General features: G+C 64.6%; 56 protein-coding genes (1 of these 56 running past the window's edge). 31 read left to right on the forward strand and 25 right to left on the reverse strand.

Annotated features, from left to right (window positions below; genetic code table 11):
- Window positions 1-324 precede the first annotated feature (324 nt).
- Both AC1D1Y_RS09565 and AC1D1Y_RS09570 read left to right on the forward strand, forming a co-directional pair.
- Window positions 325-972, forward strand: a complete 648-nt coding sequence (locus tag AC1D1Y_RS09565) for a DUF47 domain-containing protein (RefSeq protein ID WP_477682127.1) — start codon at window positions 325-327, stop codon at window positions 970-972.
- A 17-nt stretch (window positions 973-989) separates the two neighbouring features.
- A complete protein-coding gene (locus tag AC1D1Y_RS09570) occupies window positions 990-2,027 on the forward strand; it encodes an inorganic phosphate transporter (protein WP_477682128.1) in 1,038 nt (345 codons plus the stop codon).
- Window positions 2,028-2,158: 131 nt separating this feature from the next.
- On the opposite strand, the gene AC1D1Y_RS09575 is transcribed toward AC1D1Y_RS09570, so the two are convergent.
- A complete protein-coding gene (locus tag AC1D1Y_RS09575; protein ID WP_477682129.1) occupies window positions 2,159-2,632 on the reverse strand; it encodes a hypothetical protein in 474 nt (157 codons plus the stop codon).
- Between the two features lie 7 nt (window positions 2,633-2,639).
- Window positions 2,640-3,176, reverse strand: a complete 537-nt coding sequence (locus AC1D1Y_RS09580) for an N-acetyltransferase family protein (RefSeq protein WP_477682130.1) — start codon at window positions 3,174-3,176, stop codon at window positions 2,640-2,642.
- A gap of 198 nt (window positions 3,177-3,374) precedes the next feature.
- Here AC1D1Y_RS09580 and rpsP point away from each other — a divergent pair, with 198 nt between their 5' ends.
- The 6 genes from rpsP to AC1D1Y_RS09610 all read left to right on the forward strand — a co-directional run bounded on the left by rpsP (window position 3,375) and on the right by AC1D1Y_RS09610 (window position 7,623).
- Window positions 3,375-3,626 carry a 30S ribosomal protein S16 gene (gene rpsP / locus AC1D1Y_RS09585; protein ID WP_436157853.1) on the forward strand — a complete coding sequence of 84 codons (252 nt, stop codon included), beginning with the start codon at window positions 3,375-3,377 and terminating at the stop codon, window positions 3,624-3,626.
- Between the two features lie 25 nt (window positions 3,627-3,651).
- Window positions 3,652-4,260 (forward strand): ribosome maturation factor RimM, encoded by a 609-nt coding sequence (gene rimM / locus AC1D1Y_RS09590; protein ID WP_477682131.1) that lies wholly within the window; start codon window positions 3,652-3,654, stop codon window positions 4,258-4,260.
- Between the two features lie 84 nt (window positions 4,261-4,344).
- Entirely contained in the window at window positions 4,345-5,124 is a 780-nt protein-coding gene (trmD, locus tag AC1D1Y_RS09595; protein WP_477682132.1) for a tRNA (guanosine(37)-N1)-methyltransferase TrmD, read from the forward strand.
- A gap of 143 nt (window positions 5,125-5,267) precedes the next feature.
- Window positions 5,268-5,624, forward strand: a complete 357-nt coding sequence (rplS, locus tag AC1D1Y_RS09600) for a 50S ribosomal protein L19 (protein ID WP_007865865.1) — start codon at window positions 5,268-5,270, stop codon at window positions 5,622-5,624.
- Window positions 5,625-5,750: 126 nt separating this feature from the next.
- The gene (locus tag AC1D1Y_RS09605; protein WP_477682133.1) at window positions 5,751-6,458 is read left to right on the forward strand and encodes a CoA pyrophosphatase; all 708 of its coding nucleotides are present in this window, start codon (window positions 5,751-5,753) and stop codon (window positions 6,456-6,458) included.
- A 136-nt stretch (window positions 6,459-6,594) separates the two neighbouring features.
- Complete coding sequence (locus AC1D1Y_RS09610; RefSeq protein WP_477682134.1) at window positions 6,595-7,623, forward strand: CobD/CbiB family protein; 1,029 nt, start codon at window positions 6,595-6,597, stop codon at window positions 7,621-7,623.
- A gap of 25 nt (window positions 7,624-7,648) precedes the next feature.
- Here the strand turns inward: AC1D1Y_RS09610 and rsgA are convergent, their stop codons facing one another.
- Genes rsgA through AC1D1Y_RS09625 form a run of 3 tightly spaced genes read right to left on the reverse strand, consistent with a single transcriptional unit; the run spans window position 7,649 to window position 10,235 of the window.
- Entirely contained in the window at window positions 7,649-8,632 is a 984-nt protein-coding gene (gene rsgA / locus AC1D1Y_RS09615) for a ribosome small subunit-dependent GTPase A (RefSeq protein ID WP_477682135.1), read from the reverse strand.
- Window positions 8,629-8,949: a 4a-hydroxytetrahydrobiopterin dehydratase gene (locus AC1D1Y_RS09620; RefSeq protein WP_436157846.1), complete on the reverse strand. Its 321-nt coding sequence runs from the start codon at window positions 8,947-8,949 to the stop codon at window positions 8,629-8,631. The genes rsgA and AC1D1Y_RS09620 overlap by 4 nt, the downstream gene beginning before the upstream one ends.
- Window positions 8,946-10,235 (reverse strand): M48 family metallopeptidase, encoded by a 1,290-nt coding sequence (locus AC1D1Y_RS09625; protein ID WP_477682136.1) that lies wholly within the window; start codon window positions 10,233-10,235, stop codon window positions 8,946-8,948. Before AC1D1Y_RS09625 ends, AC1D1Y_RS09620 begins: the two co-directional genes overlap by 4 nt.
- A gap of 35 nt (window positions 10,236-10,270) precedes the next feature.
- Here AC1D1Y_RS09625 and orn point away from each other — a divergent pair, with 35 nt between their 5' ends.
- Both orn and AC1D1Y_RS09635 read left to right on the forward strand, forming a co-directional pair.
- Window positions 10,271-10,834, forward strand: coding sequence for an oligoribonuclease (gene orn, locus AC1D1Y_RS09630; protein WP_477682137.1), 564 nt, complete (start codon window positions 10,271-10,273; stop codon window positions 10,832-10,834).
- 374 nt (window positions 10,835-11,208) lie between these two features.
- The gene (locus AC1D1Y_RS09635; RefSeq protein ID WP_477682138.1) at window positions 11,209-13,140 is read left to right on the forward strand and encodes a DEAD/DEAH box helicase; all 1,932 of its coding nucleotides are present in this window, start codon (window positions 11,209-11,211) and stop codon (window positions 13,138-13,140) included.
- Between the two features lie 162 nt (window positions 13,141-13,302).
- On the opposite strand, the gene AC1D1Y_RS09640 is transcribed toward AC1D1Y_RS09635, so the two are convergent.
- A complete protein-coding gene (locus tag AC1D1Y_RS09640; RefSeq protein WP_477682139.1) occupies window positions 13,303-14,172 on the reverse strand; it encodes a fumarylacetoacetate hydrolase family protein in 870 nt (289 codons plus the stop codon).
- A gap of 280 nt (window positions 14,173-14,452) precedes the next feature.
- On the opposite strand from AC1D1Y_RS09640, the gene AC1D1Y_RS09645 reads away from it, so the two are divergent.
- Together AC1D1Y_RS09645 and AC1D1Y_RS09650 are read left to right on the forward strand one after the other, a co-directional pair.
- Window positions 14,453-15,124 carry a FadR/GntR family transcriptional regulator gene (locus AC1D1Y_RS09645; RefSeq protein WP_477653499.1) on the forward strand — a complete coding sequence of 224 codons (672 nt, stop codon included), beginning with the start codon at window positions 14,453-14,455 and terminating at the stop codon, window positions 15,122-15,124.
- 285 nt (window positions 15,125-15,409) lie between these two features.
- On the forward strand, window positions 15,410-16,321 hold the full coding sequence (locus tag AC1D1Y_RS09650; RefSeq protein ID WP_477682140.1) for a proline dehydrogenase family protein: 912 nt from the start codon (window positions 15,410-15,412) through the stop codon (window positions 16,319-16,321).
- 5 nt (window positions 16,322-16,326) lie between these two features.
- Here the strand turns inward: AC1D1Y_RS09650 and AC1D1Y_RS09655 are convergent, their stop codons facing one another.
- The 4 genes from AC1D1Y_RS09655 to AC1D1Y_RS09670 all read right to left on the reverse strand — a co-directional run bounded on the left by AC1D1Y_RS09655 (window position 16,327) and on the right by AC1D1Y_RS09670 (window position 20,277).
- Window positions 16,327-17,223: an NAD(P)-dependent oxidoreductase gene (locus tag AC1D1Y_RS09655; protein ID WP_477682141.1), complete on the reverse strand. Its 897-nt coding sequence runs from the start codon at window positions 17,221-17,223 to the stop codon at window positions 16,327-16,329.
- 91 nt (window positions 17,224-17,314) lie between these two features.
- On the reverse strand, window positions 17,315-18,673 hold the full coding sequence (locus tag AC1D1Y_RS09660) for an NAD(P)H-dependent oxidoreductase (RefSeq protein WP_477682142.1): 1,359 nt from the start codon (window positions 18,671-18,673) through the stop codon (window positions 17,315-17,317).
- Window positions 18,674-18,677: 4 nt separating this feature from the next.
- Window positions 18,678-19,559, reverse strand: a complete 882-nt coding sequence (locus AC1D1Y_RS09665; protein ID WP_477682143.1) for a phytanoyl-CoA dioxygenase family protein — start codon at window positions 19,557-19,559, stop codon at window positions 18,678-18,680.
- A 31-nt stretch (window positions 19,560-19,590) separates the two neighbouring features.
- Window positions 19,591-20,277: a GntR family transcriptional regulator gene (locus AC1D1Y_RS09670; RefSeq protein ID WP_477682144.1), complete on the reverse strand. Its 687-nt coding sequence runs from the start codon at window positions 20,275-20,277 to the stop codon at window positions 19,591-19,593.
- 138 nt (window positions 20,278-20,415) lie between these two features.
- Between AC1D1Y_RS09670 and AC1D1Y_RS09675 the strand changes: the two genes are divergently transcribed.
- Complete coding sequence (locus AC1D1Y_RS09675; protein ID WP_477682145.1) at window positions 20,416-21,309, forward strand: alpha/beta hydrolase; 894 nt, start codon at window positions 20,416-20,418, stop codon at window positions 21,307-21,309.
- A 7-nt stretch (window positions 21,310-21,316) separates the two neighbouring features.
- Here AC1D1Y_RS09675 and AC1D1Y_RS09680 read toward each other — a convergent pair whose 3' ends face one another.
- From AC1D1Y_RS09680 to AC1D1Y_RS09690, 3 genes are all read right to left on the reverse strand, one after another.
- Window positions 21,317-22,294, reverse strand: a complete 978-nt coding sequence (locus AC1D1Y_RS09680; protein ID WP_477682146.1) for a GMP reductase — start codon at window positions 22,292-22,294, stop codon at window positions 21,317-21,319.
- Window positions 22,295-22,510: 216 nt separating this feature from the next.
- Window positions 22,511-25,540 carry a VIT domain-containing protein gene (locus AC1D1Y_RS09685; RefSeq protein WP_477682147.1) on the reverse strand — a complete coding sequence of 1,010 codons (3,030 nt, stop codon included), beginning with the start codon at window positions 25,538-25,540 and terminating at the stop codon, window positions 22,511-22,513.
- Between the two features lie 72 nt (window positions 25,541-25,612).
- Window positions 25,613-26,305 carry a hypothetical protein gene (locus AC1D1Y_RS09690; protein WP_477682148.1) on the reverse strand — a complete coding sequence of 231 codons (693 nt, stop codon included), beginning with the start codon at window positions 26,303-26,305 and terminating at the stop codon, window positions 25,613-25,615.
- 60 nt (window positions 26,306-26,365) lie between these two features.
- Here AC1D1Y_RS09690 and AC1D1Y_RS09695 point away from each other — a divergent pair, with 60 nt between their 5' ends.
- Complete coding sequence (locus tag AC1D1Y_RS09695; RefSeq protein ID WP_477682149.1) at window positions 26,366-28,795, forward strand: UvrD-helicase domain-containing protein; 2,430 nt, start codon at window positions 26,366-26,368, stop codon at window positions 28,793-28,795.
- Here the strand turns inward: AC1D1Y_RS09695 and AC1D1Y_RS09700 are convergent.
- The 4 genes from AC1D1Y_RS09700 to AC1D1Y_RS09715 all read right to left on the reverse strand — a co-directional run bounded on the left by AC1D1Y_RS09700 (window position 28,792) and on the right by AC1D1Y_RS09715 (window position 31,920).
- Window positions 28,792-29,553, reverse strand: coding sequence for a FecR family protein (locus tag AC1D1Y_RS09700; RefSeq protein ID WP_477682150.1), 762 nt, complete (start codon window positions 29,551-29,553; stop codon window positions 28,792-28,794). The genes AC1D1Y_RS09695 and AC1D1Y_RS09700 overlap by 4 nt on opposite strands.
- Window positions 29,554-29,583: 30 nt before the next feature.
- Window positions 29,584-30,408 (reverse strand): BPSS1780 family membrane protein, encoded by an 825-nt coding sequence (locus AC1D1Y_RS09705; RefSeq protein ID WP_477653511.1) that lies wholly within the window; start codon window positions 30,406-30,408, stop codon window positions 29,584-29,586.
- Window positions 30,409-30,564: 156 nt separating this feature from the next.
- Complete coding sequence (locus tag AC1D1Y_RS09710) at window positions 30,565-31,515, reverse strand: homoserine kinase (RefSeq protein WP_477682151.1); 951 nt, start codon at window positions 31,513-31,515, stop codon at window positions 30,565-30,567.
- Window positions 31,516-31,569: 54 nt separating this feature from the next.
- Complete coding sequence (locus AC1D1Y_RS09715) at window positions 31,570-31,920, reverse strand: hypothetical protein (protein ID WP_477682152.1); 351 nt, start codon at window positions 31,918-31,920, stop codon at window positions 31,570-31,572.
- A 156-nt stretch (window positions 31,921-32,076) separates the two neighbouring features.
- Between AC1D1Y_RS09715 and polA the strand changes: the two genes are divergently transcribed.
- The 3 genes from polA to AC1D1Y_RS09730 all read left to right on the forward strand — a co-directional run bounded on the left by polA (window position 32,077) and on the right by AC1D1Y_RS09730 (window position 36,705).
- Window positions 32,077-34,908 (forward strand): DNA polymerase I, encoded by a 2,832-nt coding sequence (gene polA / locus AC1D1Y_RS09720; RefSeq protein WP_477682153.1) that lies wholly within the window; start codon window positions 32,077-32,079, stop codon window positions 34,906-34,908.
- Between the two features lie 5 nt (window positions 34,909-34,913).
- The gene (locus AC1D1Y_RS09725) at window positions 34,914-35,582 is read left to right on the forward strand and encodes a hypothetical protein (RefSeq protein WP_477682154.1); all 669 of its coding nucleotides are present in this window, start codon (window positions 34,914-34,916) and stop codon (window positions 35,580-35,582) included.
- Window positions 35,583-35,691: 109 nt separating this feature from the next.
- Complete coding sequence (locus AC1D1Y_RS09730; protein WP_477682155.1) at window positions 35,692-36,705, forward strand: M28 family peptidase; 1,014 nt, start codon at window positions 35,692-35,694, stop codon at window positions 36,703-36,705.
- Window positions 36,706-36,799: 94 nt separating this feature from the next.
- On the opposite strand, the gene AC1D1Y_RS09735 is transcribed toward AC1D1Y_RS09730, so the two are convergent.
- The 5 genes from AC1D1Y_RS09735 to AC1D1Y_RS09755 all read right to left on the reverse strand — a co-directional run bounded on the left by AC1D1Y_RS09735 (window position 36,800) and on the right by AC1D1Y_RS09755 (window position 40,518).
- Window positions 36,800-37,849 (reverse strand): SRPBCC family protein, encoded by a 1,050-nt coding sequence (locus AC1D1Y_RS09735; protein WP_477682156.1) that lies wholly within the window; start codon window positions 37,847-37,849, stop codon window positions 36,800-36,802.
- Window positions 37,850-37,865: 16 nt separating this feature from the next.
- On the reverse strand, window positions 37,866-38,804 hold the full coding sequence (locus AC1D1Y_RS09740) for an SAM-dependent methyltransferase (protein ID WP_477682157.1): 939 nt from the start codon (window positions 38,802-38,804) through the stop codon (window positions 37,866-37,868).
- A 48-nt stretch (window positions 38,805-38,852) separates the two neighbouring features.
- The gene (locus tag AC1D1Y_RS09745) at window positions 38,853-39,272 is read right to left on the reverse strand and encodes a hypothetical protein (protein ID WP_477682158.1); all 420 of its coding nucleotides are present in this window, start codon (window positions 39,270-39,272) and stop codon (window positions 38,853-38,855) included.
- Window positions 39,273-39,334: 62 nt separating this feature from the next.
- Entirely contained in the window at window positions 39,335-39,880 is a 546-nt protein-coding gene (locus AC1D1Y_RS09750; RefSeq protein WP_477682159.1) for a thiol-disulfide oxidoreductase DCC family protein, read from the reverse strand.
- Window positions 39,881-39,945: 65 nt separating this feature from the next.
- Window positions 39,946-40,518 (reverse strand): GbsR/MarR family transcriptional regulator, encoded by a 573-nt coding sequence (locus tag AC1D1Y_RS09755; RefSeq protein ID WP_007865774.1) that lies wholly within the window; start codon window positions 40,516-40,518, stop codon window positions 39,946-39,948.
- Window positions 40,519-40,639: 121 nt separating this feature from the next.
- On the opposite strand from AC1D1Y_RS09755, the gene AC1D1Y_RS09760 reads away from it, so the two are divergent.
- From AC1D1Y_RS09760 to AC1D1Y_RS09810, 11 genes are all read left to right on the forward strand, one after another.
- Window positions 40,640-41,545, forward strand: a complete 906-nt coding sequence (locus AC1D1Y_RS09760; RefSeq protein WP_477682160.1) for a helix-turn-helix transcriptional regulator — start codon at window positions 40,640-40,642, stop codon at window positions 41,543-41,545.
- A gap of 152 nt (window positions 41,546-41,697) precedes the next feature.
- On the forward strand, window positions 41,698-42,498 hold the full coding sequence (locus AC1D1Y_RS09765) for a fumarylacetoacetate hydrolase family protein (RefSeq protein ID WP_477653522.1): 801 nt from the start codon (window positions 41,698-41,700) through the stop codon (window positions 42,496-42,498).
- Between the two features lie 155 nt (window positions 42,499-42,653).
- Window positions 42,654-43,565, forward strand: coding sequence for a dienelactone hydrolase family protein (locus AC1D1Y_RS09770; RefSeq protein ID WP_477682161.1), 912 nt, complete (start codon window positions 42,654-42,656; stop codon window positions 43,563-43,565).
- Window positions 43,566-43,934: 369 nt separating this feature from the next.
- A complete protein-coding gene (locus tag AC1D1Y_RS09775) occupies window positions 43,935-44,780 on the forward strand; it encodes a ZIP family metal transporter (RefSeq protein ID WP_477682162.1) in 846 nt (281 codons plus the stop codon).
- 137 nt (window positions 44,781-44,917) lie between these two features.
- A complete protein-coding gene (locus AC1D1Y_RS09780) occupies window positions 44,918-45,145 on the forward strand; it encodes a hypothetical protein (protein WP_477675233.1) in 228 nt (75 codons plus the stop codon).
- Window positions 45,145-45,441 (forward strand): hypothetical protein, encoded by a 297-nt coding sequence (locus tag AC1D1Y_RS09785; protein ID WP_477682163.1) that lies wholly within the window; start codon window positions 45,145-45,147, stop codon window positions 45,439-45,441. Before AC1D1Y_RS09780 ends, AC1D1Y_RS09785 begins: the two co-directional genes overlap by 1 nt.
- Window positions 45,442-45,682: 241 nt before the next feature.
- A complete protein-coding gene (locus AC1D1Y_RS09790; protein ID WP_477682164.1) occupies window positions 45,683-45,898 on the forward strand; it encodes a hypothetical protein in 216 nt (71 codons plus the stop codon).
- Between the two features lie 46 nt (window positions 45,899-45,944).
- Window positions 45,945-46,223, forward strand: a complete 279-nt coding sequence (locus tag AC1D1Y_RS09795) for a hypothetical protein (protein ID WP_477682165.1) — start codon at window positions 45,945-45,947, stop codon at window positions 46,221-46,223.
- A gap of 79 nt (window positions 46,224-46,302) precedes the next feature.
- Complete coding sequence (locus AC1D1Y_RS09800; protein ID WP_477682166.1) at window positions 46,303-47,571, forward strand: FAD-dependent oxidoreductase; 1,269 nt, start codon at window positions 46,303-46,305, stop codon at window positions 47,569-47,571.
- 147 nt (window positions 47,572-47,718) lie between these two features.
- Window positions 47,719-47,898, forward strand: coding sequence for a hypothetical protein (locus AC1D1Y_RS09805; RefSeq protein ID WP_436157812.1), 180 nt, complete (start codon window positions 47,719-47,721; stop codon window positions 47,896-47,898).
- Between the two features lie 188 nt (window positions 47,899-48,086).
- Complete coding sequence (locus tag AC1D1Y_RS09810) at window positions 48,087-48,362, forward strand: hypothetical protein (protein ID WP_477682167.1); 276 nt, start codon at window positions 48,087-48,089, stop codon at window positions 48,360-48,362.
- Between the two features lie 102 nt (window positions 48,363-48,464).
- On the opposite strand, the gene AC1D1Y_RS09815 is transcribed toward AC1D1Y_RS09810, so the two are convergent.
- The 3 genes from AC1D1Y_RS09815 to AC1D1Y_RS09825 form a co-directional block, all read right to left on the reverse strand.
- On the reverse strand, window positions 48,465-49,364 hold the full coding sequence (locus AC1D1Y_RS09815) for a sulfurtransferase (protein WP_477682168.1): 900 nt from the start codon (window positions 49,362-49,364) through the stop codon (window positions 48,465-48,467).
- A 10-nt stretch (window positions 49,365-49,374) separates the two neighbouring features.
- Window positions 49,375-50,277, reverse strand: coding sequence for a DMT family transporter (locus AC1D1Y_RS09820; protein ID WP_477682169.1), 903 nt, complete (start codon window positions 50,275-50,277; stop codon window positions 49,375-49,377).
- Between the two features lie 101 nt (window positions 50,278-50,378).
- A complete protein-coding gene (locus tag AC1D1Y_RS09825; protein ID WP_477653533.1) occupies window positions 50,379-51,497 on the reverse strand; it encodes an aromatic ring-hydroxylating oxygenase subunit alpha in 1,119 nt (372 codons plus the stop codon).
- 281 nt (window positions 51,498-51,778) lie between these two features.
- Here AC1D1Y_RS09825 and AC1D1Y_RS09830 point away from each other — a divergent pair, with 281 nt between their 5' ends.
- The 3 genes in view from AC1D1Y_RS09830 to dxs are tightly spaced (at most 59 nt apart) and all read left to right on the forward strand, a layout consistent with a single transcriptional unit that may run on beyond the window.
- The gene (locus tag AC1D1Y_RS09830) at window positions 51,779-52,036 is read left to right on the forward strand and encodes an exodeoxyribonuclease VII small subunit (RefSeq protein WP_477676063.1); all 258 of its coding nucleotides are present in this window, start codon (window positions 51,779-51,781) and stop codon (window positions 52,034-52,036) included.
- A gap of 55 nt (window positions 52,037-52,091) precedes the next feature.
- Window positions 52,092-53,012: a polyprenyl synthetase family protein gene (locus AC1D1Y_RS09835; RefSeq protein WP_477682170.1), complete on the forward strand. Its 921-nt coding sequence runs from the start codon at window positions 52,092-52,094 to the stop codon at window positions 53,010-53,012.
- A 59-nt stretch (window positions 53,013-53,071) separates the two neighbouring features.
- A protein-coding gene (dxs, locus tag AC1D1Y_RS09840; protein WP_477682171.1) for a 1-deoxy-D-xylulose-5-phosphate synthase crosses the window boundary here: on the forward strand, window positions 53,072-54,944 show its 5' portion. The gene runs 38 nt beyond the window's last position; 1,873 of the gene's 1,911 nt are visible here — the first part of the coding sequence; it begins with the start codon at window positions 53,072-53,074; the stop codon falls past the right edge of the window.

Raw genomic sequence — 54,944 nt, forward strand, 5'->3', positions numbered from 1 at the left:
TGGATGCGCCGAGGAGCGCAGGTTCAGGCGGATCAGGGATCGCGTTGTTTGAGCCGAAGGCGAGTTTAGCGAGACCCCGCCTGGACCGAGCACCGCAGGTTGCCCGTAGCGAAGCGTAGGGACGCAGCAACCAGGGTCGCCTTTTCTTTGGTGACTTTCTTTTGGCGAAGCAAAAGAAAGTTACTTGCCGCCGGGCAACCCCGGCCAGCAAGCCCAAGCAGAAAATCCACCGCCAGCCCCCAAACCGCCCCGAAATCCGAGGCGGTTAAACTCCCGGCAGTCACAAAAACGTCATACTTTTGACATATTTCCTGAGGAAACAACATGCTGTTTGGCAAATTGCTGCCGCGTGAAGGCATTTTTTTCGAGATGTTCAACCAGCATGCAGAACGCATCGTGGAGGCGGCCCACGCCTTTTCCAAGCTGGTCGCGAACTACAGCGACGTGGAAAAGCGCGAAGCCTTCAACCGTGAAGTCGACCATGCCGAGCGCGCCGCCGACCGCATCACGCATGAAGTCAACCGCGCGCTGCACAAGACTTTCATCACGCCCATCGACCGTGAGCAGATCCACAAGCTCATCAACACCATGGACGATGTCGCCGACCTGATCCAGGATTCGGCCGAAACCATGGCGCTGTATGACGTGCGCCACATGACAGAGGACATCGTGCGGCTGACCGACCTCAGCGTCAAATGCTGCGAACGCCTCCAGGACGCCGTGGCGCTGATCGAAAAAGTCAGCGACGCCGCGACGGCCGAAGCCGCGCTCAAGACCTGCGAGGAAATCGACAAGCTCGAGTCCGACGCCGACCGCGTGATGCGCTCGGCCATGAGCCGGCTGTTCCGCGAAGAGCCCGACGTGCGCGAAGTCATCAAGCTCAAGGCGGTGTACGAACTGCTCGAGACCATCACCGACAAGTGCGAGGACGTGGCCAACCTGATCGAGGGCATCGTCCTCGAGAACTCCTGAACCCGGGCGCCTGAATCATGCAAACCGTACAGGCCGCCCTGTGGGTGGTGTTCCTGCTGGTCTTCCTGGCCATCGCCTTCGACTTCATGAACGGCTTTCATGACGCGGCCAACTCGATTGCCACGGTGGTGTCGACGGGCGTGCTCAAGCCGGGGCAGGCGGTGCTGTTCGCCGCCTTCTTCAACTTCCTCGCGTATTTCATCTTCCACCTGAGCGTGGCGGCGACCATAGGCAAGGGCATCGTGATGCCCGGGGTGGTCGACACCCATGTGGTGTTCGGTGCGCTGACAGGGGCGATCACCTGGAACATCGTCACCTGGTTCTACGGCATTCCCAGCAGTTCCTCGCATGCCCTGATAGGCGGCATCGTGGGCGCGGTGATCGCCAAGGCCGGCGCCAGTGCGCTGATCGCATCGGGCGTGTTCAAGGTGGTGGCCTTTATTTTCGTGTCGCCCTTGCTGGGCTTTTTGCTGGGTTCGCTGATGATGGTGGCGGTAGCCTGGCTGTTCCGCCGCTCGACGCCGTCACGGGCCGACCGCTGGTTCCGCCGTCTTCAGCTGGTGTCCGCGGGCGCTTACAGCCTGGGCCATGGCGGCAACGACGCGCAGAAAACCGCCGGCATCATCTGGCTGCTGCTGATCGCCGCGACGACCAGCAACGTGCAGGGCCTGCCGGTCTGGATGATGGCGACCACCGAACACCTGCCCATCTGGGTGGTCATCGTCTGCTACATCGCCATCGGTTTCGGCACCATGTTCGGCGGCTGGCGCATCGTGAAAACCATGGGCCAGAAGATCACCAAGCTCAAGCCCGTGGGCGGCTTTTGCGCCGAAACCGGCGGCGCGCTGACGCTGTTCCTGGCAACGGCGCTGGGCATTCCCGTTTCCACCACACACACCATCACGGGCGCCATCGTCGGCGTGGGCTCCACGCAGCGCGCTTCGGCCGTGCGCTGGGGCGTGGCCGGCAACATCGTCTGGGCCTGGATTTTCACCATCCCCGCCTCGGCCTTCGTGGCGGCGATTGCTTACTGGGTCAGCCTTCAGGTGTTCTGATCACGAGCATCGAGCCAGGAGAGGGCTCTTAAACAAGCCGGGGCCGCGGAACTGGCTTTGCCAGGCCGCAGGCGTAGCGCCCCCTCGGGGGGGCAGCGCATTACACGCAGTGAAAAGCGTGGGGGCTCTACCTACTGGCTTATCTTCTTCGCTTCTTCAACCTGGTACTCGAAGTAGCGCTGGAAGCTGAAGACGATGCTGGACATCAGTGAAATCGTGCCGAACAGCAGCGCAAACACCACCGCACCTATGGTCAGCCAGTTGGTATTGCCGGCTTGGGTGGCCGGCGTGCCGGCGTTGTGCAGCGCATTCCATTTTTCCGTCGGCATCAGGCCGTAGTAGATCGCGGTCAGCGCCGTGCCGGCCAGGGTGAATCCCAGCAGGGGGATCAGCACCCAGGCCAGGTGGTCGTCCTGGCCGTATTGCCGCACGCGCTCCACGCCCCACCAGCCCAGCGCGGCGGCGATGGGATGCAGCCAGGCCCAGACGTCGCCCAGGCCGAACAGGTAAAGGCGGTGCACACCGAGCTGGCCGGTGATGAAGGCCAGCCAGGCGGCCAGGGTTTTGTTTTTGGGGGCTTTGGGAGAGGAGGAGGCGGTCTGCATGCGGCGATTATGCGGCGGGCTGCCCGGGCGGCGGCTGCGTGTCACCTGCGCCCAGGGTCTTTTCCATGATGACGATGTCACGCCAGGCGCCGAATTTCCAGCCGCAGGAGCGAACCGTGCCGACCTCAGTGAAGCCGAGCGAGCGGTGCACGCCCACCGAACCGGCGTTGGCCGAGTCGCCGATCACCGCCATGGCCTTGCGTATGCCCACGGCCTCAAACCGCGCCAGCAGTTCGGCCAGCAGGGCGCGGCCCAGGCCCTTGCGGTGTTGGTCGGGGGCCAGGTAAATGGAGTCTTCCACCGAGAAGCGGTAGGCCGGGCGCGGCTTGAACCAGTTGCCGTAGGCGAAGCCGGCGATCTTGCCGTCTTGCTCCGCGACCAGGTAGGGCAGGCCTTTGGACAGCACGTCGGCCCGGCGGGTAGCCATGTCGGCTTCGCCGGGCGGCTCGGTTTCAAAGGTTCCCGTGCCGTGCAGCACGTGGTGGCCGTAAATGGCGGTGATGGCGGGAATGTCTTCGTCGCGGCTGGGGCGTATGAGGGGCATGGAGGAGGGCGCGCAGGGCGGTTGGAAGCAGCGAAAGGCAGGGAAGAAGGGTAAATTTCCGGGAAAACCGTCCGGCAGGCTATAATCTCAGGCTTTGCAGCAATTCGCTGGCCGGGTGGCCATGTCGTGTGTCTCAAGCGCTGCAGAACATTGGGGTATCTACTTTACCGGTAAGCCCCACCACCCGAAGGATAAATCATGGTCGTCATTCGACTTGCACGCGGCGGTTCCAAGCACCGTCCTTTTTTCAACATTGTTGTGGCTGACAAGCGCGTCCGCCGCGACGGCCGTTTCATCGAGCGCATCGGTTTTTACAACCCGATCGCGAAAGGTGGCGAAGAGAGCCTGCGCATTGCGCAAGACCGTCTGACCCACTGGATCGGTGTCGGCGCACAGCCGTCCCCGACCGTGGAACGCCTGGTCAAGCAAGGCGCCGCCAAGGCCGCCTGATCTCCAGAAACTTATTCAAGTTTCGATGCAGCCCGGCCTCTCGCCGTCCGCGGGCTTGACACCCTCAAGCTTGCCGGGCGACGCCATTGAAGTCGGGCGCATCCTGGATGCCTGGGGCGTCAAGGGCTGGGTGAAAATCCTGCCGCACAGCACCGATCCAGAAGCGCTTTTCGCGGCTAAATCCTGGTTTTTGCAGGCGCCAGACGCCAAATTCCGCCCGGGTTTCACCCTGTTTTCCGGCACCGTCACGCTCAGCGTGGACGAGGCCAAAGTCCATTCCGATTCCGTCGTCGCCAAGTTCACCGGCCTGGACGACCGCAATGCCGCCGAGGCCTTGCGCGGCGTGCGTATCTTTTTGCCGCGCAGCAGCTTTCCCGCCGCCTCCAAGGACGAGTACTACTGGGTCGACCTGATCGGCCTGAAGGTGGTCAACCGCGAAGGTGTTGACCTGGGGCTGGTGCGCGACCTGATGGCCACCGGCCCGCATTCCGTGCTCTGCGTGGAATACACCGCCCAGCAGGAAGACGGCAGCAGCGCCACCGCCGAACGCATGATTCCGTTTGTTTCGGTCTATGTCGACGCCGTCGATATCGCCGGCAAATGCATCACCGTGGACTSGCAGCCCGACTACTGAGGCCTGCCGCTTTCCGGGGTCTCTTTCGGGGCCTTTCCAGTCCCATTTCCCCTCGGCGCCCGGCTCGCGCAAAATAGCCTTTCCATGCGCTTTGACGTCATCACCCTGTTTCCCGAACTCTTCGCGCCTTTCCTGGCCAGCGGCGTCACCCGCCGTGCCTATGAATCAGGCCTGGTCGAGGTCAAGCTCTGGAACCCCCGCGAATATGCCGACGGCAATTACCGCCGGGTGGACGACCGGCCATTTGGCGGCGGCCCCGGCATGGTGATGATGGCCGAGCCGCTCGCGCTGTGCCTGCAAGCCATCCACGCCGACCGCGCCGCCGGCGGTGCGCCCAAGGTGCCCACGGTATTGTTTTCGCCCATAGGCAAGGTGCTCGACCATGCCGGTGTTGAAAGCTGGTCGGCCAGCGCCGGTGCGGTGCTGGTTTGCGGCCGTTACGAGGGGCTGGACCAGCGCTTCATCCAGGCCCACATCGACCTGCAGGTCAGCCTGGGCGACTTTGTGTTGTCGGGCGGCGAGATCGCCGCCATGGCCTTGCTGGACGCGGTGGCCCGGTTGCAGCCCGGCGTGCTCAACGATGAGGGTAGCCACCAATTCGACAGTTTCAACCCGGCGCTCGACGGCCTGCTGGATTGCCCGCACTACACGCGGCCCGAAAGCTGGCGCGGCCAGCCGGTGCCGGCCACGCTGATGTCCGGAAACCATGCCCACATCGAGCGCTGGCGGCGTGAGCGGCGGCTGGCTTTGACGCAGCACGAACGCCCCGAATTGGTGCAAAAAGCGCGAGAACGTGGCCATTTGAGCGAAAGCGACGAGGCTTTTCTGGCCGATCTGGTCGAAAACCCGGACAAGGACGCTTGAGCAAAGCCCTGGCTTGCTATAATCAAAGGCTTTTCGATCCTCTGGCGGCCACTGCAACCATCTGAACCATCTCCGGATGAATCCATGGATTTGCGGTCTTTAGCGTAGCGCGTGCATGAACGAAAAAGTTAGATGGAAAAATCATGAATCTGATCCAGACCCTCGAGCAGGAAGAAATCTCCCGCCTCAACAAAACCATTCCCGCTTACGCACCTGGCGACACCGTCATTGTCAGCGTGAACGTGGTTGAAGGCACCCGCAAGCGTGTGCAGGCTTTTGAAGGCGTGGTGATTGCCAAGCGCAATCGCGGCCTCAATTCCAGCTTCATCGTCCGCAAGATCTCCAATGGCGAAGGCGTCGAACGCACCTTCCAGGTGTACAGCCCGCTGATCGCCAAGATTGAAGTCAAGCGCCGCGGTGATGTGCGTCGCGCCAAGCTGTACTACCTGCGCAGCCGCAGCGGCAAATCCGCACGTATCAAGGAAAAGCTGGGCGCCTGATCTGCCGGTCCGGCATGGCCGGATGCAGGGCGGCCCCAACAGCCCCTTTAAAAAAGCCGCTCACCGAGCGGCTTTTTTTATGCCCGCGGCCTCACGCCACAACTCATCGCCTACTTCCACGCGCCCATGAATTCCTCCAAGCCGCTGCCCAAGTTTGATCCCCGCAGCATCCCGGTGCTGGGCATTGACGACCATCTGGCCGGCGTGCCGCTGGAGCGGCTGTCGGCGCAGGCCCTGCGCGAGCGCTTCCGGCATCCGCCGGTCTGGACACCCGAACACAGCGTCGAGAAAAAATTCACCGACCGCACGCCGGCGCTGGCGGCCGTGCTGGTGCCGCTGGTCATGCGCGACGAGTTGACCCTGCTGCTGACCGAGCGCACCACCAATCTCTCCACGCATTCCGGCCAAGTGGCCTTGCCGGGCGGCCGCACGGACGACACCGACCGCGACGCGGTGGACACCGCCTTGCGCGAAGCCCACGAGGAAATCGGCCTGCCGCGCGAGCACGTAGAGGTGCTGGGAACCTTGCCCACTTACGTCACCGGCACGGCCTTCATCATCACGCCGGTGGTGGCGCTGGTGAAACCCGGCTTCGCGCTGCAGCCCAATCCGGGTGAAGTGGCCGATGTGTTCGAGGTGCCGTTAGGCTACCTGATGAACCCCGCCCACCACCGCCGCCACGAGGTCGAATTCGACGGCGTCATCCGGCAATGGCTGTCCATGCCGTACTCCGATCCCGCGGTCGAGAGCGACAGCAGCGAAGCCCGCGAGCGCTATATCTGGGGCGCGACGGCCGGCATGCTGCGCAATCTCTATCGTTTTCTGATTGCTTGAGCGTTGCTGAGGGCGGGTTTTAGGCCAGCAGGGGCCGCGGGACCGGCTTCGCCGGACCGCAGGCGCAGCGGCCCCCTCGGGGGGGGGCAGCGACCCACACGCAGTGGGGGAGCGTGGGGGCCGCTATGATTCGAGCATGAGCTTTTTTGCCGTTTTGTTTGCACTCATCATCGAACAGGCCCGGCCACTGGCCCGCGGCAACTGGATTCATGCAGGCTTTCGCGGCTGGGCGCGCTGGACTAACCGCAGCCTTGACGCCGGCAAACCCCACCACGGCTGGATCGCCTGGACGGTCGCCGTCATGGTGCCGGCGCTGGTCACCATGCTGATCCACTGGCTGCTCTGGAATATCAACATCGTGCTGGCTTTTGCCTGGAGCGTGGCGATCCTGTACGTCACGCTGGGCTTTCGGCAGTTCAGCCACTACTTCACCGACATCCGCGACGCACTGGACGACGGCGATGAGGCCACTGCGCGCGAACTGTTGGCCCAATGGCGACAGGTGGACGCCAGCGAGCTGCCGCGCAGCGAAATCGTCCGCCACGTCATCGAGTATTCGGTGCTGGCCGCGCATCGCCATGTGTTCGGCGTACTGGGCTGGTTTTCGGTGCTGGCCGCGCTGGGACTGGGACCGGCGGGCGCGGTGCTGTATCGCATGAGCGAATTCGTCTCGCGCTACTGGGCCTACAAACGCAAAACCGCCGCCGCGGCGGGCGAGGGCGCCAGCATGGCGCTGCAGCTGGCCGCCAGCCGTGCCTGGGGCGTGATCGACTATGTGCCGGCGCGTGTGACCTCGCTGGGGTTCGCGGTCGTCGGCAGTTTTGAGGATGCGATCGACGCCTGGCGCACCTATACGCAGCGATTTCCGGCGAATGCGCCTTCGGCTTCCGAAAACCGCAACGACGGCATCATCCTGGCCGCCACCTCCGGCGCCGTCAACGTGCGCCTGGGCGGCGAGGCGCTCAAGACAACCTTCTCACCGGACAGCTCCCAAGGCTTCCAGGCCGGCGGGCTTGATGCGGAAGACGGCATCGCCACCGAGGCCACACCGGGCCGGGAGCCCGAAGTCGCGCACCTGCGCAGCATCGTGGGGCTGGTGTGGCGCTCCGTGGTGCTCTGGATGGTGCTGCTGGCCCTGCTGACCCTGGCCCGACTGCTCGGTTGAGCGGCGCGCCGCCCAAACACTTGCTTCAATAACGGCTCTGCGAGAGCTCCGCGAACAGTTCGCTGTACAGCCGGTAGCGGTTGGCGCTGATGCTGCTGGGGTGGTCGGTCGCATTGACCTCGGCAATCACACCGCAGCCCGGTTCATGCAGGTGCGTGCAGTTGTAGAACTTGCAGTCCTGGGCGTGGATTTTCAGGTCCGGCATGTAGCCGGCCAGTCGCATGGGCTCGATGTGGTGCAGGCCGAATTCCTGGAAGCCAGGCGAATCGATCAGCGCCGTGGCCCGCGTGTTTCCGTCGCCGGTGTCCACCCAGTACAGCGTGGTGCTGGTGGTGGTGTGCTTGCCTGAGTTGAGGGCCTGCGAGATTTCGGCCGTCAGCACGCGCGCCTCGGGCACCAGCAGGTTGGTCAGGCTGCTTTTGCCGGCGCCCGAGGGGCCCAGCACCAGGGTTTTTTTGCCGCGCAGCAGTTCGACCAGTTCCTGCAGTTCCGCCGCCTGGGTGTTCGCCGGCCTGGAGCCTTCGGCTTTGGGCTTGATCGCGAGCGAGAGCATGCGGTAGCCCATGGTCCGGTAGGGGGCCAGCTTGGCCCAGGCGCGGGTAAAGGGCTCACCCAGGTCGCTTTTGTTCAGCGCGATGACGGGCGTGATGCCTTCGGCTTCGGCGGCGATCAGGGCGCGGGTCAGCTGGCTTTCCGAGAATTCGGGCTCGGCGGCGATCAGGATCAGCACCTGGTCCAGGTTAGCCGCGAAGGACTTGGTACGCATCTCGTCCTGCCGGTAAAACAGGTTGCTGCGTTCCTCGATTTTTTCGATCGTGCCCTCGTCTTCCGAAGGCAGCCAGCGGATGCGGTCACCGACCACGGCCTGGCTTTTTTTGCCGCGCGGGTGGCAGATCAAGCGCTCGCCGGCCTCGGTTTCCACCAGCACGTGGCGGCCGAAGCCGGCCACCACCAGCCCCGGCTGCGTCCCCGCCATGGGGGCCGCGGCAGGGCGTTGCGGTTTGCTCAAGCCAGCAGGGCGTCTACCTTCGACGCGCAGAAGAAGTCGCTGACGGAAACGCCGTCCACATCGTGCGTATTGAAGCGCACCGTGCATTTGCCATAACTCACCGCGAGGTCGGGATGGTGGTCCTCGGCATTGGCGATGAAGGCCAGCGCGTTCACGAAGGCGATGGTCTCGTAGTAGTTTTTAAAGCTGTAGGTTTTTTCCAGGGAGCCGTCGATCAGGCGCCAGCCCAGGGCTTGCTCGCCGTTGAGTTTGCTCAGTTGCGTGACGATTTCGGTGGCGCTCAGGGCCCGGCGGTTCTGGTGGATGGGGTTGCTCATGTCGCGGCGCTTTCAAGGGAAGGGGTCATGCGGCCCAGCCGTTCGGAGGCCGGGGGGTGCGAGTAGTAAAACTTCACGAACACCGGGTCGGGCGTCAGTGTGCTGGCGTTGTCCTGGTAGAGCTTGAGCAGCGCGCTCTGCAAGTCCCTGCCGTCGGTCTGGGCGACGGCATAGGCGTCGGCCTCGAACTCATGCTTGCGCGAGAACTGGGCGAACACCGGCGAGATAAAAAAGCTGAAGAGCGGCACCACTAGCAGGAACAGCAGCAAGGCCAGCGCGTCGTTGGCGCCGTTCAGGTTGGGGCGCACGCCCAGGCCGGTGTAAAACCACACCTGCGACGACAGCCAGCCCAGCAGCGCGAAGCCGGCCAGGCTCATGGCGAACATCGAGGCGATGCGCTTGATGATGTGTTTGTGCTTGAAGTGGCCAAGCTCATGGGCCAACACGGCATCGACCTCGCCCGGGTTCAACTGCTTGAGCAGGGTGTCGTAAAACACCACGCGTTTGGCCGCGCCGAAACCGGTGAAATAGGCATTGGCATGAGCGGATCGCTTGCTGCCGTCCATCACGAACAGTCCCTTGGCCGCGAAGCCGCAGCGCTGCATCAGGGCCGTCACGCGCGCCTTCAAGGCTTCGTCCTCGAGCGGCTTGAACTTGTTGAACATGGGCGCGATGACGGTGGGATAGAGCACCAGCACCAGCAGGTTGAAGCCCATCCAGGCGCTCCAGGCCCAGAGCCACCAGAGGCGGCCCGCGCTGCCCATCAGCCACAGGATCAGCGCCACGATGGGCAGGCCTATGACCAGGCCCACCAGCGTGGATTTCACGAGGTCGGCCAGCCAGAGCTTGAAGCTCATTTTGTTGAAGCCGAAACGTTCTTCAATGCGGAAGGTGCTGTACAGCGTGAAGGGCAGGTCCAGCACGCCGCTGATGAGGCCGAAAGCGCCCAGCAAGGCCAGTTGGGGAAGCAGGGTGCCATAAGCGCCCAGGCTGGAGCCGGCCAGCGCCTGGTTCAGCGCGTCTATACCGCCCAACAGGGTCCAGCCCAGCAGTACGGCGGCGCCAAACGCCATCTCCAGCATGCCGAAGCGCGCCTTGGCGATGGTGTAGTCGGCCGCCTTCTGGTGCGCTTCGAGCGAGATGGTGCCGGCAAAGGCCACGGGCACGGCGCCGCGATGGCGCGCCACATGGCGGATCTGCCGCGAAGCCAGGTAGAACTTGACCAGCAGGCCCAGCACCAGCACGGCCGAGAACACCCCGGTGAAAACAAGCGAATAGTCGGTCATAGCGGGCAGTTTAGGCGATCAGCGAGAATCGGAGCATGCCCGAAATTGAAACCACACTCAAAAAATCAGACCAGAACCTCGTCTGGCTGGACTGCGAAATGACCGGGCTGGACCCGGAAAAAGAACGCATTATTGAAATCGCCGTGATCGTCACCGGCCCGCAGCTCACGCCGCGTATCGAAGGCCCTGTGCTGGCGGTCCACCAGACCGACGAGTTGCTGGACCAGATGGACAGCTGGAACAAGGGCACCCACGGGCGCAGCGGCCTGATCGACAAAGTCAAGGCCAGCACCGTGAGCGAGGCGGATGCCGAGGCACAGATCCTGGCCTTTCTGGCGCAATACGTGCCCAAGGGCGTCTCGCCCCTGTGCGGCAACACCATCAGCCAGGACAGGCGCTTCCTGGTCAAGTACATGCCCAAGCTGGAGGCCTTTCTGCATTACCGCAACGTTGACGTCAGCACCTTCAAGGAATTGGCCAAACGCTGGCGGCCCGAGGTCTACAGCGCTTTCAAGAAACGCCAAAGCCACACGGCGCTGGCCGACGTGCACGAATCCATCGACGAGCTGACGCATTACCGGGAACACTTCCTGAAGTGATTTTCGGTCATTCCCCGATTTGGCGAGGCTGGGCATGCGCTGGATGCTCCTGAAATGAGAGCGATTGGCGGTGGTGATAGCCGTTAACCAACAAGGGACTGGTAGAAACCCGTAAAGCACGCTATAATCGTGGGCTTGCAGTTGCACTGGGTGCGCTGCATTTGTACATCTACCTCACACTTTTGGACTCCACAACGGAGTCACCGCTTCGGGTACAGCACCAACATCCTTGTTGATCGCTCGCTACCCAAGCTGCATATTCGTTTGATGGTTGATGTTTTATTAACCATGAACGAATCCTTCCGCATCGCGGGAGGTGAAGTTTCCTGTTCCCTCGCCAAAAGCGCTGCGGACAGGTGATTAGTGAGAAACACATGACTGACTCTTTTGAGGCACGTGGCGACTTTTTGCCCGAAGCCATTGCCAACGACAACAACGACACCGCTTTCAACGCCGTTCCGGATTTTTCCGACGCACCCGAAGCAACCCCGACGTCGCTCGACGCCATCGTGGCGGAACCCAACGGTTTTGTAGCACTTGGCTTGGCCAAGGAACTGCTGCAAGCCGTCGCCGACATGGGTTTCACCAAGCCCACCGCCGTGCAGATGGCCACCATCCCCAAGGCCATGCAGGCCCTGGATGCTGACCCCAAAGCCACCAAATTCACCGACTTGCTGGTCTCCAGCCAGACCGGTAGCGGCAAGACTGCCGCTTTCCTGTTGCCCGTGCTGCACACCCTGCTCAAGCAGCAGGAAGACGCCGAACGCTTTGAGCGCTCCGAGTTTGAGCGCCTGAGCGCAGAGGCCGTCGCCCGCGGCGAAGCCCCCCTGAAAAAGCCCAAGCGCAAAGACCCGACCAGCCCCCGCAACTTCAAGGCCGCCACGCCCGGCGCGCTGATTTTGTGCCCCACGCGCGAACTGGCCCAGCAGGTCTGCGCCGACGCGATCGACCTGGTTCGCCATTGCCGCGGCCTGCGCGTTGCCAACGTTGTTGGCGGCATTCCTTACCAACTGCAAATCGCCAAGCTGCAGAACGCCAACCTCGTGGTCGCCACGCCCGGCCGCCTGCTCGACCTGCAGCGCAGCATGCAGATCAAGCTGGACCAGGTGCAGTTCCTCGTCGTCGACGAAGCCGACCGCATGCTGGACCTCGGCTTTGCCGACGACCTGACCGAAGTCAACCAGCTCACGATCGAGCGCAAGCAGACCATGATGTTCAGCGCCACCTTCGCGCCCCGCATCATGCAACTGGCCACCCGCGTCATGCGCACGCCGCAGCGCGTCGAAATCGACTCGCCGCACGAAAAGCATGCGTCCATCACGCAATCTTTGCTGTGGGCCGACAACATGACCCACAAGCGCAAGCTGCTGGATCACCTGCTGCGCGACACCACCATCAACCAGGCCATCGTGTTTGCGAGCACCCAGGTTGAATGCGACGGCCTGGCCAACGACCTGGTGCAAGAAGGTTTCAGCGCCGTGGCGCTGCACGGCGCGCTGGGGCAAGGCCTGCGCAACCGCCGCCTGATGGCTTTCCGTGACGGCCGCGTGCAGATCCTGGTGGCGACCGACGTGGCCGCCCGCGGCCTCGACGTGCCCACCATCACCCACGTGATCAACTACGGCCTGCCCATGAAAGCCGAAGATTATGTGCACCGCATCGGCCGCACGGGCCGTGCCGGCCGCGAAGGCGTGGCTGTGACGATCGCCGAGTTCCGTGATCGCCGCAAGATCCAGGACATCGAGCACTACATGCAGCAGAACCTCAAGCCCAGCGTGATCGCCGGCCTGGAGCCGCAGCAGCGCTTCGCCCCCACCTCCGATCGCCCACGCGGCAACTTCGGCGGTGACCGCGGCGGCCGCAGCTTCGGCGGCGGTGACCGTGGCGGCTATGCCGGCCGCAAGCCGGCAGGTGGTTTTGGCAATGGCGGCTTTGCCGGCTTTGGCAACAACCGTGATGACCGTGGTGGCGATCGCGGCGGTGATCGCGGCGCTTTCCAGGGCCGTCCTCCCGCACCGCAAGGCGGCAACAACTATGCAGACCGTTCGGGCTTCAATGACCGCGGCCCGCGCCGGCAGGATGACCGCGGCTTCGGCGGCGGCAACAACAACGGCGGTTTCGCCCAGCGCGATGACCGCAATTTTGCTCCCCGCAACGAAGGCTTTGCTTCCCGCAATGAAGGTTTCGCACCGCGCCCCGACTTCGCCAACCGCAAGCCTGGTTTTGCCAAGCCTGCCGGCAAGGTGTTTGTGCCCCGCGATGCGGCAAAGAAACCCGGCAAATTCTCCAAGCCCTTTCGCGATTGATGCTTAGATAAGCATCGCGCCGTAACGGCAAAGCAAAAAAGCCGCTGCAGACATTGTCTGCAGCGGCTTTTTTTATGGGCGGCAATGGCCTGCGTCGTGACTTGGGCTTGTTCGACCTTGATGCCTGTCTCTTTCACGACCAACGCGCGCTCAAAACCTCATTCACACAAAACGGTTTTCAATCGCGCCAATGCCGTCGACCTCGACGCGCACCACGTCGCCCGCCTTGAGGTAGCGCGGCGGTGTCATGCCCATGCCCACGCCGGCAGGCGTGCCGGTGGCGATCACGTCGCCGGGGTAAAGGGTGATGCCGCGCGAGCAGGTTTCGATCAGCGTCGGAATGTCGAAGATCAGGTCCGTGGTTTGGCCGTCCTGGCGCAGCTCGCCGTTGACCCAGCCGCGCACGCGGGTGCGGGTGCCGTCGAGCTCGTCGGCCGTGACGATCCACGGGCCCATGGGGCAAAAGGTGTCGAAGGACTTGCCGAGGTCCCATTGCTGGTGGCGCATCTGCACGTCGCGCGCGGTCACGTCGTTGACGATGGTGTAGCCGAACACATGCCCCATGGCCTCCGCGCGCGCGATGTTGCGGCCGCCCTTGCCGATGACAACGGCGAGTTCCGATTCATAGTCGATCTGCTCCGATACGCCGATTGGCAGCACCACGTCGTCATGCGGCCCGACCACGCATTCCGGCACCTTGGTGAAGACGATGGGCCAGGACTCTGGGTTGGCATTGTTGTCTTTGAAAACCGAGGCCGACAGTTCCTTGGCATGGGCGTGGTAGTTGCGGCCCACGCAAAAGATATTGCGGCGCGGCAGCGGCAGAGGTGCTTCCAGCCTGACAGTGCTGATGGCCATAGGGCTGCTGCCTTGCAAGGCGGCTTGCGCGAGGTCACCGCCGGCCACTATCAGGGGCAATGCGCCGGTGCGTGCCTGCTCGGGCGTCAGCTCAAACGGCGTGACGCTCTGGCCGTCACTCGAAACGAGGCCGACGTGCCGCCGGCCCTGGTACTGGAAAGTCGCGATGCGCAAATTTTGTCTCCTGTTGTGGGCCGTGCCGGCCCCTGGGTGGGGCCTGTTATCGACCTTTTCATCCTGGCCATCGTAGAACCAAGTAATACCAATACGCAACCAGGAGGCACAAGTCCGGCGAAGTTTTCCGGGAAAACACCTATTTTTAAGCAGGGAATTAGAAGGGAGTATGGATAAACCAATTGAGACCAATTTGCTTGGCCATGCGGCCTTCGAGCACAGGCTGCAATCATCGGGACCAATCCTCCATTTCCCTGTTCACACCACCTCGACCCAGCCCATGAACAGCGCCACAGCCCTGCAGGAAGCCATCCTCGACAACCTGAAGTCGCGCAAATGGCGCGCGGGCCACCGCATTCCGACCGAGCGCAGCTTCAGCGAGCAAAGCGGCCTGAGCCGCGCGGCCGTTCGCCGCGTGCTGGCGGGTTTGAAGGAGCGCGGCCTGATCACCCAGACGGTGGGCAGCGGCACCTATGTCAGCGCGCACATCGCCGAATCACTGGCCGCCATGGCTGAAGGCGGGCCGGCGCGCTCGGCCAGCCCGGCCGAACTCATGAGCGCCCGGCTGGCGCTGGAGCCGGCCATCATCGAGATGGTCATAGGCAATGCCAACTCAGCCGACTTCGAGCGMATGCACGAATGCTGCACCAAGGCCGAAGCGGCCACCACGCTGGAAGACTTCGAGCGCTGGGACAGCCTGCTGCATGAGGTCATCGCCGATTCCGCGCACAACAGCTTTATCTCCGGCGTGTTCCGCATGATGAACCAGGCGCGCTCCGATGCCGAGTGGGGCATGCTCAAGCGCCGCAGCGCCACTCCCGAGCGCCGGCTGGATTACCAGCGCGAACACCGCAGCCTGGTGGAGGCGCTGCAGCAGCGAGACGCGCAGCGTGCGCGCGAACTCTGTGTCGCGCACCTGGTGCATGTGCGCACCAATATGCTCGGCCACTAGCGCGGCCATTTGCGCGGCCACTGAAGCTATGATGCGATGGCGGCGCCGGCGGTCCGGCGCCTCCCGAAAACACATCGACATGCACGCAGCCGCCTGGCCTCCTCTTTCAAAAAACTGATTCTTTGCTTCCGCGCGCCCGGACACCCGTCCTGACACAAGGCTGAAGCACTGCCCGCATCCGCCGGACCGACCCAGGCCGGATGCCTGATCCCGACCGCCTTTTTCATTCGTGACGATCCCGCATCGTCCGCGCGGTCACGTTCAACTCATTTTTTGGAAACCTTCATGTCCCTGTTCAATACCCTGGTGGCCTCGGCCATCCCGCTGGCGCCGCGTGCGCTGATCCGCAAGGTCTCGCGCCGCTATATCGCCGGCGACACCGTGGCCGATGCGATCAACCGCATCGCAGCGCTCAATGCTGCTGGTTTTTCTGCAACTGTCGACGTTCTGGGCGAAACCGTCGACTCCCTGTCCCAGGCCAACGACACGACCCGCGAATACCTCAAGGTGCTCGAAGCGATCGCGCGTGACGGGCTGCGCGCGAACATCTCGGTCAAGCCGACCGCGCTCGGCCTGCTGCTCGACAACGCCCATTGCGAGCGCAACCTGGAACGCCTGCTTGACGCAGCCAGGGCCCACTCAACTTTTGTGCGCATCGATATGGAGGACGCGAGCTGCACACAACGCGAGATCGACTTGTTGCTGCGCCTGAAAAAGCGCGGATATGCCAATGTCGGCCTGGTGCTGCAGGCCTACCTCAAGCGCACCGACGACGATATCGGTCCGCTGCTCGGCGCGGGTGAAAACCTGCGCATCTGCAAAGGCATCTATGTCGAGGGGCGCGAGCATCTTGTGGAAGACGCCTGGCACGACCGGCGCGCGATCAACCCGCACTTCCTGCGCCAGGTCGCGCGCTGCTTTGACAGCGGCACCTTTGTCGGCGTCGCGACGCATGACGAGGAACTCGTGGACCAGGTGATCGCACTGGCACGTGGCCGGTGCGTGGCCCCCACCGCGTTTGAGTTCCAGATGCTGCTCGGCGTGTGCGAAGGCCTGCGGGATCGCCTGCTGGCGGAAGGCTATGCGGTCCGCATCTACGTGCCCTGCGGCAAGGACTGGTACGGTTACAGCATGCGGCGCATCAAGGAGAATCCGCGCATTGCAGGCTATCTGGCGCGCGCCTTGTTGATGCGCTGAGCGCTTCAGCTCATGCCGTTACGGCTGGCCAGTTCGACAAACAATGCCGACTGGTCCAGGTCCGTCAGGCCGTTCTCGACGCCCTCGGCATAAAGCCGTTCGAACAGCGCCGTGATGGGCGCCTCAAAACCGATCTCCTGGGCGGTCGCCAGCGCGTTGCGCATGTCCTTGAGCTGGATGTCCATGCGCGCGCGCGGCGCGAAGTCGCGCTCCAGCATGCGCTGGCCGTGCAACTGCAGCACGCGGCTGTCGGCGAAGCCGCCGGTGATGGCCTCCCTGACCTTCGCCATGTCGGCCCCGCCGCGCGAGGTGAAGAGCAGCGCCTCGGCCACCGCGCCTATGGTGATGCCCACAATCATCTGGTTGGCCAGCTTGGTGAGCTGGCCGCTGCCGTGCGGGCCCACGTGGATCGCGTGCCCAAAATGCTTGAGCACCGGCAGGGCTCTCGCGAAGTCTTCCGCCCGACCGCCGGCCATGATGGCCAGCGTGCCGCTTTCCGCGCCGCCGGGGCCGCCTGACACAGGCGCATCGAGGTGGGAAATGCCCAGCGCGCCCAGGCGCGCCGCATGGTCACGTGCTTCGCGAGGCTGGATGGATGCCATGTCGAGAAACAGCGCGCCGGGCTTCATCGCGGCGGCCACGCCTTGCGTGAACAGCACGGCTTCGACCACCGGGCCGCTTTCCAGCATGCTGATGACGATATCGGCCCCGGCCACCGCCGCCTCGGCCCGCGCATGGACCACCGCGCCCAATGCGGCCAGCGGGCCGGCCTTGGCCTGCGTGCGGTTCCACACCTGCGGCGCATAGCCGGCCTCGCCGAGGCGCCTGGCCATGGGAAGCCCCATGATGCCCGTGCCCAGAAAGGCAATGCGGGGAAGGGGCGTGTCGCTGGCGATGGTCATTCGTGTCCTCAAAACGGCTTTCAGCCATCATGAAGCACGCGGCGCGAGAAGGCTGTCAGCGAGCTTTCTAGGCGGCGTTTCCGGATGCTTTTTACGCGGCTTTTTTCAGCGCCGGCGCGAACATGGCTTCCATTTCCCGGCGCACTGTGTAGGCGGGGGTGGAGGTGTCCATGGCCACGTCGTTCCAGCTCAGGCTCTGGCCTTTTTTGACCGCGCGCACCATCTTGACCTGGTGCGCCAGGCCCAGCGGCAGGCCACCCATCTTCATGGAGGTATCGGCCGGCAGCAGCTTGCCCCAGACGGTGTAGCCGCCTTCGCCGTCCAGCATGTCGCCGGGTTGCAGGTCGCGCTTGGCCGTGGCCACCACATCGGCGTTCCAGCAGGTCGCCACGCCGGTCGGCTCACCGCGCAGCGCGACACTGGCGACCGACACACCGACCTCCAGCCCTATCAGGTGCCAGCGCTTGTACAGCGTGAAGTAGCGCCCGCTGGGGTCGGTGTGGGCGTTGTATTCCTCAAAGCAGTTCTTGATGTAGTCGGTTTCGGCCTCGACCGTGACCCAGACGCCCATGCGGATGTCGTAGGGAATCTTGCGGCCGTTGGCTTCCAGCGAAGAGATGACCTCCACCATGCCTTTGCGTTCCAGCACGCCGCCCTCGCTAATGGGGCGTGTGACGTAGGGAATGTCTTCCACACTGGCGGGCGGGTAGAGCAGGCCGTTGCTGGGTACGGTCAGGCCTGTGGCGTTGGCCACCGCGGTCGATTCTATGGAGGGCTTGGAGCCGTCGAGAAAGCTGTTGAACATCTTCGGGTTCAGCCCGCCGCGCGCAGCCTGCTCGGGTGTGAGGCCGTAGTTGCCCCAGACCGTTTCAGGTGTGGATTCGCAGAAATGCGGCAGCCACTTGTGGCCGCGGCCCGCCGCCACCACCGGAAAGCCGCAGGTGCGTGCCCAGTCCACCAGGTCGCAGATCAGCGCCGGCTGGTCGCCGAAAGCCAGCGAATACACCACGCCTGCCTCGGCCGCCTTGCGCGCCAGCAGTGGGCCGCAAAAAGCGTCGGCCTCCACCGTGACGTTGACCACGTGCTTGCCGTGCGCGAAGGCCTGCAGGCAATGCTCCACAGCGGCGATCGGGTTGCCGGTGCATTCCACGATGATGTCGATCTGCGGATGCGTGACCACCGCCAGCCAGTCGTCGGTGATCCAGGTCGTGCCGGCCTTGATCGCCGCCTGCGCCGAGGCGGCCTGGGCCATCTCGGGTTTCCATCCCACGCGCGCGAGGTTGCTGCGTGCCGCGTCGGGCGAGAGGTCGGCAATCGCGACCAGGTGCACGCCCGGTGTGCGCGGGATTTGCGCCAGGTACATGGAGCCGAATTTTCCGGCGCCTATCAGGCCTATGCGCACCGGTTTTCCCTCGGCCGCGCGTTGTTGGAGCTTTGTATAGAGGTTCATGGGATCAGGCTGCCTTGCGTTCAGGCGCGATTTCTTCCATCGAGGTCTGCAGCGCCGAAGCCGGCACGCCGTCTTTCCACGGCAGGTCCACCGGGTAGTCTTTGAGCAGGCAGTCGTCGGGCAGGCAACTGATGGGCGTGAAGTCGCGGTGGGCGATGTATTCGGGGCGCTTGTGGCGGCGGATGTGGTTGCTGACCGCGCACAGGCTCAGGTAGACGCTGACCCGGTTGAAGGGCGAGAGGTTGCTGCCGGAGGCATGAACCAGGCAGGAGTGGAACAGGATCATGGAACCGGCCGGGCCCTTGGGGCTCACGATGCCGCCTTGCTTGCCGCCGGCGCGCTGCACCAGCTGGCGTATCAGGTCGTTGTCCACCGTCCACAGCGGATAGCTGGTGGTGGTGAGGTCGTGCTTCGCATCGACCACGCCTTTTTTGTGGCTGCCGGGGATGAACATCAACGGGCCGTTGTGCTCGGTCACGTCGTCCAGGAAGATGGCCACGTTCATCGCGCGCTCGGTCGGCATCATGTCGTCGTTGAGCCAGGTGCCGTAGTCCTGGTGCCACTGCCAGACGTCGCCTTCAAAGGCCATCTTGCCGTTGATCTTGAACTGGTGCATGTAGAGCTGCTCGCCCAGCAGGTCTTGCACCGGCTCGATCATGCGCGGGTGCCGTGCGAGCCGGGCAAAGGGTTCGCTGTACATGTGCGCTGCGAAATTGGTGCGCACTGCGTCCTTGCCTTTTTCGCGGATGTTGTAGTCCTCGCGCCGCTCGTAGAGTTCGGGCACGGCTTCGTTGAGCGTGCGGGTTTCTTCCGGCGTGAACAGGCCGGGGAAAAACAGGTAGCCGTCGCGGTCGAATTGCGCAAGTTGTTCAGGACTCAGTCTCATCGCATGTCTCCTTCGGTGGTTGTTCGGCGCTTCAAGGGGCAGGGGAGGCGGCGGGCCGTCCCAGCGCGCTGGACAGCAAGGCCGCCAGGTTGTGGCCGGCTTCCTCGCCGTGCTCGCGTATCAGTGCTTCGGCTTTGTCCGCGTCGCCGGCGGCGATGGCTTCGGCGATCGCCTCGTGTTCGTCCCAGATCGATTCGCGCATGGTCGACACCTGCAACACGGCGCCCATCGCGCGGCGTATGTGGTGCCAGTGCAACTGCGCGCTCTGGGCTATCAAGGGGTTGCCCGAGGCTTCATAAATCGCCGCGTGAAAGCGCGCGTCGGCCGCCATCATGGCCTTGACGTCGCTGCCGCGCGCGGCTTTGCGGCCTTGGCTGATCAATTGCGGGTCCAGCCGGGCGCGGGCCTGCGCCGCCAGCCGGGCGGCAAGCGCATCGAGAGCGCTGCGCACCTGGTAAATCTGTACCAGCGAAGCCACGTCCAGCGGTGCGACCAGCACGCCGCGGCCGGGCGCGTCCAGCACAAAGCCGTCTTTCTTGAGCAGGCGCAAGGCCTGCAGCACCGGCTGGCGCGACACCGCGAGCTGCGCGGCGATCTCTTCCTGCGTGATGCGTGCGCCTGGCGCCAGCGAGCCTTCGCTGATGGCGTCCAGCAGGCTGCGGTAGACCTGGTCGACCAGGTCGGGGGTGGATTCGATTTTGATCAGTTGGGATGTCATATCTGTACTCTGTATACAGAATACGCCGGCCTGGGCGATCGAGGATTCCGGGTTTACCCGCATCCCACGGTCTGCAAGCCCGGCTGTGCCAAGATGGCGGCCGCTGAATGCTATTTGCCACTTTTCAGGAGAACAACAATGAACCCATTTGATCCCGCCTGGCTGGACCGCATGTACAACAACCGGGCGCTGGTGCCCGACCACCCGGCCTATTTCGCGCGCTGGGCCGAGGATTCACAAGCCGTCCGCAAGCGCCTGCCCTGCCAGGTGGACGTGCCTTATGGCAACCATGCGGGTGAAACGCTGGATGTGTTTCCGGCGGGCGGCTTTGGCACGCAAGGCGTCAAAGCGGGCAAGGGCGCGCCGGTGCTGGTGTTCATCCACGGGGGCTATTGGCGCGCGCTCGACAAGTCCGACCATTCCTTCATCGTGCCCCCTTTCACAGAGGCCGGCGCCTGCGTGGTCGTGCCCAACTACGCCCTGTGCCCGGCGGTGACGATTCCCGACATCACGATGCAGATGGTCAAGGCGCTGACCTGGACCTGGCGCCACATCGCCCGCTACGGCGGCGACCCCAGCCGCATCACGGTGGCCGGGCACTCGGCCGGCGGCCACCTGGCGGCCATGCTGCTGCTGTGCGACTGGAAGGCCTATGCCGGCGATTTGCCACCGGACCTGGTGAAGAATGCGCTGTCGATTTCAGGCATTTACGACCTGGAGCCAATGCGCCATGCGCCCTTCGTCAAGGATTCGCTCAAGCTCACGCCCGAGCAGGTGGCCAAAGCCAGCCCGGCCCTGCTGCCGGCGCCGCGCCGCGGCACGCTCTACAGCGTGGCGGGGGCCGATGAAAGCGCGGAGTTCCTGCGCCAGAACCTGCTGATCCAGCAGGCCTGGGGCGAGGGCGTCGTGCCGGTGTGCGAATCGCATTTGCGCCGCAACCATTTCAGCGCGCTGGATGCGCTGGCCGATACCGGGCATCGGCTGCACAGCCTGGCGCTGGATTTGTTGGGCCTCGGCACTACCCGCAGCTAGGCAGCACCTACATCAGCAAGTGTTCACCGGCGTTGTCGCCGCCCAGCGTGACGTAGTTGACCTTGCGGATGTCCAGCAGTTTGGTGCCGCCGGCATAGCTGATGGAACTCTGGATGTCTTCCTCCATCTCGCGCAGCGTGTCGGCCAGCGTGCCCTTGACGGGCTCCAGGATGCGCTTGCCTTCGACGTGTTTGTACTCGCCCTTGTTGAAGTCCGAGGCGCTGCCGTAGTACTCCTTGAACAGCTTGCCGTCGACCTCGACGGTCTTGCCCGGGCTTTCTTCCAGCCCGGCGAGCATGGAACCTATCATCACCATGGTCGCGCCGAAGCGCACCGATTTTGCGATGTCGCCGTGCTCGCGTATGCCGCCGTCGGCAATGATGGGCTTGGTCGCCACACGCGCACACCACTTGAGCGCCGACAGCTGCCAGCCGCCGGTGCCGAAGCCGGTCTTCATCTTGGTGATGCAGACCTTGCCTGGGCCTATGCCGACCTTGGTGGCGTCGGCGCCCCAGTTCTCGAGGTCGATCACTGCTTCAGGCGTGCCCACGTTGCCGGCGATCACGAAGGAGGCCGGCAGCTTCTGCTTGAGGTAGGCGATCATTTTCTGCACCGTGTCGGCATGGCCGTGCGCGATGTCGATGGTGATGTATTCGGGCACCAGGCCCTCGGCCGCCAGGCGGTCCACCGTGTCGTAGTCGGGTTTCTTCACGCCGAGGGATATCGAGGCATAAGCGCCCCGGGCCTTCATGTCCTTGACGAACTGGACGTTGTCCAGGTCGAAGCGGTGCATCACGTAGAAATAGCCGTTCTTCGCCATCCAGGCGCAGATCTCCTCGTTGATCACCGTCTTCATATTGGCCGGCACCACCGGGATGCGGAAGCTGCGCCCGCCCAGCGTGGCGCTGGCGTCGCACTCTGAGCGGCTCTCCACGCGGCATTTGCGCGGCAGCAGCAGGATGTTGTCGTAGTCGAAGATTTCCATGATTCCCAAGCCTTTGAAAAACTGTTGAAGAACAGAAGGCGCTTGGACTGGACCGGTTTTGTACAGACGCCTGCAATAAAGCAAGGCTGAAACAAAAAACCGGGCGCAATTGCTTGGGCCCGGTGATTGATTCTATGCGCCTCTCATGCCGGCGGCACCCGCCAAAGCGGTATAGCCTTTATATGCATAGTGGCATCTTGTTTTTGAGGCGAGGCGTCAGCGCACCTCGACCTCGGCCACGCGCACGGTCTCCTGGCCGCGCGCGAGCCGCAAGGTGGTCCACTCATCGCGCGCCTGCGGTGTGCCGAAACCGGTGGTCACCCGCACCATCACCGTGGTGCCGGCCGACAATACCTGCTGGCGGTGGCCGTAGAACTGCGCCTCCACGCCGTACTTGCCGGGCTTGGCCGCCTTGAGTGAAAACGTCTCGGGGCCGTAGCCGCCCCTGGCGTCCGGGCTCATGGCGCCGCCCTGGTAGGTCAGGCGGTTGGCGTAGCTGGCCCTTTCGCCGTTGGGGTCGCTCACCCACATGTCGATGTCGGTGTCGTCGCTGTCCCAGGCCATCACCACACGCAGGGCCAGCGGCAGGTTGCGACGCAGGCGTGTGTCCACACGGCCCAGGTCCAGCGCCGGCTGGCCGCTGGAAGCCGCCTGCGCGGCGATCGCATTGAGCTCGGCCAGAGCGATCATGTTGATGCCGGCGAAGCGGCCGTTCCAGGGCTGCGACACGACTTCCCACAGGGCATTGACCGCCCGCTGCGGCTGGCCGCTCTCGGCCAGCGCCAGGCCCAGGTCGCGCCATGATTGCGGCTCGTTGGGGGCCAGTTCGCTGATACGTTCAAACACCGGAACGGCCAGGTCGTTGCGGCGCGCCTGCACCAGGCGGTAGGCGTAAAGGCGCAGCAGCTGGCGATTTTCCAGGTTCATCTCGGCCAGGTTGGACAGCACGCGCAGTCCCAGCTCGGGCAGGCCGCGGTCAAAGAACACGCCGGCCGCATCCATGTAGAAAGAGCTGCTGGCGAGGTAGGCGGCGCGTTCGTCGAGGTAGACGCGGTAGAGCTCGTCCTTGCCCGCGTTCTGCAGGCGCTTCATATAGGGTGCGTCCGGCACCCAGGCTTGCAGCGCGATAGTGGGAGCGGGCGCGGCCGAGGGCATCGCTTTGGCGCTGCGCTTTTCCATGGCGTCGGAGCGCGCCTCGGCGGCCATGGCCTGCGCGGGCGCTGCCACAGGAGCGGCGGGCACCAAGAACTCGCGGGCTGCTGCCGCCGGCGCAGCCGGGGCTTGTTCGCGTAAGCGCGCCGTACCGGACACGCTGCCCAAGGCTCTCACCCCGCCTTGGCTGATCTCACCCTGGCTGATCTGCATCTTTGCCTTGGGCTCGGCACGTTTGGGCGTGTCCTTGGGAAAGTCCCTGTCCCACCAACGCTGCGCTTCGTCAAATTGGGTCACCATGGCTTCGATGTGCGCCTGCCGCGTTTGCGTAGCCTGCGCGAGTTGCTGCTGGCCCAGCCGTGCCACTTCATCAGCCAGCTCGGGTGGGGCGGGCAGGCTGTAGCGCGCATAGTCGGATGCCAGCTCCAGCACGATCAGCGAGCTGTTGGGGCCCACGATGCCATGCGCCGCCGCGATGCGTTGCAGTTCGCCGGTGTTGAGGCTCGCGTTCTCGGCCAGTTCGGCACTGCGCCACTGGGCCCATTGCTGGCCGGGCCAACGGCCGCTCACCGGTTTGGCATTGACCTGCAGCGTCAGGGTGCGCCGGCGGCCGTCCGGGTGTGCCAGCGTGATGTCGATGCGGGCCTGGCTGTCCAGCAGCTCGCCGGCCACCGCGATGCGGCCCTGGCTCACGCGCGTCGTGGGTGTCACGAGTTGCCGCGCCGACAGGCTGGACAGCTTTTCAATGCGCCAGCCGTGCATCAGCATGGCTTGCGCGCCCTCGTCGGGCGATTGCAACGCGGCATCCACCAGCGCGCCACCGGTCCGGTCGGCCAGCCGTGCCAGCCGCGCCATGTCGGCGGAAGCGGCACCATTGATCACCATCACCGGCGCTGTGTGGGTGTAGCGAATGAGTTTTTTGCCGTCCGTCATCAGGCCGTCGGTCACCATGAGGGTGGTGTCCACGTCGGCGGGAATCGGCAGGTCGTCGAAATTGCTGGAGCCGTCGAAGGGCTCCGCGCGCAGCGCATCGGCCAGTTCGTCAAAGCGGCCCGGCGCCAGCGTGAAGCTGCGTACGGCTTCAGCTTTGTTGCGCACCACCAGCAGGCTGAGCTTGACGGGCTTGCCCAGCTTGCGGAAATAGGCTTCCAGCACCGGCAGCACGCGGGCTTGCGCGGCGGCCGAGGCCGAGGCATCCCATACCAGCGCGATATGAGTAGGGACGGGCCGTCTCACCAGTTCGTCGCGCAGGTCTATCTGCCCGGCAAAAAACGGTTTGCCGCCAGTCTCGCCCACCATGACTTGCGGCTTGCCCGTGCGGCGCAGCGCCAGCTGCAGCCAGCCGGACGGGCCCTGGGGTGCCTGCCACTGGATTTTCTGCAGGCTCAGCTCCATGCCGGTGGAACTGGCATCCAGTTCGGTGCCGGCAGGGGCCTGCAGCACTTGCACATCCTGGCGGGCGGCGCCATGGGCGCGCACCTTGACCTGCAACTCGCCCACGCTGGATGCGAACGCCAGCGGCACCCTGAGCACGCCCGTATCAAGCCGGCGCGCCAGGGTTTCGGTGAAGGTGATGACGACGCGCCGCTCGCCCATGGCCGGGATCGGGTAGACACGCAGCTTGTACTGGTTGCCGGCCGCAGCTTCCAGCAGCCCCGGGTCCACGCGCCTGCGGCGTATGTCCTCGAAGATTTCCTGGCCCTTGGCCTTGGGGACGGGCACCGCGTCGCGCAGCCGGCCGTYGATGTCCAGCGCGAAGCCGGTCACCACCTGGCCCTCCTGCAAGGGGAATTGCAGCTCGCCTTCGAGCACGCGGTGGTTGGGATTGAAGAGGCGCAGCTCGACGCTGGTGCGCGCCTGGTCGCCGAAAAGGTCGACTTCGATCGAAGCCGCGCGCAGCTGGATGGATTGGCCCGCGTTGTTGTTGACGGCGATCACCGGCGGCCGCCAGTCGGGCGGTGGTGCGAATTTGACACCTGGGGGCGGCTGCGGCACGGCGCTGAGCGCCAGCGCCTGGAGGCTGAAGCAGGCCGCAGCGAGAGCCTGGAGTAAACGGATGGTGGTGCGCGCGGTATAGGTATGGCCGTGTGGCATGAAAACCCCTTTTGTTGTTGGCGATGCACCCTGAAACGGGGCTCGCGCTGCAAAGGGGTTAAACGGGGGAAATTATTTTTGTGTCGTGCAGTGGGACTGCGCCGCGGCCAGTACCCGGCCCTGGTCGTCCTCCACCCAGCCCAGCACCCGCATGCGTTCGGGGTTGGCGCCTTGCACGATGCTCATGGAGCGCGCATCGAAAAAACGGTTGGGCGCGCCTTTGGCGAGTGGCTTGCGGCCATCCCAGGGGGTTTGCAGCACGTTCCTGACCAGGTTGCGCTCCACCGGCGAGCCTTCGGTGCCCGCCGGCAGGGTTTCGACCAGGGCCAGCCAGGCTGTCCACTGCCGGCCTTTGGCGGCGGCCGGGATGGGGTTGAGTTCAATCGAGGTGCCCAGGTAACCGCTAAGCGGCAGGCCGTGGGCCACGCGCAGGGTCGCGCCCTTGAGCCCGCGGACCGGCAAGGTGCTGGCCAGGGTCTGCGCGGGCTGGCCTTGGCGCAGCGCCGCCAGGCGGTCCAGCGCCTCTCGGGCGGCCACGGCCGACAGCGGTGCATCCTCGCCCTTGTCGCCGGGCAGCACCCAGTCCAGCGCCAGCTGGCCGGCGGCGGCTTTCGGTGTGGCCGGGTCGGCCCAGCAGCTTTCGCAATTGGCGTTGATAAAGCGTTCCAGCAGCTGCGCGGGCCTGGGCTGGCCGTCGCTGGCGCAAAAGGACTGGGCCCGGACCTGGCCGGCGGCCAGCGCGACAAAGGCCGCGATTAACGACATGAATGCCAGGGCTGAAGGGCGGTGCGAAAACGGTTTCATCGGGGCTTTCTACAATGAGGGATGTTCTCAGAAGTCGCGCCAACATCCCCACTCTTACAAAATCTTAACCCGGAGCAACTGGCCGCGGTGACTTTGCCCCCCACGCACGCGCTGATTCTCGCGGGGGCCGGCTCCGGCAAGACCCGCGTGCTGACGACGCGCATCGCCTGGCTGCTGCAGACCGGCCAGGTCTCGCCGGGCGGCATCCTGGCGGTGACCTTCACCAACAAGGCCGCCAAGGAAATGCTGGCGCGCCTGTCGGCCATGCTGCCGGTCAATGTGCGCGGCATGTGGATAGGCACTTTCCACGGCCTGTGCAACCGCTTTTTGCGCGCCCACTACAAGCTGGCCAACCTGCCGCAGAGCTTCCAGATCCTGGACACGCAAGACCAGCTCTCGGCCATCAAGCGCCTGTGCAAGCAGCACAACGTTGACGACGAGCGGTTTCCACCCAAGCAGCTGATGTGGTTCATCGCCGGCAACAAGGAAGACGGCCTGCGCGCCAAAGACGTCCAGGTGCGCGACGAAGAGGGCCGCAAGAAGGTCGAGATCTACGCGCTCTATGAAGAACAGTGCCAGCGCGAAGGCGTGGTCGATTTCGGCGAACTCATGCTGCGCAGCTACGAGTTGCTGCGCGACAACGCACCGGTGCGCGAGCACTACCAGCGGCGCTTTCGCCATATCCTGATCGACGAGTTCCAGGACACCAACAAGTTGCAGTACGCCTGGATCAAGATGCTGGCGGGGCAGGGGCCGGACGCCATCCAGGGCGCAGGCGCGATGCCCGGGGGCTCGGTGATAGCCGTGGGTGACGACGACCAGAGCATTTACGCCTTTCGCGGCGCGCGCGTGGGCAATATGGCCGACTTCGTGCGCGAGTTCGAGGTCCAGCACCAGATCAAGCTGGAGCGCAACTACCGCAGCTTCGGCAACATCCTGGATTCGGCCAACGAGCTGATCAGCCACAACAGCAAGCGCCTGGGCAAAAACCTGCGCACCGAAGCCGGCCCCGGCGAGCCGGTGCGCGTCTACGAGTCGGCCAGCGATTTCGCCGAGGCGCAGTGGTTTGTCGACGAGGTCAAGCAATTGGTGCGCGACGGCGTGGAGCGCAAGGAGATCGCGCTGCTTTACCGCAGCAATGCGCAAAGCCGGGTGATGGAAACGGCGCTTTTCAACGCCGGCGTGCCCTACCGCGTTTACGGCGGCCTGCGCTTCTTCGAGCGCGCCGAAATCAAGCATGCGCTCGCTTACCTGCGCCTGCTCGAGAACCCGCACGACGACACCAGCTTCATGCGCGTCGTCAACTTTCCGCCGCGCGGCATAGGCGCGCGCAGCATCGAGCAACTGCAGGACACCGCGCGCGCCGCGGGCTGCTCGCTGTATGACGGCGTGAGCGCCGTACCGGGCAAGGCCGGCGCCAACCTGGGCGCCTTCGCGGCCAAGATCGACGTGCTGCGCGAGCAGACCACCGGGCTGAGCCTGCGCGAAATCATCGAGCTGGTGCTGCAGCACAGCGGCCTCGAGGAACACTACAAGACCGAAAAAGAAGGCCAGGACCGGCTGGAGAATCTGGCCGAACTGGTCAATGCCGCCGAGTCTTTTGTCAGCCAGGAGGGTTTTGGCCGCGATGCGATCGCGTTGCCGGTCGATGAACTGGGCGCGCGCCTCACGCAGTCACCGGCCAGCCAGGGGCTGGATGCGTCCGCGCCCCAGCTCAACGAGCCCCTGCCCGAGGCCCTGGCGCCCGACACCGAAACCGGCGAGACGCTGTCGCCGTTGGCGGCTTTCCTGACGCACGCGGCGCTTGAATCCGGCGACAACCAGGCACAGGCCGGCCAGGACGCGGTGCAGCTCATGACGGTGCATTCCTCCAAGGGGCTGGAGTTCGACTGCGTGTTCATCACCGGCCTGGAAGACGGCATCTTTCCGCATGAAAACTCCATGAGCGACCGCGACGGCCTTGAGGAAGAACGCCGCCTCATGTATGTCGCCATCACGCGCGCGCGCAAGCGGCTCTACCTCAGCCATTCGCAGACCCGCATGTTGCACGGCCAGACGCGCTACAACCTGAAGAGTCGCTTTTTTGACGAGTTGCCGGAAGCCGCGCTCAAATGGATCACGCCCAAGAACCAGGGTTTTGCCTCGGGTATGGGCTCGGGCGCGTGGGGCGGCAGCGGCCAGGCGGGCGGCGGGCGCAAGGACTGGGCCAGCAGCGTGTTTTCGTCCAAGGCCGGCGCGTCCGAGCGTTTTGCCAACCCGCCGGTGCCGCCGCAGAAGAGCGCGCCTTCGCACGGCCTCAAGACCGGCATGGAAGTGTTCCACGCCAAGTTCGGCGAGGGCAAGGTGATGATGCTCGAAGGCAGCGGCGACGATGCCCGCGCGCAGATCAATTTCACGCGGCATGGCGTGAAGTGGCTGGCGCTGAGCGTCGCTAAATTGACTGTCGTTTAGCGCATGACCGGCATCTGCGCCGGGTGCGTCTGGCTTGGCTGCGGGTCCATATAGCCCCGGCCGTCCTTGACGCCTTTTTTGCCGGCGATCTGCCAGGCCGTCTGCTGGTTCACCAGGCCGGCCAGGAATTCCAGTTCCTCGTCGCTGTGGTTGATCGCATTCGCCGGGGTCAGCTGGCGGCCGTCCCTGGGCGTTACTTCGCCCCAGAAGGACTGGTGGTAGCTGGCCTGCGAGACGACTTTCTGGCCGTTCGACTCCATGTCGACCGTGCCGTAGCAGTTGCAGAAGTAGCTGCGGTTGCCTTGGTCGGCGAAGACCTCGGCGTACACGCCGGTGCCGCGTATGCCGGCCGTCAGGGTGGGCATGATGATGGAGCGGTTGCTGCCCTTGCCCCAGACGCTGACCACGGCGCCCGTGATCATGCGCAGCAGGCTCACGGTGCTGAGCGAACTCCCGCGCTCCACCGTCATCACCGAGTTTTCGCGCACCTGGAAGGCTGAGTTGCCGATGACGAACATCAGGTTGGAGCCCGGCCCGGTCTGGATCTGGTCGCCGGTCATGATGGTCTGGCCGGTTTGCAAACGGTTGCCATTGAGCAGGGCGTCGCCCCGGAGTTCGACGATGTTGCTGCGCTGCTGGGCCATGGCGGCGGGCAGCCCGCCCATGGCGACCCAGGCCGCGGCGGCCTTGAGCGTGTCACGCCTCTGGAACCACAAAATCTCTTTTTCGCTACGGCCTTGCAACTGGTGCTGGGTCATGAAGAATCTCCTGGGATAACGGTGGGGTCGTCAGGGTTTTTCGTCGGTGTTATCGGCGTCCTCAGCGCTCCCCGTCGAATCGTCGGGTGGCGTGGCCACGAAGCTATCACGAAACGTGAAGTAAATCGAGGTGGAAAACATGGCTGCCATGAGCAGAGCCAGCGGCATCATGGCCGCGGCCATGAGCGTGGTGCTGCCCGTCAGGCCGGTGATGATGCTGAGCACAATGCCCATGCCCAGGAACACGCCGAACCAGCCCAGGCCGTACATCAGGAAGGCGCCGGCGTTGCGTATGCAGGCGACAAAGCTGAAAAACAGGCTCTTGACCGGCGAAATGCCGTGCCAGTGGACCAGCGCAGGCGCATGCCAGAACAGCAGCGAGATCGGCAGGTACAGCAGCATGGTGACCAGCATGGTCAGCTGGAACTGTGGCGCCAGCATGGCGTCGCGGCCGGCTTCGGCCGTTGCGGGCGCGACGGGCGGTACTGGTGGCGCATCCACCAGGAGGGGGACGACCATCACGAGCAGCAGGCAGGCCGCGGCATACAGCGCGCCCAGGACCAGCATGGCGCGCATGCGCTGGCGGCCCGCGCGAAAAGCGCTGACCAGCACCGTGGGCATGGGAAATTTGCCCTTGAGGGCTTCTTGCGTGGCGGCCATCAGGCCCAGCGTGGCGGCCGGCACGATCATGAACGCAAGGATCAGCCCCAGCACCGGCAACAGCGACAGCAGCGTTCCCACCGCCATATAAAGGAAGAACAGGCCCGACATGGCCAGCGGCTGCTGCAAAAAGGTTTTGACGCCCAGCTTGACCCAGGTGATGCCGGTGCTCGCGGGAACGATGTTGAGTTTCATGGTCTTCGGGACTTCGGGGGCTTTGGGAAATGGGTGGCCGGGGTGGAACCGGACAGGGATTGCAGGGGCAGTGTGCCTTAAAGCGGCAGGCAATGCGGCAAGACTGTGTATCCAGCCCGGCGGAGGTGCAGATGCACTTCGCCGGGGATATGAGAACTATAGGAGGTAAGGTTGCGCAAGCCGCTCGCGCAGCACACGCTCGAAGTGGCTGGGGTCGTGCGCCTTGAGCACGGCGGCTTCGCGCGGCAGGTGCAAATCCCACAACCGGGACAGCCAGAAGCGCAGGGCGCCGGCGCGCTGCATGGCCGGCAGCAGCTGGCGTTCCTGCGCGGTCAGGGGGCGCACCGCCTGGTAGGCCGCCACGAAAGCCGCGGAGCGCTCCTCGTCTTTGGCGCCCGTGTCCAGGTCTATGCACCAGTCGTTGAGGCACACCGCGAGGTCGAATAAAAAGCTGTCGCAGCCGGCGAAGTAAAAGTCGAAAAAACCGGTGAGCTTGCCGTCGTCGAACATCACGTTGTCGCGAAACAGGTCGGCATGCACCACGCCGCGCGGCAGGCTGCCGCAGGCGGACGAGGCCGCCACGTGGTTCTGGTAGGCCAGCTCGCCCAGGATGAGGCTGCTTTGTTCGGGCGTGAGGTGGGGCAGCACCACCGGCACCGTCTCGTTCCACCAGTCCAGGCCGCGCAGGTTGGGCTGGCGCCGGGGATAGTCCAGGCCCGCCAAGTGCATGCGCGCCAGCGCCTCGCCCACGCCGGCGCAGTGCGCGGCGCTGGGCGCGAGTTCGCTGTGGCCGCGCAGCTTGCTGACCMCCGAGGCGGGCTTGCCCTTGAGCTCGTGCAGGATGTTGCCTTTGGGATCACCCGCCGGGTCGGGCACCGGGATCCCATGCGCCGCCAGGTGCCGCATCAGGTGCAGGTAGAACGGCAGCTGTTCGAAGCTCAGGCGCTCGAACAGGGTCAGCACGTACTGGCCCTGGTCGGTGTCCACAAAGTAGTTGGTGTTTTCGATGCCGCCCGCGGCACCCTTGATGTTTTGCAGCTGCCCCAGGTTCAGGGCGTTCAAGAACGCTGCAGCCTCGTCAAACGAGACTTCGGTATATACGGCCATGCCTGAAACTGAACCCTGGAATTCTTGGAATTGTGTCTGGAAGGGGGGCGAAGATCAGAACTTCAGCACGTTCCACACGCGCGAACCGTTGGTGTCGTTGCTGGTCGACCCCGGTGCGCTGCCTCGGGCACCTTCGGCCGGTTTGACCTCATAGGCCGCGCCGCCGGTCTTGGGTTGCACGATGATCTGCTGGGTTTCGCCGCCCACGCGCAACTCGTCGATGCGGGTGCCGGCATCCTCGGTGCGTATGCGCTTGATGGCCTGGTCGGGCCGTCCCGAGGGGGTAGGTGCGGGCGCCTCCGCCCTGGCGGGCGGCGCCGCGTTCTGCGCGGGTGCCTGGGCCATGGCCGCGGCCAGCGGCAGCGCTGCGGCAGCAGCGATAAGGAGGCGGAAAGCGTGGTTCATGCCTGCATTGTAGGCCTGCGGGAGGCGGGCGACAAAGCCCCGCCTGTCGTAATAAAGAGGCTGCCGGTGTAGGCGAAATGCCCTTGCCGGGACCGGCGCCGGCCGCTTGCGCCGATCCCGGCAGGGTCGGGCCGATATCCCCGACAATCAGGCCCCATGAGTACCGACAAAAAAACGCTGCTGCTGGTGGACGGCTCCAGCTACCTGTATCGCGCCTTCCACGCCATGCCCGATTTGCGCGCCAACCCGGGCGACCCGGCCAGCCCGGCCACCGGCGCCATACGCGGCATGGTCAACATGATGCAGAAGCTGCGCAAGGACGTGCGCGCCGACTACGCTGCCTGCGTGTTCGACGCCAAGGGGCCGACTTTCCGCGACGCCCTTTATCCCGAGTACAAGGCGCAGCGCTCGCCCATGCCCGACGACCTGCGCAGCCAGGTCGAGCCCATCCACGAGGTGGTGCGCCTACTGGGCTGGAAGGTGCTGGACGTACCCGGCGTGGAGGCCGACGACGTGATCGGCACGCTGGCCTGCCTGGCGTCCACCCAGGGCATTGAAGTCGTCATCTCCAGCGGCGACAAGGACTTGAGCCAGCTGGTCGACGAAAACATCACCGTCATCGACACCATGAACGACCGTCGCCGCGACCTGGCCGGGGTCGAGGCGGAGTTCGGCGTACCGCCGCGGCTGATGGTCGATTACCAGGCCCTGGTCGGCGACGCCGTCGACAATGTGCCCGGCGTGCCCAAGGTCGGCCCGAAGACTGCTGTGAAGTGGCTGCTCGAATACGGCTCGCTGGACGCGCTGGTGGCGCGTGCCGGTGAAATCAAGGGTGTGGTCGGCGAGAACCTGCGCCAGTCGCTGGACTGGCTGCCCAAGGGCCGTGAGCTGCTGACCATCAAGAAGGACTGCGAGCTGGATGACTACATCGCCGGCCTGCCGGCCCTGGACGAAATTGCCATAGGCGGGCAGCAGACCGAGGCCCTGAAAGCCTTTTATGAAAAGTACGGCTTCAAGGGCTTGGTCAAACAAATCGAGATTGAAAGCACCCCGCCCGAACTGATAGGTGGGCCCGAAGGCCGGCACCAGCCCCCGCCTCCCGGCGGTTCAGGCGGCCGTTCGGATTCGCCGGGCCTGTTCGACGAGGCACCGCTCACCGACACCGCGCCGGCCCAGCGCGCCAGCAACCTGAACTACGACACGGTGCTGACCTGGGAGGCCTTCGACCGCTGGCTGGCCAAGATCGAAGCGGCCGAACTGGTCGCGCTCGACACCGAAACCACCTCGCTCGACGAAATGCTGGCTGAAATCGTCGGCCTGAGTTTCAGCGTCACACCCGGCGAGGCGGCCTATATCCCGCTGACACACGACTACCCCGATGCGCCCGCGCAACTGCCGCGCGACGAGGTGCTGGCGCGCCTCAAGCCTTGGCTGGAAAACCCGGCCAAACCCAAGCTGGGCCAGCACGTCAAATACGACCGCCACGTGTTCGCCAACCACGGCGTCGAGGTGCAGGGTTATGTGCACGACACCATGCTGCAAAGCTATGTGCTGGAAGTGACCAAGCCGCACGGCCTGGCCAGCCTGGCCGAGCGGCACGTGGGCCGCAGCGGCATCAACTACGAAGACCTGTGCGGCAAGGGTGCGCACCAGATCAAGTTCAACCAGGTCGACATCGCCAAGGCCGCCGAGTATTCCTGCGAAGACTCCGACCAGACGCTGGACGTGCACCGTGTGCTGTGGCCACAGATCCAGGCCAATGAGAAGCTGCGTTTTATCTACGAACTGGAAATGCAAAGCAGCGAAACGCTGTACCGCATCGAGCGCAACGGCGTCATGATCGATGCGCCCACCCTGGCCGCGCAAAGCCACGAACTGGGCCAGCGCATCATCCAGCTGGAAGCCGAGGCCTATGAGATCGCCGGCCAGCCCTTCAACCTGGGCAGCCCCAAGCAGCTGGGCGAGATTTTCTTCGACAAGCTCGGCATGCCGGTCATCAAGAAGACCCCCAGCGGCGCGCGCAGCACCGATGAAGAAGTGCTCGAAAAACTGGCCGAAGACTACCCGCTGCCCGCCAAGCTGCTCGAGCACCGCTCGCTCAGCAAGCTCAAGGGCACTTACACCGACAAGCTCGCGCAGCTGGCACTGCCGCGCACGGGCCGCGTGCACACCCACTACGCGCAGGCCGTCGCGGTCACGGGGCGGCTTTCGAGCAACGACCCCAACCTGCAGAACATCCCGATCCGCACCGTGGAAGGCCGGCGTGTGCGCGAAGCCTTCATAGCGCCCGCCGGCAGCGTGATCGCCAGCGCCGACTATTCACAGATCGAGCTGCGCATCATGGCCCACATCAGCGGCGACGAGGCGCTGCTCAGCGCCTTCACCAACGGCCTGGACGTGCACCGCGCCACGGCCGCCGAAGTGTTCGGCGTGGCGCTGGAGCAGGTCAGCAGCGAGCAGCGCCGCTATGCCAAGGTCATCAACTTCGGCCTGATCTATGGCATGAGCAGCTTCGGCCTGGCGCGCAACCTCGGAATCGAAACCAAGGCCGCGGCGGCCTATATTGACAAATATTTCCAGCGTTATCCCGGCGTCAAGAACTACATGGACCAGACCGTGGTGTTCGCCCAGGAAAACCATTTCGTCGAAACCGTGTTCGGCCGGCGCCTCTACCTGTCGGAAATCAACGGCGGCAACGGCCCGCGCAAAAAGGCTGCGGAACGGCAAGCCATCAACGCGCCCATGCAAGGCACGGCGGCCGACCTGATCAAGCTCAGCATGAACAAGGTGCAGCAGGTGCTCGATGAAGAGAAACGCGCCACCAAGATGATCATGCAGGTGCACGACGAACTGGTGTTCGAGGTGCCCGAGGCCGAAGTCGAATGGGTGCGCACCGAGATTCCGCGGCTGATGGCCGGCGTGGCGGACCTGAAAGTGCCGCTGCTGGCTGAAATTGGTATTGGGCCCAACTGGGACAAGGCGCACTGACGGTGGTGTCCTTTCCTGCGGCCAGGCGTTGCGCCCGGGCCGGTGTGGTGGTCGCCCTGCTGGGCTTGGCGCTGGTGCTGGCCGACCTGGTCTACCTGCCGCTGTGGGGCGGCGAACTCCTGGTCCATTCGGGTCCCCGGGACCCTCGCGCCGTACCGGTGACCAGCCTGCCCGGCGGCGAGCAGTTCGCCCATCACCAGAAAAGCAAGATGGGCGAAATCCCGCTGGTTCTGCCCTTGGACATTCGCCCCGGCGACGGGCCCATCGCCGTCGTGACACGGGACTGGTCCTGGCAATTCGATACCCGCTTCGGGCCTGGCTTGATGGAGCTCACCCCCGAGCGCCTGACATACGCCATGGGGAAGCGCGAGCGCCTGCGGCGCAGCAAAAAGGGCGGGCCGGCCGACCCGAACCTCAACCTGTATGCGATGGGTGGCCACTATGTGCAACAAGGCCTGTATGACCTGCAGGACGGCAAGGCCTACTACCTTCTGCTGCCCGTCAGCGCGGGGCAGCCGGGCGACTATTACGAAGTCTGGGTGCGGCGGCATGCCCCGGACGAAGCGGGCAAGTACCTGTTCTGGGGCTTTGTGCTGTTTGCCACAGGGCTGGGAGCTGCGTTTGCAGCGGCGCACTGGTCGCGCCGTGGCGCACCGTTCCGGAGGACGCGTTGAACAACGCCTTGCACCAGCTGATGTGCCGCTGTTCCTTGAAATCGGCGTTGGGCCGAACTGGGACAAGGCACATTAATGCTTCCCCAGTCCCTTTGCCGTGGGCCCATCTATGAGAAGAACCCGGAAAATTTTCGTCGTCTTTACCGCTATGGCCGTGCTGGCGGCTGGTGCCGCGGCAGGGTACGCCTGGTACAGATTGACCCAGCCTTTTGTGACCGCCAGTGAAACAGCGGCGCCGGCAGCGCAAACCGCCTCCGCTGCCAGGCTGGAGCAAGGGGTCCGCAAACTTTCCACCGATTTTGCGGATCGCACTTTTGACAACAAAATCCGGCTGGAAGGCGCTGCCGTGTATCTGGAGTCGCAGCTTGCCGGGCTGGGCCTCAAGGTCGAGAGCCAGCGCTTCTCCGCCGAAGGCCGGCCCTACCGCAACCTGGTCGTGAAGCTGGGCCCCGATACGCCAGAGGTGATGGTGGTGGGCGCCCACTATGACGTGGCAGGCGAGCAGCCCGGCGCGGACGACAACGCCAGCGGTGTGGCGGGCCTCGTTGAATTGGCGCGGCTGCTCAAGGGGCAAACTTTCCGCCAGCGGGTGGAGCTGGTGGTCTACACGAATGAAGAGCCTCCGTTTTTCCGCACACCTTATATGGGCAGCGCCGTCCATGCACGATCGCTCACTGAATCCGGCAAGCGCGCGACCCTCATGTTGTCGCTGGAGTGCATCGGTTATTTCAGTGACGAGCCGGGAAGCCAGGACCATCCCGTGCGGCTTCTCAATGCGATCTACCCGACCACCGGGAATTTCATCTCACTGGTGGGCTTCTACCAGGACGGCGACGTCGCGCGCCAGGTGAAGGCGGCGATGAAATCGGCCTCCGACCTGCCGGTGTACTCGATCAATGCGCCGGGGTTTGTGGTGGGGGTCGATTTCTCGGACCACCTCAATTACTGGAATGAAGGCTATGTCGGAATGATGGTCACCGACACGGCTTTCTACAGGAACAAGGCTTATCACACGCCGCAGGACACAGCGGACCGGCTGGATTACCGTCGCATGGCAAAGGTCGTTGATGGCGTGCGTGCGGTGGTCATGCAGCACGCTGGGCCCGCTGTTCTGGCGCGCTAGTTGTCGTCGATCCCAGCACACGCACTACCGTCCATTCCGGCGCGACAGCATCCAGCCGGCGTGCAAGTACGGGCAGGTGATCGACCGGCAGGCATCAAGACAGCGCCTCGTTCCCGCTATGTTCACTGCGTGCCTTGTACATGTCCAGGATCACTTCCGAAAAATTTCCCAAAAGGCGTTGGGCAACCCAGTTCGCATAGGCGTCGAAATCCGTGCTGATGCGATAGCTCACGCGAATGTGCAGGCGTGTGCCGCCTTCTTCAGGCGTCAGCGTGTAAGCGGTGTCGCGCAAGTCGAAATAGGCGCCGCCCACTTTCACGTGGTCGTCCAGCGCGCCTGCGGGAAATGAATCGTCTGCAAAACGGTAAGTCCAGCGCACATGGCGTTGCGGCTCCCACTGGCGTATCACCTCGTCGAAATGAACGCCTTTGCCCCAGGTGCTCTTGCGGATGGGGCCTTCGGCCGTGTTGGCCGTGATGCCGCTGACCGGAAGCGGAACGCCGATCCGGTAGGCCCACGCATGTTGCACCTCAGCTGGTGCGATATCGCGTGCGTTGTTGATCTGTTGCCACACTTCAGCTGACGTTGCCTGTATGAGAACACTCCGTTCCACGCTGCCTATGCGCTGCACCTGGTTTTGGGGAAATGCCATCGCCACCAGCAGCGGCAAGGCGGCAATGCTGTAGACCGCCTGCTTTGGCCAGTTGGTCAGCCGGCAAACAAACCCCATGGCCAGGCCGCCGAACATGCCGAGAACGGTGAACATCGGCAGGATGACGATGGCGCAGATCAGCCCTTCTATCAGGATGACCAGGCTGCCGAGCACAAACACGAAGGTTGCCAGCGCCGGTGCGAAGAGGTAGTAGGAAAAGCTTCTGCGCTTTTGCCGCTCGGCCGCATACACCGTGATGGCGCCTACCGCGATGGGGGCAAACCAGACAAAACCACCCGCCATGGCTGACAGCGCGCTCCCCGCTGCACCGGAAAACATCAGGCGCAGAAGAAGCCCGCTCAACGCTCCGGCCATAAAAGGCGCCCAGCCTGAAAACGGCATGCCTTGCGGTGGTGCGGTCTCTTCTTTTGCGGCAACGGCCTTGCCTTGCGCGGCGGGGCTTGATGGTGCGGCTTGATTATCTGGGGTCATGATGGTGTGGGCGATGTTAGTGCGACGTGCCGCCGGCCATCGGCTTGCGGGCGGTGATCATGTAATAGCCAAACCCAGGCAGCCACGCGCCCAGCAGGAAGGCGGCATACGACGCCACGATGTGGCCGCGGCGCAGCGGCGACAGGCGAAAGCGGGCCCGCCAGAGTTCACGCAAGGCAAAGCGTGTGGCGAACAGCGGGATCTGCAAGGCGCTGGGCGCCAGGCGCAGGCTGATGTCCTGAAAATGGATTTCGGTGAACCCCTGGCTGGCCAGCGCGGCGTGCAGTGCCTGTTTCTCGGCCAGTTCGTTGACCGCCCAGTGATGGCACCACAGCCTGTAGATCCGCTCCATGAAACCGGGCAAAGGCTTGCTGTTGCGCCGCAATGCATCGGCAATCACCAGCGTGCCGCCGGGCCGCAGCAGGCGCGCCGCCTCACGCACCAAAGCGCGTTTATCCGCCCCCGCTGCATGGCAGGAACTTTCAAGGGCGTAAACGCCGTCGTACGCGCCGGCACGCAGGCCGGTGTCGACATAGTCGGCCAGGTGGAAGCGGACCTGGTTGGGCAAGGCCGCGGCCTGGTTGAGCTCAACGCCCTGGACGATTTGCCGCGCCACCAGTGTGACGGCGTCCACGGTGCTGTGCCTGCGGTTTTTGACGATGGACCTGGCCGTGGCGCCCGCGCCGCAGCCCAGGTCGGCCAGCAGGACGGCGCCGCTGCCTGGCAGGGCCAGCCGGTGCAGCACTTCCCGGTTCATGCGCTCAAGCATGGCTTCGCGGGCCAGGGGGTTGACCTTCCAGGACCAGTAGCCGAAGTGCATGTTCATGCCGGGGCTCCAGGCGCGGTAGTCATTGGCCACGGCGTTGTAATACGACCTGATGTCCGCCAGCCGGGCTTCCTTGCCCGTGGTTGCCGCAGAGGTGGTGTGGTGGACAGCAGGGGTTGTGGTGAGCATTTTTTCCTCCGTCTGGGGTGTTTTCAGCTTTGAATCCTGCCGATGGCCTCAGCGTGCATCGGCTGTGGCAACCACAGCTGCAGCCGGCGCGACGGGGCGGGCGCCCTGCACGTGGGCGGCCAGTTCCCGCGCGGCGACCCATTGCCGCACCTGCGTCCAGACGTTGCGCGAAATGATGGCCACGGTGAGGAACACGCCCGCCATCACCAGCCCCAGCGAGCGGCGCACCGCGTCGACCAGGTTGCTGCGGTCGCTGAATTCGCCGAAGCTCAGCATCAGCAGCAGGGTGCCCGACACCGCCAGCAGGTAGGCGCAGCGTATCCAGAACTCCGCGCCGCCGTCCGCGTCGCACAGCATGCGCAGCACCTTGTGGAGTATGGGCTTGAGGTAGCTGATGGCGATGATGGGCCCGGCCAGCGCGATCAGCAGCGAGACAAAAAACAGGTTGGCATCGAGATTGGCATTCATGGCGGCGTTCCTTTCCTTGTTGAACGTGACTTGCTTGACGTGATCTGATTGCGGTGATGGGCTTAGCGTTGGCAGCTGGCGGAATCGCAACGCGCGGCGGCCGAGCGTTCGGCGGCGCGGCGCACGGCGCCTTCAAACATCAGCCGCACCAGCCCGCGCGGGATGCGGTGGCGATTGCGCGCCAGCACCGGGTAGCCCCACTCGGCGAGCGGGCGCAGCAGCGGCAAACGCATGGCGCCGCTGACCCAGCCCAGGCCGACGGCTTCGTAGGCCAGCCGGAACACTTCCACGCCCTTGAGCACCCGGCCGTCGGCCGTGCGCGCATGGATCAGCGCCAGCAGGTCCTGCATCGTGGCGCCCTCCGGCAGGTCGGCAAAATCCGGCGCCGAGACGTCGGCAAAGCGCAGATGGCCTTCGGTGTTGCGCAGCATCAGGTTGCTCATCTCGGCATTGCAAAGCGGGCAGGCCGATTCGTAGTACAGGGTCAGCGGATAGATGGCCGGATCCATGGTGGCCTTGAAGCTGTCGTAGCGGGTGTTGCCGGCATTGCCCGCGTTGCCTCTGCTACCTCTGTTGCCCAAGCTGGCGGTGTTATGGATTGCAGTCATATTTCTCTCCTTTAGAAATTTCAGTACAAACAGAAATCAATATCCAAAAAAAAGCCACCGGCCTTTCAGAAGGTGGGCGGCAGCAACTCCGAAGGGTCCATGGGTTTGGCATCGCTGTCGCCGCGCACGAATTTCTGCACGCTGGCGCCCATGCGTAGCACTTTTTCGAGGGTGTTGGGCGACAGGCGCAGCATCTCATCGGCCCACAGGCCCAGCGATTCCATCAGCCTCAGGGTTTCGCGCACGCGATCCTGCGCGTCGGCGGGCTCTGCCTCGAAACCTTGGTCTTTTACGAGCTCGCGCAGCATGCGCACCGTCGGGTCGTATTCGCGCTCCTTGCGCTCGCGCACCACGGTGCGGAACAGCTCCCAGACGTCGAGCGAGGTTTCGTAATAGTCGCGCCTGTCGCCCAGCACATGGGTGGCGCGTATCAGGTTCCAGTTCAGCAGCTCTTTGAGGCTGGTGCTGACGTTGGAGCGCGCCACGGCCAGCGTGTCGGCGATGTCTTCGGCATGCAGCGGGCGGCCGTGGAAAAAGAGCAGGGCATGGATTTGCGAGACGGTGCGGTTGACGCCCCAGGCGGTGCCCATTTCTCCCCAGTGGACGACAAATTTGCGGGCGACGGGGCTGAGTTCCATGGCTCCGACTATATGCTGTCTGTAATTTCTGTCAAGACAGAAACCTCCAATGAGGAAAAGAAACAACGATGGAGAAGGGGGTGGGAAGGGGTGGGGAAGGGCAGGCCTGAGAATACGGCGCATGACAGACATCAAGACCTACGGTATGTCCGAGCGGGCCGACCACCTGGACTTCGACATCCGGTCCCAGCTGGTGCGGCCGCCGCTGGTGCGCCCGCACCGGCACGAGTATTTCCAGATCCAGATCAGCCTGCAGGGCGACACCGAGCAGAACGTGGCCGGCACGGTGCGGCCTTTCCGGCGCGGCTACCTGAGTTTTATCCTGCCTTACCGCGTACACGTCATCCCGCACCCCGAGGGTTCGCGCTACGTCATCATCAATATGTCGCAGCAGTTCCTGCGCCCGGGGCTGGACGTGGACCCGCTGGACCTGGAAGATGTTCCCTTGAGCCGTGCGCCCGAACTGGCGCCCTTCCTGTTCCAGGAATACGCCGATTTCCAATTTTCCGAGGACGAATTTCCCGAGATCGAGGTGCTGCTCGAAAAGCTCGCCTTTGAAAACGCACATCGCCGCTTCGGTTCCATCGAGATGATCCGCGGCCTGATGCTGCAGCTGATAGGCCTGGTCTGCCGCAAGTACGAGGCCGACCTGCTGCGCTTTTCGGCCAGCCAGGCGCAGCAGGGCAGCCGGCGCGCCAGCCTGCAGCGCGCGGTGCGCTACATCCGCGATCACCTGGCCGGCGAGGTCACGCTGGCCGACGCGGCGGCGGCTGCCTTCCTGTCGCCCAATTACCTCGCACACCTTTTAAAGAAGGAAACCGGCAAGACCTTCACCGACCTGGTGACCGAGCGGCGCCTGGAGTTCGCGCAGGAGCAACTGGCGCACAGCAGCCAGCGCATCGCGAGCATCGCCCATGCCTCGGGTTTTGCCGACGAGGCCTATTTCGCGCGGCGCTTCCGCCAGCGTTTCGGCCAGACACCCAAGGCTTACCGCGACAGCGTACGCGCAAAAATTTCCGGTGCTTGAGCCTGCTGCGGCGCAACACCGCTGCATTGAATCGTCCGGTAAATGCGTAATTGCGTCCGCCCGCATGACCCTTGTCCGCCCTAAGCTCGATGGTTGGAGAAAAAAACACGCTGACAACAAGCTCCAGCTTTCATCAATCCCAGGAGACATACATGACCAAACCAGACATGAGCAAACGCGGAATTCTGCAAACCGGCGCCCTGATGGCGACAGGCGCCGTCGTCGGCTGCGCCACGCCCGGCACGGCGGCCAATGCGCCGGCCACGCCCTTCGGTGTGGCCGGGACCTACATCCCCATTGCGGGCAGCAGCGAGATGTTCCCGGTGCGCCGCATCTACTGCATAGGCCGCAACTACGCGGCCCATGCGATCGAGATGGGCTCCGATCCGAGCCGCGAGCCGCCTTTCTTCTTCCAGAAGCCGACGGACGCCATCCAGGTGGTGCCACCCGGGAAGGTCGCCGACCATCCCTATCCCACGCTGACCAAGAACTACCACTACGAAGTGGAACTGGTGGCGGCGCTCGCCAAGGGCGGACGCAACATCCCGATGGACAAGGCGCTGGACATGGTCTACGGCTATGCGCTGGGCCTGGACATGACGCGGCGCGACCTGCAGCGCGGCATGGGCGACCAGAAAAAACCCTGGGAAATCGGCAAGAGCTTTGACCGCTCGGCGCCCATAGGCCCCATCCACAAGGTCGCGCAGACCGGCCATTACACCAAGGGCGCGATCTGGCTCAAGGTCAACGGCCAGGTCAAGCAGCAGGCCACGCTGAACCACATGATCTGGTCGGTGGCCGAGCAGATCTCCAAGCTGTCCGAGGCCTTTGAGCTGTTTCCCGGCGACATCATCTATTCGGGCACGCCCGAGAACGTCGGCCCGGTGGTCAAGGGCGACGTCATTGAATGCCACATCGACGGCCTGCCGGAGCTCAGCGTCAAGATCGTCTGAGGACTGGCACTGGCAGGGAGGGCGAGGGGCAAGGGAAAACACCGTGTCATCGCCCCGCGGTGGCAAGAACTTCCGAGGCCGCATAGACTCCGACAGCTTGCCTCCTTTCGCCTCCTTCGCCTTTTCCCCTCCAACAACCAACCGAGGAAACCGCCATGCTTGAACACGACCAGAAAAAAGACTTCGACGCTCTGCTGCCCGGGCGCTCCACCGAAGCCGGCGCCAGCCGCCGCACCGCGCTCAAGACGGCCCTGGGGGTCGGGTATGCCGCCACCGCCATGCCCATCATGGCGCAGACCGCCATCAAGACGTCGTCACAAGGCCTGAAGACCGGCGAAACCACCTACGAGGTCAATGGCTTCAAGGTGCCCGCGTTTTTCGCGGCACCGGCCGGCAAGACCAACCTGCCGGTGGTGCTGGTGATCCAGGAAATCTTCGGCGTGCACGAATACATCGCCGACACCGCGCGGCGCTTCGCCAAGGCCGGCTACCTTGCCATTGCCCCCGAACTCTATGCGCGCCAGGGCGACCCCAGCACCTATAACGAGATTGCCAAGCTCCAGGCAGAAGTCGTCTCCAAAGTGCCCGACGCGCAGGTCATGGCCGACCTGGACGGCGCGGTGAAGTGGGCAGGCGCCAACGGCGGAAACACCAAAAAGGTCGGCATCACCGGCTTTTGCTGGGGCGGCCGCATCACCTGGCTGTATGCCGAGCAGAGCAAGAACGTCAAGGCCGGTGTGGCCTGGTACGGCCGCCTGGTCGGCCAGCCCTCGGCCCTGACGCCCAAGCACCCGCTGGATCTGGCGGCGGGCCTGAAGGCCCCGGTGCTCGGTCTGTACGGCGGCCAGGACGGCGGCATCCCGCTGACCACCGTCAACCAGATGAAGGACGCGCTGGCCGAAGCCGGCGCCAAGGGCAACAAGGCTGCGGCCGCTTCTGAATTTGTGGTCTACCCGCAAGCGCCCCATGCCTTCCACGCCGACTACCGCCCAAGCTATCGCAAGGATGCTGCGGACGACGGCTTCAAGCGCGCACTGGAATGGTTTAAAACCCACGGCGTGGGTTAAAAAGCACCCCCGTCCAGGCTCACTGCGTGTAGCCTGTTCCCCCCTCGAGGGGGCGGCGCCTGCGGTCTGGCAAAGCCAGTCCCGCGGCCCCCACTGGTAGTGTCCAAAGAATTCTTCAACCCAGCATGAGCCGTGGAACCGGCTTTGCCGGGCCACAGGCGGGCGGCCCCCTCGGGGGGCAGCGACCCACACGCAGTGGGGGAGCGTGGGGGCTTGACAGCCACGATAAGATAAAAACAACCCCGGCCCGCTGGCATTGAATGCCGCGCCCGGGGTTTTGTTGTCTGTGGTGTAACCTCCGGGCTTGTCCCGGCAGACGTGGGCTAATCATTTTGGGCTTTGGCCCAGTCAATACGGGCATATGCAGCTATGACTTTGCTAGCAATCTTGATGGGAACCCTGGCCGCCGGCATCGGCAGCGTGTGGCTGGCGGCTTTGCTGAGCTTTGGCGTGCTGGCCCGTTACACGCAGCACATGCTGAGCTTGGCCGCCGGCGCCTTGCTGGCCACGGCTTTCATGCACCTGCTGCCTGAGGCTTTCGAGAGCCAGGCCGGCGCCAAGGAGCTGTTCGCCACCTTGCTGGTGGGGCTGGTGTTCTTCTTCCTGCTCGACAAGGCCGAGCTTTGGCACCACGGCCATGAGCACCACGGCGGCGAGCACCACGGCCCCGAAGCGGCGGCGCATGCGCAGCATGACCATACCGGGCACGTTCATACCGCGCACAGCCACCACGGCCACCATGGCCATGAGCATGGCGAGAGAAAAGCCGGCGGCTGGGCCGTGCTGGCCGGCGACAGCGTGCATGCCTTCGGCGATGGCATCCTGATCGCCTCGGCCTTTATGGCCGACCTGCGGCTGGGCATCGTCGCCTCGCTGGCGGTGCTGGTGCATGAGGTCCCCCACCACATGGGCGACCTGGTGGTGCTGCGCCAGACCTCGGACAACCGGCGCGCCGCCCTCGTCAAGGTTTCGCTGGCAGGCGCCGTCACCGCGCTGGGCGGTGTGGCAGGTTATGCGCTGGTCGACCAACTCTACGACTACCTGCCGTTTTTCCTGATCATGGCTTCGAGCAGCTTTATCTATGTCGCGCTGGCCGATTTGATCCCGCAACTGCAAAAACGCGTGACCGCCCGCGAAACCGTGGCGCAAATCGCCTGGCTGGCCATAGGCATAGGCCTGGTTACCCTGATCAGCGGGCTGGCGCACAACCACTGAAGCTGGGCGGCGCCACTGTCAGACGGCGCCTGACAAGGTCTGGGCTTGGCGGCCTATAGGGCGGGCTGGGGCGGAGAGGGAAGATAAAGCAAAGATTCTCCCAATGCCCCGTTCCATTGTGCAAAGGTAGGCCCGCCATGAACTTCCATTCAGAACCCAGCACGGTTTCCAGTGCCTTCCGCCCGTCGACCGCTTTCGGCGCCGGTGAGCCCTTCCGCAAGACATCGCAGCACAAGCCGCGGCTTGTCCGCCGCACACGTGCCGCAGCCTATATCGCGTTTTTCATCACGGTTTTCGCCAGCATGGCGGCCGCCGCTGCGCTGGCGATCCACGACATGCCGCTCATGATGGTGGGTTTGCTGTGATGAACACCCGACGCAGCCATTCGCCCGACGGCGGCGTTCCGCTGGGCGCGGGGTCGCCTGACGAACCGGCGCACACCTTGCCGGCCGAACCGACGCAGATCACCAAGGCCAAGGCGCCTGCCGATAAAGCCGAAGCAGCGCAGCCGCGGTCCGGCACTCGCAAGCGCGCGGGCAATGAAGAGCCCGAACCGACGCTCGAAGACGACCTGCCATCCGACGGCCGCGACAAAAAAGGCGAAGCCATGATCCGGGACCTGCCGCGTAAGGCCGGGAACATCGGGAAGAAGGAAAAGTAGCGATGGCCACCAACCCCAACGTTCCGCCGCCTGAGCCGCTGCCGCCCCTGGACACGCCGCCGGACCCGGGCGAGGTGCAGACCACACCCATGCCAATGACGCTGAAATAGGCGGGAAAAGCGCCGTCGGCAATGAAATCGAAACCGGTGTAGTGTCATAAAGCGCAACAGGAAATGCGCAATGCAGGAGGGACACCCGTTCCGGTTTCCTGCAGGGTTTGACTGCTACAAGGAGAACCGACATGCCGATAGACACCAGCCCCGAGGGCGCCGAGCTGCTGCACCAGCCCGTCGTCAAGCCATTTCCCGAGACCAGTCCCAAGCACCCTCACCACACCCATCCAGCCCAGCAGGCCGGTGATGACGGCCACAACCACGACCTTGACAGCGTGCTGCAAGGCGTTAGCGGCGGTGCAACCCGGGAGCCGGCGCCGATCCAGCCGCCGCCGGGGCATTGAGGGACGGCATTCAAGCAGTCCGCAAAGGAGAATCATGAGGCGATGGATGCAACACTTCCATTCGGCGCCCGGTGCGCTGGTCATGACACTGGCACTGGTGTTGGGCCTGAGCGCTTGCGGCAAGGAAGGCAATAGCGGCGCGGCAGGTACGCCCGCAGGTGCTGCGCCGGCAGCTCCCGCGGCCGGCGCCTCCAGCCCTGCCAGCCCTGCCAGCGGCGTGACGACCAACGGTGGCCTGCCCGCCAGCCAGCTTGGCAGCATCGCCACGCCCGGCGGCAGCAAAAACAGCAGCCCGAACAACAGCACCGGCAACGCCGCGCGTTAGGGAGCACCGCCGCCGTGCGGTTTGCGCCGGTGGGCAAGCTTCTATAAGGTCGGGAGCTTCCCCCTCTGCAGGAGACACCATGGCCGAAATTCTCAATGTTCGCTGCTGCATTGCCGGCGGCGGCCCGGCCGGCATGATGCTGGGCCTGCTGCTGGCGCGCGCCGGTGTGGAGGTGCTGGTGCTTGAAAAGCACGCCGACTTCCTGCGCGACTTCCGCGGCGACACGGTGCATCCGTCCACGCTTCAGGTGATCCACGAACTGGGCCTGCTGGGCAAATTCCTGGCGCGCCCGCATGACGAGGTCAGCGAACTGCGTGCGGTGGTCGGCGACACGGAAGTGGTGCTGGCCAGCTTCAAGCGCCTGCGCATACGCTGCCAGTTCATCGCGATGATGCCGCAGTGGGAGTTTCTCGATTTCGTGCGCGACGAGGCTGAAGTGTTTCCCGGCTTCCGCCTGCTGCAGAACGCCGAGGTCACCGGCGTGACCGAGGAGGGCGGCAGCGTCACGGGCGTGCGGGTCATGACGCCGAACGGTCCCTTGCAGGTGAGGGCGGACCTGGTCATAGGCGCCGACGGCCGGCGCTCGACGGTGCGCGCCTCCGCCGGGCTGGTGGTGCGCGACCTCGGCGCGCCCATCGACGTGCTGTGGATGCGCCTGCCCAAGCTGCCCGGCGACCCTTCCACCACGGGCGGGCGCATCACCACCGGCATCTTCCTGGCCATGATTGACCGCGGCAGCTACTGGCAGTGCGCCTATGTGATTCCCAAGGGCGGCATTGAGGTGGTGCGCGAACGCGGGCTGGAGGCCTTCAAGGCCGACATGGTGAAAGTGGCGCCGCTGTTCGCGGGCCGCATGGATGCGCTGGCGAGCTGGGACGACGTCAAGCTGCTGAGCGTGACGGTGGACCGGCTGGAGCGCTGGTACAAGCCCGGCCTGCTGTGCATAGGCGACGCGGCCCATGCCATGTCGCCGGTGGGCGGCGTCGGCATCAACCTGGCGGTGCAGGATGCGGTGGCGGCGGCCAACGCGCTGGCCGCGCCGCTGGCCGATGCGCGCGTGGGCACGGCGGCCCTGACGCCTTTCCTGGCGCAGGTGGAAAAGCGGCGCCTGTTGCCGACGCGCCTCACGCAGGCGGCCCAGGTGGCCATCCAGAACCGCCTGCTCAGCCCGGTGCTGGCGGCGCGCGGCACCGAGGCACCGCCCATGGCCCTGCCCTGGCCTTTGCGGCTGATGCGCCGCTGGCCGCTGCTGCAGGCGCTGCCGGCCTATGCGGTAGGCGTCGGCGTGCGGCCCGAGCATGTTCGCTCGCCGGCACGGCCCATCGCCCAGGCCGGCGGGGTTTTGTAGGTTTTTTCCTACGCCATGGGCAGGCATTGCCTACAACTGCCGCGCCGCACGGCTTTTAAAGTGAATTGAACGGATCCCAGGATTCCCATGACAGCAGGCGCGGCGGACCGTCCGGAAAGCCGGTGCCTGCAAGCCAAGGAGACCCCCATGAAAAGCAGCAACACCCTTCACGCCCACAAACCAGAGCCCAGCCCTTCCAAAGGCCAGGTGGGGGACAGGCCGGACAACGGCTCCAGAAGCAGCCGCGGCGCCGGACCTACCTCGGGTGCACGGCTGGACAACCCGCACAAGCGCATACGCCTGACGGGCCACGGTCGCGCGCACTGAAGACCCGGGCCCACAGGCTCGCACTCGTCGAAAAACCCCTACAGCCCTGTGGGACGCTGTCTCATGGGGCATACCCGCAAGACGCCGCTAAATTGGTGTCTGGCTGGCGTTCAGCCAAATATCCGCCGATCGACAGATTGAGCTTCACCTTTGATTTTCACTTTTCATTTTTCATAAAAGGAACAGACATGCACGCATCCAAATTCAAACCCGCTGCCGCAACGGCCCTTGCCCTGGCCGCCCTGCTGGCGCTGGGCGCTTGCGGGAAAAAAGTGGAGGACACCGGCGCAACGTCTTCAACGCCCTCCACACCGTCCACGCCTTCCACCAGCGGTGGTTCGGCGGGTTCATCCGGTTCCAGCTCAAGCAGCACCAGCCCCATGCCGACGCCGGAGTCCAGCGCGGCTGTCTCGAACTCGGGTTCGACGGCACCCGGCACGCCGGCCAGCGGCGGCACCAAATAAAGCGGATTGCCATGGGCCCCTCGCGGGCTCAAAAAAAGCCACCAGGCTGAAGGCCGGGTGGCTTTTTTTTGCGTGAACGGATCGCCTCGAAGGAGTAGGGCTCTAGCCCTGCGCCACCGGGCGCTGCGGGTCGCTGCACCAGTCGCTCCAGCTGCCGGCGTACAGGCCGGTCCGGCCCAGGCCGGCGACCTCCATCGCGATCAGGTTGGGCACGGCGCTGACGCCGCTGCCGCAGTGGTGCACCACACTCGCCGGCTCGCGCCCGGCCAGCAGGGTTTCAAACTCGGCCTTGAGCTGCGCGGCCGGCTTGAACTTGCCGTCAGGCGCCATGTTCTGGCTGAAAGGCCGGTTCAGGGCTCCGGGGATGTGGCCCGCCACCGGGTCCAGCGGCTCCACCTCGCCCTTGAAGCGCGGCGTGGCACGTGCATCGATCAGGGTCTGGGCCGGGCGGCCGAGTTGCCCGGCCACGGTATCGGCCGACACCAGCGCGGCTTTGGCCGGCGCCAGCAGGAAGCTGGCCTGGAAATGCGCGGGTTCCTCGCCGCTGTTCACCGCGCCGCCCGCCGCCTGCCAGGCCTGCAGCCCGCCGTCGAGCACGGCGACGTTTTCATGGCCGGCCCATTTGAGCATCCACCAGAGGCGCCCGCAGTAGTTGGCGCCGTTGCGGTCGTAGACAACGGCCTGCATGTCGTTGGCAAAACCGACGCTGGAAAGCCAGGTGGCGAACTTCTCGCGATTGGGCAGCGGGTGGCGCCCGCCGGATGCGGGCGCGTCGGCGCCGCTGGCGGTGATCACCCCGTGGGCGCCCGGTACACCGTGCTTGGCGCTCAGCGCGGTGTCCAGGTTGGCATACACGGCGCCGGGGATGTGCGAGGCCAGGTATTGCTCCTGGCCGGCGTTAGGCTTCATCAGGTCAAAGGTGCAGTCGAAGATGCGCAGCGGCTTTGCGGATGCGACCAGGGCTTGCAGTTGCTCGGCGGAAATCAGGGTGGTGTAGCTCATTTTTTGCTCCTTAATGCTCTTCAGCGGGTGCATTCGGTGCGGCGCGGGCGCGTAAAACCGTTGCTGCAATCGCGCTCACGATGATGAGGGCCATGCCGGCCCAGCCGATCAGGGGAATATTGTCGCCAAACACGATCAGGCTGTAGAGGGCAGCGAACACAATCCCTGAATATTGCAGGTTGGCCACCATCAGCGTGCCGCCGTGGTTTTCCGACATGGAGTAGGCCCTGGTCATGGCCATCTGGCCCAGCGAGGCCAGGATGCCGATGGGCGGCAGCCACAGCGCGTGCTGCCAGTTCCAGGGCGTCACGCCCATGATCGCCATACCCAGCGCGCCGGCCACCGCCGTTCCTACGGCAAAGTAAAACACGGTGCGGGTTTCGGGTTCGCCCATGCGCGAGATCGCCATGACCTGCATATAGGCAAAGGCGGCGCCCAGGCCCGACATCAGGCCCACCAGGCCGGCGAAAGTCTGGTTCTGGTCTATGGCCGGGCGCAGCAGCATGACCACACCGATGAAACTGGCAAGAATGGCCATCACCAGGGGCCCCTGGCTGGGTCCTTTCTGGCCGGCCTTGCCCAGCATCAGCGCGCCACCGACCAGGAAGGCCGCGATCCACACGCTGCTCATGTAGTTGAGCGTCATGGCGGTGGCCAGCGGCAAATGGGCGATCGCGTAAAACCAGGCCGACAGCGACATCACGCCGATCACGCTGCGCCAGGCGTGCATGGCCGGGTAGCGGGTGCCCAGGGTGATGCCGCGTGCACGGGCGTAGGCCGCCATGAAGACGATGCCCAGGATGCCGCGGTAGAACACCAGCTCGGCGCTGTTGAAGTGCTCGGACGCGTACTTGACGCAGACCCCCATGGTTGCAAACATGAACGAGGAAAAAATCATCCAGACGGCTTGCATGGCGGGGTAGTGGGCTTTAGGGGAAGAAGAGGGTGGAATGAAAAATGGCTGCCGCCCCACGAGCACGCGGGACTGCAGCCATCATATGCACAGGTGCACGGTCAGATCATCTGTGTGGTTTTGCTGGCGCCCATCTCGCGGCGGTACCACTCGTGAAAGTGCTGCATGCCGTCTTCCATGGGGCTTTGGTAAGGGCCGAACTCGTTGTCGCCGCGCAGCAGCAAGGCCTTGCGGCCGGCGTCCATGCGCAGGGCGATTTCATCGTCTTCGACGCAGGTTTCCATATAGGCCGCCTGCTGCGCCTCGATGAACTCGCGCTCGAAGGCGCAGATTTCCTCGGGGTAGAAAAACTCCACCACATTGAGCGTCTTGTCCGGGCCCCGCGGATGCAGCGTGCTGACCACCAGCACGTGCGGGTACCACTCGACCATCACGTGCGGGTAGTAGGTGAGCCAGATCGCGCCGTACTTGGGCGGCACGCCTTTGCGGTACTGCAGCACCACGTCGTGCCATTTTTTGTAGGTGTCGGTGCCGGGCTTGCCGAGCTTGTCGGACACGCCCACCGTCTGCACCGAGTAGTCGGCCTCCAGCTGCCAGCGCAGGTCGTCGGTGGTGACGAAGCCGCCCAGCCCGGGGTGGAAGGGGCCGACGTGGTAGTCCTCGAGGTAGACCTCGATAAAGGTCTTCCAGTTGTAGTTGCACTCGTGCAGGTGCACCTTGTCGAGCTGGTAGCCGGAAAAGTCGAGATCGGCGTACGTCGCCAGCTGCGACATCTCGGCCGCGACGTCGCGGCCGTTGTCCTCGAACACCAGGCCGTTCCAGGTGGTGGTCTTGTAGCGGTTCAGGTTCAGGCAGGGGTCGATCTCGAAGTGCGGCGCGCCTATGAGTTCGCCCGAGGTGTTGTAGGTCCAGCGGTGCAGCGGGCAGACGATGTTGCTGCCGGTGTTGCCGCGCCCCTGCAGCATGGTCGACTGCCGGTGCCGGCAGACGTTGGAGATCAGCTCTATGCCCGAGGCATTGCGCACCAGCGCGCGGCCTTCGCCTTCGTGCGGCAGCGCGTAGTAGTCGCCCAGGTTGGGCACCGCCAGTTCATGGCCCAGGTAGCGCGGCCCGCGCGCGAACAGCTTTTGCTGCTCCCGCTGGTACAGGCCCGCGTCAAAGTAGCTGGAGATCGGGAGCTGGCTGGTGGCCTGCAGGAGACGAAGGCTGAGATCAGACATGCAAATTTCGGTGAACATGCCGCCGCGCGAGGCTTGGAGGCAGTTGACAAACGAGGGAAGCAGGCTGAGCGACAGCCCACGGATGAAAACAAGGCCGGGTATCCCGCGGCGGCGATGCCGTTGTTATCGAGAACTGTTATCAATTGTACCCGTGCGGGGCAAATCCGGGGACTTGGCGCGCCGCCGCCGGATAATGCGAACATTGCAATTTCAACCCCGGAACGCCGGGGCCTGCAATCCGTCAGCAACGGCCTAAAATCAAGGCCTTCATCCAAAGAACCATGGCCAAAAGCGCTTCATCCTCCGCCTCTCCCACGCCCGCCGCCGCTGCGCTGCCCGCCAGCTACGAGGCGGCCCTGCAGGAACTCGAGGAACTGGTCGACAGCCTGGAGTCCGGCCAGCTGCCGCTGGACCAGTTGCTGACCGGCTACCAGCGCGGCGCGCAACTGCTCAAGTTTTGCCGCGACAAGCTCGAGGCCGTGGAAACCCAGATCAAGGTGCTGGAAGGCACGGAACTCAAGCCCTGGGTGCAGGAGTAGGGGCGCGAGCCACCCTCCAGGCGCCCGATGACCCAGACACAACCAGAGACCCCGATTGAACGCCCCTGAAAAACTGCCCCTGTTCACTTTGAGCGACTGGAGCGCAAGGCAGCTTGCCACCGTCGAACAAGCGCTGTCCCGCTGGGTGGCCTGCCCCACCGATTCGCCCGCACCCGCGGGCCTGGGCGATGCCATGCGTTATGCCGTGCTCGACGGCGGCAAGCGCCTGCGCCCGCTGCTCGTCATGGCCGCTTGCGAGGCCGTCGGCGGCAATGCCGAAGCCGCCTTGCGCGCCGCCTGCGCGGTCGAGCTGATCCACGCCTATTCGCTGGTGCACGACGACATGCCCTGCATGGACAACGACGTACTGCGCCGCGGCAAGCCCACGGTGCACGTCAAGTTCGGGCAGGCCCAGGCGCTGCTGGCCGGCGACGCGCTGCAGGCCCTGGCCTTCGAATTCCTCACGCCCGAGGGCGGTGCCGTCGACGCTGCCACGCAGGCGCGGCTGTGCCGAATGCTGGCCCAGGCGGCCGGCTTCCAGGGCATGGCCGGCGGCCAGGCCATAGACCTGGCCAGCGTGGGCATGCCTTTGAATTCGCAGCAGCTGCACGAAATGCACCGCCTGAAAACCGGTGCGCTGCTGGAAGCCAGCGTCATGATGGGCGCGGCATGCGGCGCCGTGACGCCCGCCGCGCAGCAAGCCCTGCGCGACTACGGCGCGGCGGTCGGCCTGGCCTTCCAGGTGGTCGACGACATCCTCGACGTCACCGCCGACTCCGCCACGCTGGGCAAGACCGCCGGCAAGGATGCCGCCCAGGACAAGCCCACCTTTGTTTCGCTGATGGGGCTGGAGGCCTCCAAAGCCTACGCGCAGCAATTGCTGGCCAAGGCCCTGGCAGGCCTCGACGCCAGCGGGCTGGCCCGCACCGAGGCTTTGCGCGCGCTGGCCGACATGCTCGTCAACCGCCACCATTGACCAGGACTGAACGACAGACAGGGACAGAGGACCCGGCCTCGCCATAACAACGACACACGATGTACCCATTGCTCGAAACCATCCACAGCCCCGCCGACCTGCGCAAGCTGCCGCGCAGCGGCCTGAAACCCCTGGCCGACGAACTGCGCGCCTTCGTGCTCGACAGCGTCTCCAAGACCGGCGGGCACCTGAGTTCCAACCTCGGCACCGTGGAGCTCACGGTGGCTTTGCACTACGTTTTCAACACGCCCGAAGACCGCCTGGTGTGGGACGTGGGCCACCAGACCTATCCGCACAAAATCCTGACCGGCCGGCGCGAGCGCATGGGCAGCCTGCGCCAGTTCGGCGGGCTGTCGGGTTTCCCGCGCCGCGATGAAAGCGAGTACGACACCTTCGGCACAGCGCATTCCTCGACCTCGATTTCCGCCGCGCTGGGCATGGCGCTTGGTGCCCAGCAAAAGGGTGAAGACCGCCATGCGGTGGCCATCATCGGCGACGGCGCCATGAGCGCCGGCATGGCCTTCGAGGCCCTGAACAACGCGGGCGTGCACGACCACTGCAAGCTGCTGGTGGTGCTCAACGACAACGACATGAGCATCAGCCCGCCCGTGGGTGCGCTGAACCGTTACCTGGCCCAGCTCATGAGCGGGCGCTTTTACGCATCGGCCAGGCACATGGGCAAGCAGGTGCTGCGCGTGGCGCCGCCGCTGCTGGAGTTGGCGAAGCGCCTGGAGTCGCACGCCAAGGGCATGGTGGTGCCGGCCACGCTGTTTGAGAACTTCGGCTTCAACTACATAGGCCCCATCGACGGCCACGACCTCGAGTCCCTGGTCCCCACGCTGGAAAACATCAAGCACCTGATGGACACCCAGGGCGGCCCGCAGTTCCTGCACGTGGTCACCAAAAAAGGGCAGGGCTACAAGCTCGCCGAAGCCGACCCCATCGCCTACCACGGCCCCGGCAAGTTCGATCCGGCCATGGGCCTGCAAAAATCCAGCGCGCCGGCCAAGCAGACCTTCACCCAGGTCTTCGGCCAGTGGCTGTGCGACATGGCCGAACACGACGCCCGCCTGGTCGGCATCACGCCGGCCATGCGCGAAGGCTCGGGCATGGTCGAATTCCACAAACGTTTTCCCGGGCGCTACCACGACGTCGGCATCGCCGAGCAGCACGCGGTGACCTTCGCCGCCGGCATGGCCTGTGAAGGCCTCAAGCCCGTGGTCGCGATTTATTCGACCTTTCTGCAACGCGGCTACGACCAGCTGATCCACGACGTGGCCCTGCAGAACCTGCCCGTGGTGTTCGCACTCGACCGCGCCGGCCTGGTCGGCGCCGACGGCGCCACGCATGCGGGCGCTTACGACATTCCCTTCCTGCGCTGCATCCCCAACATGAGCGTGGCTTGCCCCGCCGATGAACGCGAATGCCGCAAGCTGCTGAGCTCCGCCTTCGAACAAAACCATCCGGTGGCCGTGCGCTACCCGCGCGGCGCCGGCGCCGGCGTGGAACCCGAAGCCGGGCTTGAGGCACTGCCTTTCGGCAAGGCTGAAGTCCGCCGCGAAGGCGCAGGCGTCGCCATCCTCGCCTTCGGTACGCTGCTCTACCCGGCCCTGCAGGCCGCTGAAAAGCTGGGCGCCACGGTCGTCAGTATGCGCTGGGCCAAGCCACTCGACACCGAGCTCCTGCTCAAAGTCGCGGCCGGCCATGAAGCCCTGGTCACCGTCGAAGAGGGCGCCATCATGGGCGGCGCAGGCAGCGCCGTCAGCGAAGCCCTGCAAGCCGCCGGTGTCAACAAACCGGTGCTGCACCTGGGCCTCAAAGACGAGTTCATCGAACACGGCGACCCGGCCAAACTGCTGGCATTGCAAGGGCTGGATGCAGCAGGCATCGAAGCCGCCGTCATGGCGCGCTTCGGCGCACTGTTGGGGTCCA

Source organism: Polaromonas sp. P1_G1, from assembly GCF_056405595.1.

Bases quoted from the DNA above. Each gene is read 5' to 3' on its own strand.
- AC1D1Y_RS09565 (WP_477682127.1), top strand. From the start codon at position 325: ATGCTGTTTGGCAAATTGCTGCCGCGTGAAGGCATTTTTTTCGAGATG.
- AC1D1Y_RS09570 (WP_477682128.1), top strand. From the start codon at position 990: ATGCAAACCGTACAGGCCGCCCTGTGGGTGGTGTTCCTGCTGGTCTTC.
- AC1D1Y_RS09575 (WP_477682129.1), bottom strand. From the start codon at position 2,632: ATGCAGACCGCCTCCTCCTCTCCCAAAGCCCCCAAAAACAAAACCCTG.
- AC1D1Y_RS09580 (WP_477682130.1), bottom strand. From the start codon at position 3,176: ATGCCCCTCATACGCCCCAGCCGCGACGAAGACATTCCCGCCATCACC.
- rpsP (WP_436157853.1), top strand. From the start codon at position 3,375: ATGGTCGTCATTCGACTTGCACGCGGCGGTTCCAAGCACCGTCCTTTT.
- trmD (WP_477682132.1), top strand. From the start codon at position 4,345: ATGCGCTTTGACGTCATCACCCTGTTTCCCGAACTCTTCGCGCCTTTC.
- rplS (WP_007865865.1), top strand. From the start codon at position 5,268: ATGAATCTGATCCAGACCCTCGAGCAGGAAGAAATCTCCCGCCTCAAC.
- AC1D1Y_RS09605 (WP_477682133.1), top strand. From the start codon at position 5,751: ATGAATTCCTCCAAGCCGCTGCCCAAGTTTGATCCCCGCAGCATCCCG.
- AC1D1Y_RS09610 (WP_477682134.1), top strand. From the start codon at position 6,595: ATGAGCTTTTTTGCCGTTTTGTTTGCACTCATCATCGAACAGGCCCGG.
- AC1D1Y_RS09620 (WP_436157846.1), bottom strand. From the start codon at position 8,949: ATGAGCAACCCCATCCACCAGAACCGCCGGGCCCTGAGCGCCACCGAA.
- AC1D1Y_RS09625 (WP_477682136.1), bottom strand. From the start codon at position 10,235: ATGACCGACTATTCGCTTGTTTTCACCGGGGTGTTCTCGGCCGTGCTG.
- orn (WP_477682137.1), top strand. From the start codon at position 10,271: ATGCCCGAAATTGAAACCACACTCAAAAAATCAGACCAGAACCTCGTC.
- AC1D1Y_RS09635 (WP_477682138.1), top strand. From the start codon at position 11,209: ATGACTGACTCTTTTGAGGCACGTGGCGACTTTTTGCCCGAAGCCATT.
- AC1D1Y_RS09650 (WP_477682140.1), top strand. From the start codon at position 15,410: ATGTCCCTGTTCAATACCCTGGTGGCCTCGGCCATCCCGCTGGCGCCG.
- AC1D1Y_RS09655 (WP_477682141.1), bottom strand. From the start codon at position 17,223: ATGACCATCGCCAGCGACACGCCCCTTCCCCGCATTGCCTTTCTGGGC.
- AC1D1Y_RS09660 (WP_477682142.1), bottom strand. From the start codon at position 18,673: ATGAACCTCTATACAAAGCTCCAACAACGCGCGGCCGAGGGAAAACCG.
- AC1D1Y_RS09665 (WP_477682143.1), bottom strand. From the start codon at position 19,559: ATGAGACTGAGTCCTGAACAACTTGCGCAATTCGACCGCGACGGCTAC.
- AC1D1Y_RS09670 (WP_477682144.1), bottom strand. From the start codon at position 20,277: ATGACATCCCAACTGATCAAAATCGAATCCACCCCCGACCTGGTCGAC.
- AC1D1Y_RS09675 (WP_477682145.1), top strand. From the start codon at position 20,416: ATGAACCCATTTGATCCCGCCTGGCTGGACCGCATGTACAACAACCGG.
- AC1D1Y_RS09680 (WP_477682146.1), bottom strand. From the start codon at position 22,294: ATGGAAATCTTCGACTACGACAACATCCTGCTGCTGCCGCGCAAATGC.
- AC1D1Y_RS09690 (WP_477682148.1), bottom strand. From the start codon at position 26,305: ATGTCGTTAATCGCGGCCTTTGTCGCGCTGGCCGCCGGCCAGGTCCGG.
- AC1D1Y_RS09695 (WP_477682149.1), top strand. From the start codon at position 26,366: ATGTTCTCAGAAGTCGCGCCAACATCCCCACTCTTACAAAATCTTAAC.
- AC1D1Y_RS09700 (WP_477682150.1), bottom strand. From the start codon at position 29,553: ATGACCCAGCACCAGTTGCAAGGCCGTAGCGAAAAAGAGATTTTGTGG.
- AC1D1Y_RS09705 (WP_477653511.1), bottom strand. From the start codon at position 30,408: ATGAAACTCAACATCGTTCCCGCGAGCACCGGCATCACCTGGGTCAAG.
- AC1D1Y_RS09715 (WP_477682152.1), bottom strand. From the start codon at position 31,920: ATGAACCACGCTTTCCGCCTCCTTATCGCTGCTGCCGCAGCGCTGCCG.
- polA (WP_477682153.1), top strand. From the start codon at position 32,077: ATGAGTACCGACAAAAAAACGCTGCTGCTGGTGGACGGCTCCAGCTAC.
- AC1D1Y_RS09730 (WP_477682155.1), top strand. From the start codon at position 35,692: ATGAGAAGAACCCGGAAAATTTTCGTCGTCTTTACCGCTATGGCCGTG.
- AC1D1Y_RS09735 (WP_477682156.1), bottom strand. From the start codon at position 37,849: ATGACCCCAGATAATCAAGCCGCACCATCAAGCCCCGCCGCGCAAGGC.
- AC1D1Y_RS09740 (WP_477682157.1), bottom strand. From the start codon at position 38,804: ATGCTCACCACAACCCCTGCTGTCCACCACACCACCTCTGCGGCAACC.
- AC1D1Y_RS09745 (WP_477682158.1), bottom strand. From the start codon at position 39,272: ATGAATGCCAATCTCGATGCCAACCTGTTTTTTGTCTCGCTGCTGATC.
- AC1D1Y_RS09750 (WP_477682159.1), bottom strand. From the start codon at position 39,880: ATGACTGCAATCCATAACACCGCCAGCTTGGGCAACAGAGGTAGCAGA.
- AC1D1Y_RS09755 (WP_007865774.1), bottom strand. From the start codon at position 40,518: ATGGAACTCAGCCCCGTCGCCCGCAAATTTGTCGTCCACTGGGGAGAA.
- AC1D1Y_RS09760 (WP_477682160.1), top strand. From the start codon at position 40,640: ATGACAGACATCAAGACCTACGGTATGTCCGAGCGGGCCGACCACCTG.
- AC1D1Y_RS09765 (WP_477653522.1), top strand. From the start codon at position 41,698: ATGACCAAACCAGACATGAGCAAACGCGGAATTCTGCAAACCGGCGCC.
- AC1D1Y_RS09770 (WP_477682161.1), top strand. From the start codon at position 42,654: ATGCTTGAACACGACCAGAAAAAAGACTTCGACGCTCTGCTGCCCGGG.
- AC1D1Y_RS09775 (WP_477682162.1), top strand. From the start codon at position 43,935: ATGACTTTGCTAGCAATCTTGATGGGAACCCTGGCCGCCGGCATCGGC.
- AC1D1Y_RS09780 (WP_477675233.1), top strand. From the start codon at position 44,918: ATGAACTTCCATTCAGAACCCAGCACGGTTTCCAGTGCCTTCCGCCCG.
- AC1D1Y_RS09785 (WP_477682163.1), top strand. From the start codon at position 45,145: ATGAACACCCGACGCAGCCATTCGCCCGACGGCGGCGTTCCGCTGGGC.
- AC1D1Y_RS09790 (WP_477682164.1), top strand. From the start codon at position 45,683: ATGCCGATAGACACCAGCCCCGAGGGCGCCGAGCTGCTGCACCAGCCC.
- AC1D1Y_RS09795 (WP_477682165.1), top strand. From the start codon at position 45,945: ATGCAACACTTCCATTCGGCGCCCGGTGCGCTGGTCATGACACTGGCA.
- AC1D1Y_RS09800 (WP_477682166.1), top strand. From the start codon at position 46,303: ATGGCCGAAATTCTCAATGTTCGCTGCTGCATTGCCGGCGGCGGCCCG.
- AC1D1Y_RS09805 (WP_436157812.1), top strand. From the start codon at position 47,719: ATGAAAAGCAGCAACACCCTTCACGCCCACAAACCAGAGCCCAGCCCT.
- AC1D1Y_RS09810 (WP_477682167.1), top strand. From the start codon at position 48,087: ATGCACGCATCCAAATTCAAACCCGCTGCCGCAACGGCCCTTGCCCTG.
- AC1D1Y_RS09815 (WP_477682168.1), bottom strand. From the start codon at position 49,364: ATGAGCTACACCACCCTGATTTCCGCCGAGCAACTGCAAGCCCTGGTC.
- AC1D1Y_RS09820 (WP_477682169.1), bottom strand. From the start codon at position 50,277: ATGCAAGCCGTCTGGATGATTTTTTCCTCGTTCATGTTTGCAACCATG.
- AC1D1Y_RS09825 (WP_477653533.1), bottom strand. From the start codon at position 51,497: ATGTCTGATCTCAGCCTTCGTCTCCTGCAGGCCACCAGCCAGCTCCCG.
- AC1D1Y_RS09830 (WP_477676063.1), top strand. From the start codon at position 51,779: ATGGCCAAAAGCGCTTCATCCTCCGCCTCTCCCACGCCCGCCGCCGCT.